Here is a 57002-nt window from a genome sequence, read left to right on the forward strand (position 1 = left end):
ATCCTGGTCGGCGACAGCGAGCGCGCGCTGAAGCTTTCCGCCCTGCTGAAGGCGCGCGGCCTGCTGGTCGGCGCCATCCGCCCGCCCACCGTGCCGGCCGGCAGCGCGCGCCTGCGGGTGACGCTGTCCGCCGCCCACAGCGAGGCGCAGCTGGAGCGCCTGCTCGACGCGCTGGCCGAGTGCTGGCCCGAGGTGAACCGCCATGCGTGACCATCTGATCCTGCTGCCGGGCTGGGGCCTGGGCAGCCTGCCGCTGGAAGTGCTGGCCGAGGCCCTGCGCGGGCTCGATCCGGCGCTGCGGGTGGAGATCGAGCCGTTGCCCGAGCTGGTCTCCGGCGAGCCGCGCGACTGGCTGCTGGAGCTGGACGAGCGCTTGCCACCGCATACCTGGCTGGGCGGCTGGTCGCTTGGCGGCATGCTCGCCAGCGAACTGGCGGCCCTGCGTGGCGAGCGCTGCCGCGGCCTGCTGACCCTGGCCAGCAACCCCTGCTTCGTCGCCGGTGCGGACTGGCCGCACGGCATGGACGAGGCGACCTTCGACGCCTTCGTCGACGGCTGCCGCGTCGATCCCGGCGCCACGCTCAGGCGTTTCAGCCTGCTCTGCACCCAGGGTTCGGCCGAGGCCCGCGGCCTGGCGCGCCAGCTGCAGGCCGCGGCGCCCCACGGTGCGCCGGAGGTGCTGCTGGCCGGCCTGGAGGTGCTCGGCAACTTCGACGGGCGCAGCGCCCTGCAGCGCTTCGCCGGGCCGCAACTGCACCTGCTGGCCGGCGCCGACGCCCTGGTGCCGGCCGAGGTGGCCGGCGAGCTGCTGGCGCTGCAGCCAGACATCGAGGTGGGACTGATCGAGGACGTCAGCCACGCCTTCCCGCTGGAGCGCCCCCACGAGGTGGCGGCGGCGATCCTGGCCTTCCTCGGCGAGGCCGGCGATGCCTGAGCACGCGGCCTACGACGGTCTGCCGGACAAGCGTCAGGTCGCCGCGTCCTTTTCCCGCGCGGCCGACAGCTACGACGGCGTGGCCGCGCTGCAGCGCGCGGTCGGCGCGCAGCTGCTGGCGCGGCTGCCGGCCCTGGCGCCCGCGCGCTGGCTCGACCTGGGCTGCGGCACCGGGCACTTCACCCGGCTGCTGGCGCAGCGTTTCGCGGTCGGCGAGGGCGTGGCCCTGGACCTGGCCGAAGGCATGCTGCGCCACGCCCGGCCCCGCGGCGGCGCACGGCACTTCGTCGCCGGCGACGCCGAAGCCCTGCCGCTGCGCGACCACAGCCTCGACCTGATCTATTCCAGCCTGGCGGTGCAGTGGTGCGCCGACTTCGCCGCCGTGCTGGCCGAGGCGCGCCGCGCGCTGCGCCCGGGCGGCATGCTGGCCTTCAGCAGCCTGTGCGTCGGCACCCTGCAGGAGCTGCGCGACAGCTGGCAGGCGGTGGACGGCTTCGTCCACGTCAATCGCTTCCGCCCCTTCGAGGGCTACCAGGCCTTGTGCGCCGGGAGCGGTCTGCGGGTGCTGACGCTCGAACGCCAGGCGACCACCCTGCACTTCCCCGATCTGCGCACCTTGACCCGTTCGCTCAAGGACCTCGGTGCGCACAACCTCAACCCCGGCCGCCCGGGCGGGCTCACCGGCCCCGCGCGCATCCGCGCCCTGGCCGCCGCCTACGAAGGCTTCCGCACACCCGAGGGGCTGCCGGCCACCTACCAGGTGGTGTACGGCGTGCTGCGCAAGGACTGACATGACCCAGGCCTATTTCGTCACCGGTACCGACACCGAGATCGGCAAGACCACCATCGCCGCCGGCCTGCTGCATGCGGCGCGCCTGGCCGGGCTGAGCACGGCGGCGGCCAAGCCGGTGGCCTCCGGCTGCGTGCCGACCGGCGAGGGGCTGCGCAACGACGACGCTCTGGCCCTGCTCGGCGAATGCTCGCTGGCGCTGGCCTACGACGAGGTCAATCCGTTCGCCTTCGCGCCGGCCATCGCCCCGCACCTGGCGGCGCGCGAGGCAGGCGTCGAACTCAGCGTGGCACGCCTGCTGCCCGCGGTGCGCCGGGTGCTGGACAGGGGCGCCGACTTCTCCCTGGTCGAAGGCGCCGGCGGCTGGCGGGTGCCGCTGGCCGGTGACGAGAGCCTGTCCGACCTGGCCGTGGCGCTGCGGCTGCCGGTGATCCTGGTGGTCGGCGTGCGCCTGGGTTGCATCAACCATGCCGTGCTCAGCGCCGAGGCCATCCAGCGCGAGGGCCTGGCCCTGGCCGGCTGGGTGGCCAACATCGTCGAGCCGCGCACCTCGCGCCTGGAGGACAACCTGGCAACCCTCGCCGAGCGCCTGCCGGCGCCCTGCCTCGGGCGGGTGCCGCGCCTCGAGCGGGCCACGCCGGCCGCCGTGGCCGCGCACCTTTCTCTGCCGCCGTCGGGCGCCGCGTTATAAGCCGCTGATCGATTGATAGCGCTTTGCTTGTACGTTTTTTGAGCATTATCTGCTTCAATTACCGGCACGAGTCTGTCCCCGTCAGGGAGTCACCAGCATGCAAATCTCCGGAAGCGCCTTCAACGCAGGCCTCAGCGGCATCCAGGCCGGGCAGCGGCGTGTCGAGCAGGCGGCCAGCGAAATCGCCGGCAACACCCTGCCGACCCAGCAGCAACAGCCGTCGCCGACCCAGCAGACCCAGCAGGCGCAGCCGACCTCCCAGGCACGGCCGGCCAACGAGCCCGACCTGGCGCAGAGCCTGGTGGGCCTGACCCAGGGCCGCAACGAAGTACAGGCCAGCGCGCGGGTGGTGGAAACCGCCGACGAAGTGCTGGGTACCCTGATCGACACCCGCGCCTGACGGGGCTGTCGGCGTCGCAGTGACCCCGGGGGCTCGCCCCGGCGGTGCGAGGAGGGTCTGATGCAGATCGGCAGCGCCATCGCCTATGCTGCTCCGCCGCCGTCGCCACAGGCGGTGCGTCCGCCTTCGTCCGAACAGGATCTCTCCGCTCGCCCCGTCGAGGCCTCTGCCGATTCGAGCACGCTGCGCGACCCGGACGAGGAGCGCACCCGCCCCGGCGCCGAGGGCGATGCCCGGACCGCGCGCGAAGCGGAGGTGCTGCGCCAGGAGCAGCGGGAAATCACCGAGCTGGCCAGCCGCGACCGCGAGGTGCGTGCCCACGAGCAGGCGCATGCCTCGGTCGGAGGCGCCTATGCCGGCGCCCCCACCTATACTTTCAAGCGCGGCCCGGACGGCAAGAGCTACGCCGTCGCCGGCGAAGTCGGCATCGACACCAGCCCCATCCCCAACGACCCCGAGGCCACCCTGCGCAAGATGGAGCTGGTGCAGCGCGCCGCCCTGGCGCCGGCGGAGCCCTCGGCCCAGGACCTGCGCGTCGCTGCCGAAGCCGCGGCCCAGGCGACCCAGGCCCGCGCCGAGCTGGCCCAGCTGCGCCGGGAAGAGGCGATGGCCGCCGCCGAGGCGCGCAGCGAGCAGCGCGAGGAGCGCCTGGCGGAGGAAGAGGAGAAGCGTGCCGCCGAAGATGAAGATCAAGGGCAGACGAAACAGCCCCTCGCACCGCCGCCCGGGCTGGATATCTACCAGCGTCTCGCCCAGTTGCAGACCCCGTCAGCGACCGTCGACCTGATGGCGTGAAACGGGGCTGGCGGGTGCTTGACAAGGATTGGGCGTAAACGTATGTTTCAAACGCCTGTTTGAGTGCCGGGCCGGTTAGTGCCTGCCGGGCGCCGGGAGAAATCCCGCGAACGACCGCTCCAGACGGTCATCCCAATACCAAGGAATCCACCGTAGAGGTTTACCGCTATGCCTGAGTACAAGGCCCCCTTGCGTGATATCCGTTTCGTTCGCGACGAACTGCTCGGCTACGAAGCGCACTATCAGAGCCTGCCCGGCTGCCAAGACGCCACCCCGGACATGGTCAGCGCCATCCTGGAAGAAGGCGCCAAGTTCTGCGAGCAAGTCATCGCTCCGCTGAACCGTGTCGGTGACCTCGAGGGCTGCACCTGGTCCGAATCCGGCGTGAAGACCCCGACCGGCTTCAAGGAAGCCTACCAGCAGTTCGTCGAAGGCGGCTGGCCGAGCCTGGCGCACAACGTCGACCACGGTGGCCAAGGCCTGCCGGAGTCCCTGGGCCTGGCCCTGAGCGAGATGGTCGGCGAAGCCAACTGGTCCTGGGGCATGTACCCCGGCCTGTCCCACGGCGCGATGAACACCATCGAGGCCCACGGCACCGACGAGCAGAAGCACACCTACCTGACCAAGCTGGTATCCGGCGAGTGGACCGGCACCATGTGCCTGACCGAGCCGCACTGCGGTACCGACCTGGGCATGCTGCGCACCAAGGCCGAGCCGCAGGCTGACGGTTCCTACAAAGTGTCCGGCACCAAGATCTTCATTTCCGCCGGTGAACACGACATGGTCGATAACATCGTCCACATCGTGCTGGCCCGCCTGCCCGACGCCCCGCAAGGCACCAAGGGCATCTCCCTGTTCATCGTGCCGAAGTTCAACGTGAACGCCGATGGCAGCGTCGGTTCGCGCAACGCCGTTTCCTGTGGCTCCCTGGAGCACAAGATGGGCATCCACGGCAACGCCACCTGCGTGATGAACTTCGACGGCGCCACCGGCTACCTGATCGGCCCGGCCAACAAAGGCCTGAACTGCATGTTCACCTTCATGAACACTGCTCGCCTGGGTACTGCCCTGCAGGGCCTGGCCCACGCCGAAATCGCCTTCCAGGGCGGCATCAAATACGCTCGCGAGCGTCTGCAGATGCGTTCCCTGACTGGCCCGAAGGCGCCGGACAAGGCTGCCGACCCGATCATCGTCCACCCGGACGTGCGTCGCATGCTGCTGACCATGAAGGCCTTCGCCGAAGGCAACCGCGCGATGGTGTACTTCACCGCCAAGCAGGTCGACATCGTCAAGTACAGCCAGGACGAAGAAGAGAAGAAGGCCGCCGACGCGATGCTGGCGTTCCTGACTCCGATCGCCAAGGCGTTCATGACCGAAGTCGGCTTCGAAGCCGCCAACCACGGCGTGCAGATCTATGGTGGCCACGGCTTCATCGCCGAGTGGGGCATGGAGCAGAACGTGCGCGACAGCCGTATCTCCTGCCTGTACGAAGGCACCACCGGCGTCCAGGCTCTCGACCTGCTGGGTCGTAAAGTCCTGATGACCCAAGGCGAAGCCCTGAAAGGCTTCACCAAGATCGTGCACAAGTTCTGCCAGGCCAACGAAGGCAACGAGGCCATCAAAGGCCTGGTTGCACCGCTGGCTCAACTGAACAAGGAGTGGGGCGACCTGACCATGAAAGTGGGCATGGCCGCGATGAAAGACCGCGAAGAAGTCGGTGCCGCCTCGGTGGACTACCTGATGTACTCCGGCTACGCCTGCCTGGCCTACTTCTGGGCCGACATCGCCCGTCTGGCCGCCGAGAAGATCGCTGCCGGTACCGAGGAAGAGGCCTTCTACAAGGCCAAGCTGCAGACCGCTCGCTTCTACTTCGAGCGCATCCTGCCGCGTACCCGTACCCACGTCGCGACCATGCTGTCCGGCGCCAGCAACCTGATGGACATGGACGAAGAGCACTTCGCTCTGGGCTACTGAGTCCGGTCCGACCTCGGGTCAAAAGAACCGCGGCCTTCGGGCCGCGGTTTTTTTTGCTTGCATTCCTGGTAGGGCATGCTCGTAGGGTGCGCCGCGCGCACCGGTCGTAGCCCGGATGAAATCCGGGAGCGGTTCGGTCGGAGCCTGGACTTCCCAGTCGATTACCGCGTGTTTCGATACTTCTGGTTTCGCCCAGAAGGGCGAAACCAGAACTTTCATGCCGCTGGGTCAACAGCTGAGCATCGGAGTTGCCGGCTTATTGGTGCGCATGGCGCACCCTACGGCGCTTCATCCAGCAACCATCGCCCGCCGACGGAATGCGAGCGATTTCCGCTGGTCTTTGCCGGCGATACGGGCAAAATGCCGCATCCCGCCAGCCATTCCGACACCGCACGTGCCACGTCTCGCCGCCTATCGTCCCCACCATCTGCTGACAGCGTTGCCGCTGCTGGTGGCCGGGTTGGTGGTCGCGCGCATGGACTCGCTCAGCGAGTTCTTCCAGTCCCTGTTCAACGTGCTGCCGACCCTGCTCCTGCTGCTCGGAGGCGCCTTCTGCGTGGTCTACGGCCGCCAGCGGGAGTTCTCCCTGCTGGTGGTGGTGTACCTCGTCTACTTCCTGCTCGACACTCAGACCGACCACTTCCGCGAGCACGGCCAGGTGCGCGAGGACGCCGCGCGGGTGTTCCACCTGTGCAGCCTGCTGCTGCCACTGTTCTACGGCCTCTACGGCGCCTGGCGCGAGCGCAGCCATCTGTTGCAGGACATGGTGGCCCGCGCCGCCGTGCTGGTGGCGGTCGGCGGCACCTTCGTGGCCCTGGCCCGGCGCTTTCCCGAGGGGCTGCAGGCCTGGCTGGCGCAAATCCACTGGCCGCTCTGGCACGGGCAGTGGATGAGTCTGATCCAGCTCGCCTATCCGCTGTTCCTGATCGCCGGCGTGCTGCTGCTGGTGCAGTACCTGCGCCAGCCGCGGCCGGTGCACGCGGCCCTGTTCCTGGGCCTGCTCGGCCTGCTGTGGATGCTGCCCAACACCTTCATCCTGCCCCACGCGCTGCAGGTGATGAGCAGCCTGGTGATGCTGATGCTGGTCGCGGCGGTGGTCCACGAGGCCTACCAGATGGCCTACCGCGACGAGCTGACCGGCCTGCCGGGGCGGCGCGCGCTGAACGACCGCCTGGAGCGCCTGGGGCGCAACTACGTGATCGCCATGGCCGACGTCGACCACTTCAAGAAATTCAACGACACCCACGGCCACGACGTCGGCGACCAGGTGCTGCGCCTGGTCGCCAGCCGGCTGCGCCGGGTTGGTGGCGGCGGCAAGGCCTACCGCTACGGCGGCGAGGAATTCACCTTGGTGTTCCCGGGCAAGACCCTCGACGAGTGCCGGCCGTATCTGGAGGCCGTGCGCGAGGCGGTGGAGCACTATCCCCTGCAGCTGCGCGACAAGCAGCAGCGGCCGGCGAGCGACAAGGAAGGGCGCCAGCGCCGTACGGCCGGCAGTGCCCCCACGGTGTCGGTGACCATCAGCATCGGCATGGCCGAGCGGGAGGCGCACCAGCGCGGCGCCGACGAGGTGATCCGCAGCGCGGACAAGGCCCTCTACGCGGCCAAGCAGGCCGGGCGCAACCGGGTGATGGCGCAGGGCGAGAGCCGTCGTGGCGCCGTGCGGGTGAAGTCCCCGGCCGCCTGAGCGGCGGAGTTATGACGTTGCATTCAGCGTCCGCAGCGTCGTTGTTCCGCCGGGTCGGCGCGCAGTAGTTTCCGTGCAGTGCGTGCGCCGCGTCGGCGTGCCCTTCATGGAGAGGCCGTGATGCCCGAGTACAAGGTTCCGCTGCGCGACATGCGCTTCCTGGCCGACGAGGTCTTCGATTTCCCCGCCACCTACCTTGCCATCGGCGCCCGCGATGCCACTCCGGACATGGTGCTGGCCATCCGCGAGGAAGCGGCGCGCTTCTGCGAACAGGTGATCGCCCCGCTGAACCGCAGCGGCGACGAGGAAGGCGCCCAGTGGCGCGACGGCGAAGTCACCACGCCCAAGGGCTTCAAGGAAGCCTTTGCCCAGTACGCCGAGGCCGGCTGGAACGGCCTGGGCATGGACCCGGCATACGGCGGCCAGGGCCTGCCGCACTCGCTGGACCTGCAGGTCGGCGAGATGATCGGCTCCAGCAACTACGCCTGGGGCATGTACCCGGGGCTGACCAAGGGCGCCATCGCGGCCATCCACTCCCATGGCAGCGACGAACTGAAGGACGCCTACCTGCCGCCCATGGTCGCTGGCCAGTGGACCGGCACCATGTGCCTGACCGAGCCGCACTGCGGCACCGACCTGGGCCTGATCAAGACCCGCGCGGCGGCCAACGCCGACGGCAGCTACGCGATCAGCGGGACCAAGATCTTCATCTCCTCCGGGGAGCACGACCTCAGCGAGAACATCATCCACCTGGTGCTGGCCAAGCTGCCGGACGCGCCGGCCGGCACCCGCGGCATCTCGCTGTTCCTGGTACCCAAGTTCCTGCCCGCGGGCGGGGCGCGCAACGCCGTGTCCTGCGGCTCGATCGAGCACAAGATGGGTATCCACGGCAACGCCACCTGCGTGATGAACTTCGACGGCGCCACCGGCTGGCTGGTGGGCGAGGCCAACAAGGGCCTGGCGGCGATGTTCACCATGATGAACCACGCCCGCCTGGGCACCGGTATCCAGGGCCTGTGCCACGGCGAGGCGAGCTACCAGAACGCCGTGCGCTACGCCCGCGAACGCCTGCAGATGCGTTCCCTGAGCGGGCCGAAGGCGCCGCAGCAGGCGGCCGACCCGATCATCGTCCACCCGGACGTGCGGCGCATGCTGCTGACCATGAAGGCGTTCAACGAAGGCAACCGCGCGCTGGCGTTCTTCTGCGCCCAGCTGCTCGACCTGGAGCACGGCGCGGCGGAGGCCGAGCAGCGACAGCAGGCGGCCGATCTGCTGGCCCTGCTCACGCCCATCGCCAAGGCTTTCATGACCGACACCGGGCTGGAGGTGACCACCCTCGGCATGCAGGTGTTCGGCGGCCACGGCTACATCCGCGAGTGGGGCCAGGAGCAGCAGATGCGCGACTGCCGCATCGCCTCCATCTACGAAGGCACCAACGGCATCCAGGCGCTGGACCTGCTCGGCCGCAAGATCCTCGGCAGCCAGGGCAAGCTGCTCAGCGGCTTCACCCGGCAGGTCCACCTCTTCTGCCAGGCCCAGGCCGAGCATCCCCAGCTCAAGGACAAGCTCGCCGAACTGGCGCGCCTCAACCGCCAGTGGGGCGAGCTGACCCAGCGCGTCGGCATGGCCGCGATGCGCAACCCGGAGGAGGTCGGCGCCGCGTCGGTGGACTACCTGATGTACTCGGGCTACGTCGTGCTCGCCTACTTCTGGGCGCGCATGGCCGTGGTGGCCCAGGCGCAGCTGGACGCCGGAAGCGGCGAAGCGGACTTCTACCAGGCCAAGCTGGCGACCTGCGACTTCTACTACCGCCGCCTGCTGCCCCGCGCGGCGGCACACCTGGCCGCGGCGGAAGCCGGCGGCGAGTGCCTGATGCGCCTGTCGGCGGAGCAGTTCCTGTTCTGATCGCGGACGGCCGCCGAGCCCTCGGGAGGCCCGCTACGGCCTTTCCGTGGCTACATCCCTGTTATGTGCGGGTGGCGCGATCCTGCTCTTGTGGGAGCGGCCTTGGCCGCGAAATTCGCGGATGAATCCGCTCCCACAAGGTATGCAATAACTAACGGGGACATAGCCTTTTCCGTGGCTATGTCGCCGTGACGTGTGGGGCACAATCCTGCTTCCGTGGGAGAGGCTGGGTGGCATTCCGATCGCGGATAAATCCGCTCCCACAAGGTGCGCCACAACTAGCGTGGTCGTGGCCTTTGCCGTGGGGCGGAAGCATGATCTGGCTGTGACTTTTCGGTCACGAACAGAACCTATGTCCTAATAGGGTGTTCTTATAGACTCGAGGGCTGCACTCAAAGCGGCCGGCTCTTTCGGCCGCTCGTTGCTCCGTTCGAGGATTGCCCTTATGGCCGACTATAAAGCTCCCCTGCGCGACATGCGCTTCGTACTCAATGAAGTCTTCGACGTTTCCAAGCTGTGGGCCGAGCTGCCCGGCCTGGCCGAAGTGGTCGACGCCGACACCGCGTCCGCCATCCTGGAAGAGGCCAGCAAGGTCACCGGCGGCACCATCGCCCCGCTGAACCGCAGCGGCGACGAGGAAGGCTGCTCCTGGCACGAAGGCGCGGTGAAGACCCCGGAAGGCTTCCCCGAGGCCTACCGCACCTACGCCGAAGGCGGCTGGGTCGGCGTCGGCGGTTCGCCGGAGTTCGGCGGCATGGGCATGCCCAAGGCGATCGGCGCCCAGGTCGAGGAAATGGTCAACTCGGCCAACCTGTCATTCGGCCTGTACCCGATGCTGACCGCGGGCGCCTGCCTGTCGATCCTCAACCACGCCAGCGAAGAACTGAAGCAGCAGTACCTGCCGAACATGTACTCCGGCGTCTGGGCCGGCTCCATGTGCCTGACCGAGCCGCACGCCGGCACCGACCTGGGTATCATCCGCACCAAGGCCGAGCCCCAGGCCGACGGCAGCTACAAGATCACCGGCACCAAGATCTTCATCACCGGCGGCGAGCACGACCTGACCGAGAACATCATCCACCTGGTGCTGGCCAAGCTGCCGGACGCCCCGGCCGGTCCGAAGGGCATCTCGCTGTTCCTGGTGCCGAAGGTGATGGTCAACGCCGACGGCTCCCTGGGCGAGAAGAACAGCCTGGGCTGCGGCTCCATCGAGCACAAGATGGGCATCAAGGCCTCGGCCACCTGCGTGATGAACTTCGACGGCGCCACCGGCTGGATCGTCGACGAGCCGAACAAGGGCCTCAACGCCATGTTCACCATGATGAACTACGAGCGCCTGGGCGTCGGCATCCAGGGCCTGGCCCTGGGTGAGCGTTCCTACCAGAGCGCCATCGAGTACGCCCGCGACCGCATCCAGAGCCGCGCGCCGACCGGCCCGGTGAACAAGGACAAGGCCGCCGACCCGATCATCGTGCACCCGGACGTGCGCCGCATGCTGCTGACCATGAAGGCGCTGAACGAGGGTGGTCGCGCCTTCTCCAGCTACGTCGCCATGCAGCTGGACACCGCCAAGTACAGCGAAGACGCCACCACCCGCAAGCGCGCCGAGGAACTGGTCGCCCTGCTGACCCCGGTGGCCAAGGCCTTCCTGACCGACATGGGCCTGGAAACCACCGTGCACGGCCAGCAGATCTTCGGCGGCCACGGCTTCATCCGCGAGTGGGGCCAGGAGCAGCTGATCCGCGACTGCCGCATCACCCAGATCTACGAAGGCACCAACGGCATCCAGTCGCTGGACCTGATGGGCCGCAAGATCGTCGGCAGCGGCGGTAGCTACTACCGCCACTTCGCCGAGGAGATCAAGGCCTTCATCGCCAGCGCCGACGCCTCGCTGGGCGAGTTCACCGCACCGCTGAAGGCGGCCGTGGAGAACCTCGACGAGCTGACCGCCTGGGTCCTGGACCGCGCCAAGGCCAACCCGAACGAAATCGGCGCCGCCTCGGTGGAGTACCTGCACGTGTTCGGCTACACCGCCTACGCCTACGTATGGGCGCTGATGGCACGGGCCGCTCAGGGCAAGGAAGGCCAGGACGACTTCTACGCCAGCAAGCTGGGCACTGCACGCTTCTTCTTCGCCCGCCTGCTGCCGCGCATCCACTCCCTGACCGCCTCGGTCAAGGCCGGTAGCGAGCCGCTGTACCTGCTGGACGCCACTCAGTTCTGAGTCGCCCCGGTGTGAAAAAAGCCCCGCCTAGGCGGGGCTTTTTCATGACTATGTATCCGTTACGTGTTGCAGACGCTACAGCTGCCCTGCGGAAGCGGCCTGCCTGGGAGCCGGTAGGGTGGTTGGCTGGCAGGCCATAACCCATCAGCGCGATCGACCGCGGTACCGCTGGGGTACGCCGGCAAGCGGCTACCTCACCCTATGCGTTGCGCGGTCAAGCCCCTCTATCTGAACACTGCAGCTGCCTGCCCCTGGGTTCCCGCCTGCGCGGGAATGACGGTTTCGGAAGAAACTCCACCCCTACCTCGTCATCCCCGCGCAGGCGGGGACCCAGAAGGGCTCAGGGCACTACAACATCTAACGGGGACATAGCCTTTTTCATGGTGTGTGTCGTTGAGCGGAGTGCATCGTAGGTGCGTACGGCGCACCCTACGAGCACCCCGTCCCGCACATGATTCCGGTAATCCATGGCTATCTGCGCCTGAGCAGCGGCCAGGTGCCCAGCACGGCTGGCAGGCCCAGGCCGAGCCAGGCGAGGGCGTCCCAGGGGCCGTCGCCGAGCAGCGCGGCGAACAGGCCGGCGGCGCTGAGCAGGCCCAGGGCGGTGGGGATGGCGAAGGTCGATTCGCGCCAGCGCTTCATGCCGCCACCTCGTCGCGCAGGGCCGCGCGCGGTGCGCGGCGGCGTACCCCCCAGAGGTACAGGCCGCTGCCGAGGACGATCAGGGTGAGCACGTCGAGCACCGCCCAGAGGATTTGCATCGGCCGGCCGCCGTAGTCGCCGAAGTGCAGCGGCTGGGACATGGCCAGGGCGTCCATGTACCAGGGCCGCTGGCCGACGGCGGTGACGTCCAGGGTCCGCGCGTCGATCAGCACCGGGGTCCACAGGTGCGAGGTCAGGTGGCTGCTGCCCTTCATGAACACCGAGTAGTGGTGCTCGCTGGAGAAGCGGGTGCCGGGGAAGGCGATGAAGTCCGGCTGCATGCCGGGGGCGGCCTGTTGGGCGATGTCCAGCAGGCGGGTGGCCGGCGCCCGCTCTGTCAGCGGCGGGGCGTCGCGGTAGGGCCCGATCATGGCCGCCAGGGTGTCGTTGCGCCAGGCGCTGATCAGCAGGTCGGCGCAGGCGCTGATCACCCCGGTGATGCCCACCGTCAGTGCCCACACCAGGGTGACGATGCCGATCAGGTTGTGCAGGTCGAGCCAGCGCAGACGCGTGGACTTGTGCTGGCGCACCTCGGCGAACTTCAGGCGGCGCATGAAGGGCGCATAGAGCACTACGCCGGAGATGATCGCCACCACGAAGAGGACGCCCATGAAGGCCAGCAGCAGCTTGCCCGGCAGGCCGGCGAACATGTCCACGTGCAGGCGCAGCATGAGCATCATGAAGCCGCCGTTGGCCGCCGGCATCTCCACGGCCTCGCCACTGCGCGCGTCGAGCATGAAGGTGTGCGAGGAGTTGGGCTCGGTGCCGGCGGTGGCGGCCATGATGGTCACCACGCCGTTGGGTTCGTCGTCTTCCCAGCCCAGGTACTGCACCACTTCGCCGGGCCGGTGCCGCTCGCCGGCCTCGACGATCTGCTGCAGGTCCAGGCGCGGCGTGTCCGGCGCCATCTCGCGCAGTTCCGGGGCCTCGCCCAGCAGGTGTTCGATCTCGTGGTGGAAGATCAGCGGCAGGCCGGTGAGCGCCAGCAGGAAGAGGAACAGGGTGCAGACCAGGCTGGTCCAGGTATGGACGACGGACCAGCGGCGGATGGTGGTGGATTTCATGTCCAGTCCAGAAGTGTTGCCCGATACGAGGTCGGGTGGAAAAACGACGAAGCCGCCCGTGACGGCGGCTTCGGGCTACGGCACAGGGGCCGGGCCGTTCAGAAGCTGTTTACGATCCTAGCCAGCTGCCCGGATCTTCTCCAACACGCAGGGCCATGGGCCCGTCGTACCGGCGCAGGCCGGTATCCAGTTGCCCGCGCCGAGCAGCCTGTCGGTTTTCTGGACCCCGGCCTGCGCCGGGGTGACGAGCTGGAAGGCAGGGTTCCAGTAAAAAACCGAGTTGCTCAAGAGATCGTAAACGGGCTCTTAGAACTCCAGCTGCGCGGAGAAGGTCACGGTGCGAGGGTCGCCCAGGTAGGAGCTGTTCAGCCAGTACGACTTGTTCGCCAGGTTGCTCACGTTGGCGCGCAGGGTCACGCTGTTGTCGGCCACCGGGATGCGGTAGCGGGCACCGGCATCGAAGGTGGTGAACGACGGCAGGCTGTGCTGGTTGGCCTCGTCGCTGTACTGCTTGCCGGTGTAGTAGGCGCCGCCGGTGACGGCGAAGCCCGGCACGGCGTTGATGTCGTACTCGGCGTACAGCTTGGCCAGTTGCGAGGCGACGTTGGTCGGCTTCTGGCCTTCGTTGGCGGCGACGCTGGATTTCTTCACTTCCGGGTCGAGCAGGGTCACGCCGCCGACCAGGGTCAGTTCGGGCAGCACCTTGCCGGTGATGCCGAATTCCAGGCCGTTGTTCTCCTGGCGGCCGTCCTGCACGTAGTAGCCCGCGCCGTTGGTGTAGGCGTTGGGCTTGTCGATGTTGAACAGGGCCAGGGTCAGCAGGGCCTCGCCGACGCTAGCCTTGACGCCCACTTCGTACTGCTCGCTGACTTCCGGTGCCATCGCCGCGCCGGCGTTGAGCGCGGTGTTCGGCGCGATGCCGCCGGCCTGCAGGCCCTCGATGTAGGTGGCGTAGGTGGTCAGCCAGGGCAGCGGCTTGTAGATCAGGGAGACGTTCGGCGAGGTTTCCGACTCGTTGTAGCTGGTCGCGGTTTCCGCGTAGCCGAAGGCCCCGGCCCAGACGAAGTCGTTGCTGTAGGTCTTGATCCGGGTGTGGGTCAGGCCGAGGATCGACGACCACTGCTCGTTGAAGGTGATCACGTCACCGACCAGGAAGTTGTCCGACTGGGTGCGCGACGACACGCGCTGGTCGCCGTGGCCGATGGAGTAGCTGGGCTTGTCCACCTGCGGGGTTTCGCCGAACGGCGACGGCGTGCCGACCACGTCGACGTACTGCGGGCCCGGGTAGGGCACGTAGTCGGTGTAGTCGCGGCTGCGCACCACGTTGCCCTGGTAGCCGACGGTGGCCTTGTGGCCGATGCTGCCGGTGGCGAAGGCGGCGTCGAGGAACAGGTTGCCCGAGGTCTCCTCGGTCTCGACCGGGGCGAAGGCGTACAGCGGCTGGGTGTAGCTGCCGGCGCTGTACACGGTCGGGCCGGTGTAGGTGTATTCCTGGGTGTACTGGCTGTAGCCGAGGGCGCCACGCAGGCTGAACACGTCGTTCAGGCGCCAGTTGAAGCGGCTGCCGACGCGGTCGTGCTCGCTGTCGGAGAAGGCCCACTTCTGGCTGTACAGCTTGTCGTTGTCGAGGTCGTCGGCGTCCGGGCGGAACGACTGGTCGCCGAAGTACCAGTAGCTGGTCAGGCCGCGGGTCTCGTTCTTCTTGTGCGAGGCGTCGAACTGGATCAGCAGGTCGTCGCTGACGTTCCAGTCCAGGGCCAGGCTGATCATCTGGCGGCGGCGCTTCTGCAGGTCGATGGCGGTCTCGCCGTCCTGGGTCAGCAGGTTGACCCGGTAGGCGAACACGCCCGCGTCGTCGATCGGGCCGCCGAAGTCGCCGTGCAGGTAGTAGTTCTCGCCACCGGCGTTGCCCAGGGTCACGCTGTTGTAGCGCTCGTAGGTCGGCCGCTTGATCACGTAGTTGACCAGGCCGCCGGGGCTGGCCGGGCCGTAGAGGAAGCCGGACAGGCCGGTGAGGATCTCTATCTGTTCCATTTCCTCGACGAAGTTGCCGCTGTCGTAGCCGGTGGAGTAGCGCAGGCCGTCGTTGGCGATGCTCATGTTGCCGGCGCCGCTGAAGCCGCGGATGGCCACTGCGCTGGCGTAGCCGGCGTTCTTCGGCGAGTAGATCTGGGTGAAGGGGTTGCGCTTGAACACGTCGTCGATCGAGGTGGTCTGGGTGTTCTGCAGCAGTTCCCGGGACACCACGCTCATCGAGTAGGGGGTGTCCTGCAGGCGCATGCCGCCGAGGGCGCCGACGTTCTTGACCGCTTCGCTGCGGTAGCCGGCCTCGGCGCTGCCGGGGGCCTGGACGCGGGCGTTGATGCTGGTGCTCGGCAGGGTCAGCTCGTCGGCGGCGGGGGCCAGGCTGTAGCTGCCGCCGGCGTTCTGCACCAGCTGCAGACCGCTGCCTTGCAGGGCGGCGTCAAGCGCGGCCAGCGGCGAGTAGTCGCCGCGCACCGGCTGGGCGGTCTTGCCGGCGGTCAGCGCCGGGTCGATGCTGAGCACGATGCCCGCTTCGCTGGCGATGGTGCTGAGGGTGCTGGCCAGCGGGGCGGACGGCAGCTGGTAGCTCTGGGCGTGGGCCAGCGCCGGCACTGTGGCGAGGGCGATGGCGGCGGCCAGCAAGCTGGGGCGCAGCAGGTGCAGGGTACGGGACATGGTGAACGGCTCCTGAAGAAAGAAAAAAGTCTCTCGATGTCTTCCTTGCCGAAGCAGAAGCGGAAAGTGACAGGGGCCCGCGAAAATTTTTTCGAAGGACCGCCTGGGAGCCTGTCCGCAGGTCTGCGGGCCGGGCGCGCAGTGGGCTTTCAGCCGGCCCTCAGCGCTCCGCCGGCACCACCCGTATCCACCAGTCGGTATAGCGTTCGATGCGCACCGGCAGGCTCGGCGGCAGGGCGGCCAGGGCCTGCGCGCTGTCGCGCAGGGGGAAGCTGCCGCTGATGCGCAGGTCGGCGATGCGCGGGTCCACGCTCAGGTAGCCGGTGTGGTAGTCGTCCAGGCGCCCCAGCAGGTCGGCCAGGCGCTCGTTGTCGGCCACCAGCATGCCGTGGCTCCAGGCATCGGCGCCCAGCGGCGCCGGCGCGCCCTCGCCGAGACGGTCGCGGCGCATCAGCACCTGACTACCTGCCTCGATCACCCGTTCGTCGGGCTGGGCCTGGGGCTGGGCGGCGACCGCCGACTGCAGCACGATCAGGCGCGTCGCCTCACCCTCGCGGCGCACCAGGAAGCGGGTGCCCAAGGCGCGCAGGCTGCCCTGGGCGGTGACCACGAGGAACGGCCGGGTGTCGCCGTGGGCGGTCTCCACCAGGATTTCGCCGCTGCGCAGGTACAGACGGCGTTCGTCCGGGGTGAACTGGATGTCCAGCGCGCTGCGGCTGTTCAGGCTGACCCGGGTGTTGTCGGGCAGTTGCAGCTCGCGCACCTCGCCGGTGCCGGTGTAGGCGTCGGCCAGGTAGTCGCCCAGCGGGCGCTGCTGGTTGGCCAGCAGGCCGAGGCCGAGACCCACGGCGAGCAGCAGGCCGAGGGCGCGGCCGCCGATCCTGCGCTGTGGGCGGGTCAGGGCGCGCCGCGCTGGTGCCGGGGCGGCGGCGCCCAGCTGCTGGTCGAGTTCGCCGAGCTGCTGCCAGACCCGCGCGTGCTCCGGGTGGGCCGCCAGCCAGACGCCGAAGGCCAGCCGGTCCTGCTCGCTGGCCTCGCCGGAGCCCAGGCACAGCTGCCAGCCGATAGCCTCGTCGAGCACCCGCAGCGGCACGGCGCTCACCGGGGCTCCCCGTAGACGGCGATGTAGCACTGGCGCAGGCCCTGGGCCAGGTACTGGCGCACCCGCGACACCGACACGCCGAGGCGCTCGGCGATCTCGGCGTGGCCCAGGCCGTCCAGACGGTTATAGAGGAAGGCGGCGCGGGCCCGGGCTGACAGCTGGCCGAGCAGGCGGTCGACCTCGCGCAGGGCCTCCAGGGTCATGGCCTGCTCTTCCAGGCCGGGCTGCTCGGGCTCCGGCAGCTGCGCCAGTTCTTCCAGATAGGTGCGTTCCAGGGCGCTGCGGCGGAAATGGTCGATCAGCAGGCCGCGGGCGATGGTGGTGAGCAGGGCACGGGGTTCCCGCGGCGCCTGCAGGTCGGGGCGGCCGAGCAGGCGGACGAAGGTGTCCTGGCCGAGGTCGGCGGCGCGCTGCGGGCACTGCAGGCTCTTGCGCAGCCAGGCGAGCAGCCAGTCGCGGTGATCGCGATAGAGCAGGCCGACCAGCTCGTTGTGGGTGTTTTCCCCGACGGACACTGTCACCTCCGCCAATGGGGGCAGAAAGAGAGAAGCGAGAATGCTTCTCATATAGTGTCAGATTGCCGCAGGTCATCGCAATCGTTGTCGATGGGTGGCGCAGGGTGATCGGGTGATATGGGCGGGGGCAGGTCAGGAAATCCCGTCATCCCTGCGCAGGCGGGGGGCCAGCTGTTGTTTATTGGGTCCCCGCCTGCGCGGGGACGACGGGGGAGGGGCGTGCAGCGGGTGCGGGGTGGTGTGGCCCGGTACGGGCAGGGCACTGGAACATCCCGTCATTCCCGCGAAGGCGGGAATCCAGGTGCGCGGTGTTTTTTGGGTCCCCGCCTTCGCGAGGACGACGGAGTGGGACGGGCAGTGGTGGCGGGTGGGGTGGCCCGGTACGGACAGGGCAGCTGGAACATCCCGTCATTCCCGCGAAAGCGGGAATCCAGATGCACGGTGTTTTTGGGGGCCCCGCCTTCGCGGGGATGACGGTGTGAGGGCGTGCAGTGGGTGCGGGGTTCAGAGGGACGGGGCGAGCTGGCGGCGGCGCCATGACTGCGCCCGGCGCTGCAGTTCGGCCAGGCTGTCCAGGCCCTGGCGGCGCGCCTTGCTGAACAGGATCAGCGCCAGTTCGGCGGTGGCCAGGGCGTCGGCGCTGGCGTGGTGGCGTTCGCTGGCCAGCAGGCGGAAGTGGCCCAGCCACTCGTCCAGGCCACGGTAGGCCGGCGCCTCGGGGCACAGCAGCGGTGCCAGCACGGCGGCGTCGAGGAAGGGGTGGGTCAGGCGGTAGCCGAGGGTCTCGCGCAGGGCGCGCTCCAGCATGTGCTGGTCGAACGGTGCGTGGAAGGCCAGCAGCGGGCTGTCGCCGACGAAGGTCATGAAGTCCAGCAGCGCCTCGTCCGGCTCGCGGCCGGCGGCCACCGCGCTGGGCGCGATGCCGTGGATCAGGGTGCTGGGGCCGGCCCGGTGGCCGGGCTGGCGCAGGGTGCATTCGAATTGCTGGGACAGGTCGATGGCGCCGTCCTCGATCACCACCGCGCCGATCGCCAGCAGGTGGTCGCGCTGCAGGTTGAGGCCGCTGGTCTCCAGGTCCACCACCACCAGGCGCTGGCGGGCCAGCGGGCGGTCGTCCAGCGGCGCCGGGGCCGGCAGGTGCAGGCTGCGCGGGTCGAGGGCCGGGCGACCGGGACGGAGGCGGGCGAGCAGCTTCTTCATGGATACCCCAGGGTGCGCTGTGCGCACCGGCACAAGGCGCTGGCCGGCGGGAGCGCACGGCGCACCCTGCGAGAGCGGGTCCACGGCGCGCGTGGGGGCATGGTCTTCCTCATAGCTGGTAGCGCAGCGCGAGGCTGGCCTGCAGGCGCTGGGCCTGGCGGAAGGACTCGCGCAGGATGCGCCGGTCCAGGTGGTTGAGGCTGTCCGGATCGAGGCGGTTGGAGAAGGCCAGGCCCTGGGCGGCCTGCTGCTGGTGCAGTTGCAGGCGCATCTGCTGGATCAGGTGGTAGGCCTCCTCGTAGGCCGCGCCGTCCTGGGCGTCGATCACCCGCTGGCGCACCAGCTCGGCGAAGCGGCGCAGGGTGCTGCTCTCGCCGATGCCGTGGGCCAGGGCCAGCAGGCGGGCGCCGTCGACGAACGGGGTGAGGCCTTCTTCCTTGAGGTCGAGGGTGTCCTTCTCGGCTCCCTTGCGGGCCACCACGAAGTCGCGAAAGCGCCCCAGCGGCGGGCGGTGGCGCAGGGCGTTGGCCGCCAGCAGGCGCTGGAACAGGCTGTTGTCGGCGACCTCGGCGAGCAGTTGCTGGCGCAGCTGCTCGCAGCCTGCCTCGGCGCCCCAGATCACCCGCAGGTCGAAGTAGATGCTCGACCCCAGCAGGCTCTCTGGCGTGGCCTCGCGGATGAAGGTGGAGAAGCGCCGCGTCCATTCCTGGCGCGACAGGCACAGCGCCGGGTTGCCGGCCATGATGTTGCCGCGGCAGAGGGCGAAGCCGCAGTCGGCGAGCAGCTGGTTGATGCGCCGCGCGCGGGGTAGCAGGAGCTGGCGGATGCGCTCGGCGTCGGCGGCGTCCGCTGCCTCGAACAGGATGCCGTTGTCCTGGTCGGTGTGCAGGGTCTGTTCGCGGCGCCCCTCGCTGCCGAAGCACAGCCAGCTGAACGGCACGCCGGGGTCGCCCATTTCCTCCAGCACCAGTTCGATCACCCGGCATACGGTGTGGTCGTTGAGCAGGGTGACCAGCTGGGTGATCTGGGTCGAGCTGGCGCCGTGGGCCAGCATGCGCTCGACCAACTGGCGGATGTCGCCGCGCAGCGCCACCAGGGTCTCGATGCGCCCGGCGTGGCGGATGGTGCGGGCCAGGTGGACCAGGTCGACCCGCTGCAGGGAGAACAGGTCGCGCTCGGAGACCACGCCGACCAAGCGCTCGTCCTCCACCAGGCAGACGTGGGCGATGTGCCGCTCGGTCATCGCCAGGGCGGCGTCGAAGGCGCTGGCGCCGGGCGACAGGTGGAACGGGCGCTGGGTCATCAGCGCGTGGATCGGCTGCTCCAGCGATTCGCCGTCGGCCACCACCCGGCGCAGGTCGCGCAGGGTGAAGATGCCGTGGGGGCGGTCGCCCTGGTCGACGATGACGATGCTGCCGACGTGCTGTTCGTGCATGCGCCGCACCGCCTCGCGCAGCGGCGTCTCGGCGGCGCAGGCCACCGGCTGCTGCGGCGCCAGTTCGCGTAGCGGGGTATCCAGCGAGTATTGCGCGCCGAGGTTCTCGGCGGCGCGCAGCTGCACCTGCTGGTTGACCTGGTCGAGCAGGCTGCTGACCCCGCGCAGGGCGAAGTCGCGGAACGGCGCCGACTGGGCGAACAGGCGGACGAAGGCGTCCTTGCCCAGCAGCAGGCAGAAGGTGTCCTCGCCGGCCAGGTGCTCGGTGCGGGTGGCGCGCTCGCCGAGCAGCGCGGCCAGGGGGAAGCACTCGCCGCTGGCGATCTCGAAGGTGGTCTCGCTGCCGCGCCGGGCCGAGTGCGGGCGCTCGCCCACCACCTGGCCCTGCTTGACGATGTAGAAGTGCTGCACCGGCCCGTCGTCGGGCTTGATGATGCTCTCGCCGGCGGCATAGAAGCGCAGCTGGCAATGCTCCACCAGGTAGGCCAGCTGGGCGCTGTCCATCTGGTTGAACGGCGGGTACTTGCGCAGGAACTCGCTGGTGCCGTGGATGTTCTGCAGTACGGCCGTCTTGCCGGCGGAGGTGGAGGACATGCGACGCTCCGATGGTCGAGTCGAGCCATCGTCGCGCCTGCGCCGCGGGGCGCCTATTGGACCTAGGTCGCAGGCGCTGGGCGCGGCAGGCTCAGCAGCGCGCCCAGGGCCAGGCCGGCGGCCGCCGCCAGTAGGGCCGGGGCGAAGTGCTGGTAGCGGCTGTGCAGGGCATCGGCGAGCAGCGGGCCGGCGATCTGTCCGACGCCGTAGCTGGCGGTCATCCAGGCCGCGAGCTGGGGCCGGCGCTGCGACTCGCCGCGGGCCGCCGCCATGGCGATGGTCACCGTGCCCATGAAGGTGCCGCCGACCAGCAGCGCGCTGAGCAGGCAGGCGGGCACGCCGGGAGCGAACGCCGGCAGGGCCACGCCGACGGCCTGCAGCCCCAGGTTGAACGCCAGCGCCGCGCGCGTGCCCAGGCACTCGCGCAGGTAGTGCCAGAGGAAGCACGAGGGCGCCGCGCCGAGGCCGAAGGCGGCCCAGAGCTGCAGCGGGTCGACGCTGCCCAGACCGTCGCGCAGCAGCAGCGGCAGATAGGTGGCGGTGACGATGTAGCCGAAACCGGCCAGGCCGTAGAGCGCCACCAGGCGGCCGGCGGGCAATGCGCGTTGCGCCGGTGCCGTCTCGGCTGCGGAGTCGGTCGGCCGCTTCAGCGCTCCGAGCGCGGGCAGGCTGAGCAGCGCGGCGACCAGGGCCAGCAACAGCCACAGCGCGGGGCTGTGCCAGCCGACCGCGCGGCCGGCGACGATCAGCTCGGCGGACAGCAGGATACCCAGCCCGACGCCGGCGTACAGCACCGGCGCCGCCTGCGGGTGGTGGTCGGCGCGCAGCAGCCAGAGCGAGGCGCCGACCAGGGCCAGGGCGCTGGCGACGCCGGCCAGGAAGCGCAGCGGCAGGATGCCGGCGACTCCCGGTGCGACGGCCATCGCCAGCAGGCAGGCCAGGCTGGCGAACAGCCCGGCACGGCACAGGGTGCCCGGCCGCCACGGGTGGCGCCAGGCCAGCAGCAGGGCGCCGAGCAGGTAGCCGGCGTAGTTCGCCGAGGCGGCCAGCGAGCCGCCGCGCAGGTCGAGCACGCCGTCGGCGATCATCTGCGGGTAGAGCCCGGTGAAGGCGAAGCGGCCGAAGCCCATGCCCACCGCCAGGATCAGGGCGCCGGCCAGCGCGTCCAGCAGCGCCCGGCGCTTCACGCGGGGCTCCGCAGCGCCTCGTGCAGCCGCTCGAAGGCCACGCTGGCGTAGCCGTGGCGGCGGATCAGCAGGGTATCCAGTTGCAGCAGCGGCACGCTGCGCACGGCCGGGGCCTGGCGCGGCAGTTCGAGCAGCGAGCGCGGCACCACGCCGACACAGGCGCCGGCCGCCACGCAGGCGAGAATGGCGTGGTAGGAGCCGACTTCCTGCACCCGCACGGGCGCGCCGCCGACGCCCAGCCAGCTCAGGGCGATGTGGCGGTAGCTGCAGCCCTGGACGAAGCCCGCCAGGGTGCGCACCCGCACCTGCTCGGGGTGGTCGACCGGAGGGTGGTCGGCGGGCAGCACCAGCAGCAGCTCCTCGCGGAACACCGGTTGTGCGTCCACCTCGGCCGGCAGCGCCTCTGCCTGCCAGCGTCCCTGTTGCCAGCTGTGGGGCTGGGCGATCAGAGCGCAGTCCAGGCGCCGCGCCAGCACGGCGTCGAGCAGCGCCAGGCTGGGGCCGGTGCCGACTTCCAGCGTCACCTGCGGGTGCTCGCGGTGGAAGCGCACCAGCGGCTGCGGCAGGCGCACGGCGGCGGTGCTCTCCATGCTGCCCAGGCGCAGGCTGCCTTCCGGCCGCTGCGGGTGCATGGCATGTCGCGCCTCGTCGGCCAGGGCCAGCAGTTGCTCGGCGTAGGCGAGGAAGGTGGTGCCCCGCTCGGTCAGGACCATGCGCTTGCCTTCGCGCAGGAACAGGGCGGTGCCCAGGTCTTCCTCCAGCTGCTGGATTCGCGTGGTGACGTTGGACTGGGCGCGCTGCAGGTGCTGGGCGGCGCGGGTCACGCTCTGCTCCAGGGCCACGGCGCGGAAGATGGCGAGGGTGGCGAGATCCATAGATTTAAATCTCAAAAAAAGAATAAAGTTGTGTTAATAATCTTTATTAGAGATCGATCAGTCAATCCCGGAGGTTTCCATGTCGTCCCTGAGCACGCTGCTGGGCATCCAGCACCCCATCATCCAGGCGCCCATGGTCGGCGTGTCCACGCCGCAACTGGCGGCGGCGGTTTCCGAGGCGGGCGGCCTGGGTTCGCTGGGGCTGGGCGCCAGCAGCCCGGCCCAGGCGCGCGAGCTGATCGAGCAGACCCGGGCGCTGACGGCGAAGCCGTTCAACCTCAACCTGTTCTGCCATGCCCCGGCGAACGCCGACGCGGCGCGCGAGTGGGCCTGGCTGGAGCGCTTGCGCCCGTTGTTCGCCGAGTTCGACGCCGAGCCGCCGGCCACCCTGCGCGAGATCTACCCGAGCTTCCTGGCCGACCCGGACATGCTGGAAGTGCTGCTGGAGCAGCGCCCGGCGGTGGTCAGCTTCCACTTCGGCCTGCCACCGCGGGACTGGATCGAGCGGCTGCGCCAGGTCGGCATCGTGCTGCTGGCCTGCGTGACCACGCCCGAGGAAGCGCAGCTGGCCGAGGCGGCCGGGGTGGATGCGCTGGTGGCCCAGGGCGTCGAAGCCGGCGGCCATCGCGGGGTGTTCGCCCCGGAGCGCGGCGACGCCGCCATCGGCACCCTCGCCCTGGTGCGCCTGCTGGCGAAGCGCAGCCGCCTGCCGGTCATCGCCGCCGGCGGCATCATGGATGGCGCCGGCATCCGCGCGGCCATGGCCCTGGGCGCCGCCGGCGTGCAGTTGGGAACGGCCTTCGTGCTGTGCCCGGAGTCCTCGGCCAACGCCGCCTACCGTGCGGCGCTGAAGGGCGAGAAGGCCGGGCGCACCGAGATCACCTCGAACCTCTCCGGCCGTCCGGCGCGGGGCCTGCCCAACCGCCTGTACGGCGACTTGGGCGCGGCCCTGCCGGACTACCCGATCTGCTACGACGCGGCCAAGGCTCTGCATGCGGTGGCCAGCGCCAGGGGCAGCCACGATTTCGCCGCCCAGTGGGCCGGGCAGGGTGCGCCCCTGGTCCGGGAGCTGCCGGCGTCCGAACTGGTGGCGGTGCTGGTGAGGGAAATGGCGGAGGCGTCGCGGCCTTCGCTGTAGCGCCCACGACGGCCAGGCGTCTTCGCCCGGCATCGAGCGCACGCCGGGCCTGATCTTGTGTTCACGATCTCGCGAGAGCATCAGAAGGGCGCAGTTGTAGGAGCGGCTTTAGCCGCGAACCGAGGTGGCACGGTAAAAAGCTTCGCGGCTGAAGCCGCTCCTACAGTGTGTGTTCGCGGTACATGGCAGAAGGAGAAGCGCGGGGCGGGCTGTGGCCCATCCCGCGCTTCGAGGCCCGGGATCAGCGCTGGGCTTTGCCGGCCATCCGCAGGATGTCGTCCAGCACGTTGCCGTCGCCGTTCATGTCCAGCATCGAGGCCAGCCCGCCCAACCCGCTCTGCTGGCCCTGGCCGTTGCCGCCGCCGAGCATCCCGCCCAGCAGGTCGCCGAGGCCGCCCGACGACTCGGACGGCTGCCCTGCGCTCGCCTTGCCCTGCTGGCTCAGGTAGCTGGTGACCAGCATGGCCAGGATCGGCAGCATCTTCTTCAGCAGGGAGGCGTCCAGGCCGGAGCGGTTGGCGGCGTCCTCGGCTACCGTGCGGCTGACGTCCTTGGAGCCGAAGATCTCCCCGAGGATGTCATTGCCGCCGCCGCCGTTACCGAGCGCTTGCCCGAGCACCTGGCCAAGCAGGCCACCGCCGCCGCCCAGCTGGCCGAGCAGCCCGCCGAGGCCATCGAGGCCGGAGGCCTGCGACTGCGCCTGTTTCTTCATGCCGCCGAGTATCGCCGGGAGCAGCGCGGCGGCTCCCTGCATGGCTTCGCTCTCGCTCACGCCGAGCGCCTGTGCCATGGGTTGGACGCCGCCCATCTGGGCGAGGATGTCTGTGGTCTGCATGGTTCGAAACTCCTTCTATCGTGGTGTGCCGGTCAGTGGCTCGGTCCGCTGGGAGGTTGCCGCCGTTCCCGGCGATACGCGCCGGCACCTGCTTGTACCCGTTCCGAACGATATCGCGTTTTCGTCGTCCGGGAGTGGGGTATCTGGCGTGGCGTCGGAGGCTTGCGGGACCGCGTCACATGAAAAAAGGCCGGAGGGTCGCCCCGCCGGCCTTCTTCGTTGCGCTGCCCCGGGATCAGGGCAGGGTGAACAGCACCTTGACCTGGTCGGTCACGGCGGCCTTGTCCACGTAGCCGATGGCGTCGGCCTCGGCGGCGACCTTGGCCACCACCTCGGCGTCGCCGCCCACGCTCGGCAGCGGCTGGCCCTTGCCGGTGAACACCAGGCCGGACCAGTAGGACTTCAGCTGGGCCTCGTTCTTGCTGGTGACCGCGGCGTAGAACTTCTCCTTGGTCGGGTTCCAGTCCTTCTGGTCGACGCCCTTCAGCGACTTGTTCTTGCCCAGGAAGATGTTGGCCACGTCGGACTGCGACGGGCTGGCCGAAGCGCCGGCGTTGACGATCACGGCGACCTCGGCCTGGACCATGCCGGTCTGGGCCAGGGCCGCGGCGCCGAGGCTGGCGGCGGCGAGGAGAACGCGAATGGATTGCTTCATATGCACGCTCCTCAGAACACGAAGTCGACGCCGGCGCTGATGATGTCGCCGTCGTAGTTGCGGGCCGGAACGCCCAGCGCGCCGCCGCTGATGTCGTTGACGGTGTTGTCGTACAGCTCCTGGGCGTTGCGCACGAACACGCCGTCGTAGCCGCCGGTGGTGTTGACGCGCTTGTACTCGCCCTTGACGACCACGGTCGGCAGCACGTTGTAGTTCAGGCCGAGGGTCCAGGAGTTCTGCCGGCCGTCGTCCTCGTCCAGCTGGGCGTAGGTGACGTGGGCCAGGAAGTCGCCGAAGCGGCGGCCGCCCATCAGGTAGAACGCCTCGGTGCTGTCGCCGGCGTTGTTCTCGATCACCAGGCGGGTCCACTCGTTGGCGGTCAGCCAGGTGCCGTTGTCGTACTGGTAGCCGACGGAGGTGAACTTGCCCTTGTCGTCGTCCAGGGACAGCAGGGTGGCCGAGCCCGGGTTGCCGAGCACGTCGACGAAGCTGCCGGAGATTTCGGTCTTGATGTCGGCCTCGGCGTAGCCGATGCGCACGGTGCCGAAGTCGTTGGTGGCCAGGCTCACGCTGGCGCCGAAGACCTTGGAGTAGTCGATGTCGAACTCGTCGTCGTAGGCGTAGTAGTCGCGGTTCTTGGCGACGCCGCCGGCCAGCTGGAAGGAGGCGGTGGCGAAGGACAGCGGCAGGTTGTAGACCAGGTCGGCGCCTTCGTAGTTGGACAGCTGGACCTGGCTGTAGACCTCGTCCGGCAGGCGCAGCCAGGGGTAGCTGAAGCCCACGTCGATGCTCTCGGAGTACATGTACACCGGGGTGCGCAGGCGGCCGAAGCGGAGCATCAGGTTGTCGGTGCTCTGCCACGACAGGTAGGCCCACTCCAGATTGCCCTTCCACTCGTCGCCGTAGGCCTTGGCGGTGGTCTGCAGGGTCAGGCCGACGGTGTCGGTGATGCCGTAGCTGAGCTGGGCACCGAACTTGCTCAGCTGGTCGCCGCGCCAGGAATCCTTGGTCTGGCCGGAAACGCCGTAGCCGCGGCCGTCATCCTCGCCACCCAGGTGGGTGACGCCGAGGGTGCCGAAGGCGTTGATCAGGGCCTCGCCTTGTTCCAGCGCGAATGTCGGGGTGCTGGCCAGGCAGACGGCCAGGCCAAGTACACGGGCAGTAGTCATGCAGTGATGCTCCGGTGGAGGGTTATACACGGAATTGGGCCGTCGCCGCGCGCAGGTGGTCTCCGGTGCTGACCAGCTGCTCGCCGAGGCGTGCGGTGGCGTCGGCGCCATGGGCGGTTGCTTGTGCGTCCTGCTGCAACACTTGGGTGTCTTGCTGAATCGAACTGGACAGGCCGATCTGCTCCTGGGTGAGCTGGGCGATGCCGGCGTTCAGTTCGTCGATCTGGCCCACCGCCGTGGCGATGGTCTCGAGCATGTGGGTGGCTTCCACCGAGCGTTCGATGCTGGCCTGGGCCTTGTCGCCGTTGGCGGTCATCACGTCGAGCACGCCGTTGGCGCTGTTCTGCAGGCGCTGGATGATCTGCTGGATCTCGGCGGTGGAGGCGGCGGTCTTCTGCGCCAGGTTGCGCACCTCGTCGGCGACCACGGCGAAGCCGCGGCCCTGCTCACCGGCGCGGGCCGCCTCGATGGCGGCGTTGAGGGCGAGCAGGTTGGTCTGTTCGGCGATGCTGCGGATCACGGTGAGCACCGAGCCGACCTGCTGGGTTTCTTCCTCCAGTTGCTGCATGGCCTGGACGGCGCCGAGCACGCTGCTGCCGAGGTCGCTGATGCTGCCGGACAGCGCGCCGATGCTGGTGCGCGCGGCCACCGCCTGGCGCGAGGCGTCGCCGGCGCCCTGGGAGGCCTGCTGGGAGCGCTGGGCCACTTCCTGGATGCTGCTGGTCATGGTCTGGATGTCGCGGCCGATGGAATCGGTGTGGCCCTGCTGCGACTTGGCGTTCTCTTCCGCCTCCTGGGTCAGCCGGTACAGCTCCTTGGACATCTGCCCCAGCGGGCTGGCGGCGTCGATGATCTGGCGGATGGTGTTCTGCAGCTTGTCGAGGAAGCCGTTGAACAGCTGGATCATTTCGCCGATCTCGTCGCGCGAGTCGACGTTGACCCGGCGGGTCAGGTCGCCGTCGCCCTTGGCGATGGCCTGCAGCGATTCGATCACGCCATGCACGTTGCCCATGATGCCGCGGATGATCAGCCAGGCGCCGAGGCCGACCAGGGCCACCAGCAGCGCGGTGAGGATGAAGCCGACGCGGGTGGTGTCGGCGTTGTCGGTGCGGGCCTGGGCCAGGGTGTCCTGGAAGTCTTTATAGGTGTGGGCGCGGAACACCGAGCCGAGGTCCTGGGCGGTCTTCAGGTCGCTGGCCATGCGGTCCAGGCTCGGGCGCAGGTCGTCGAAGCCGGCGCTGCCCTTGATCAGCTGCTCGGAGGCGGACAGGGCGTTGTCGGCGTAGCGGCCGATGGCGGCGCGCCACTGCTCCAGCTCGTTGGTGCGCTCGGCGTTGGCGCGGGTCAGCGGCTGCAGGGCCTGCTGCATGCTGGCGATCTCGCCGAGCACCTGGCGCGCCTCGCCCAGAGTCTCCAGCTCGCCGGCGGCCACCGCGCTGTTGAGCAGGCCGGGCAGGCGGGAGAACTGGAAGATCACCGCGTCTGCCTTCTCCAGCGACGGGAAGCTGTGGGTCTCCAGCGTGACCAGGCGCTTGTCGTTGGCCGAGAGCTGGATCGAGGTGTACCCGACGAACAGCAGCAGGCCGAGCAGGGCGACAGCTGGCAGCAGTGACAACTTCAGGGTCAGCGACAGATTCTTCAACATGGCAGATACCCAATTCGGGGGCGCAGAAGTGTACAGAAAGCCGATTAGTGGCTAAAGGCCATTTGTCGGTCATCCCGTGACCATAAGTGCGGTTATTGTGTTGTCGCTATGTCGGCCATCCCTCTTATTTCTATAGCTGCATATCGTAGGAATTGCCTGTTTTCTGTCGTTCTCCCGATGGTGGCGATATGCCCCTCGGCTCGCCTAGACTCGGTGCATAACTATAAGAAGGAGCCACCGATGCGCGCTGCGATCTTGCTCGGCCTGATGCTGAGCGCGGCCACGCACGCCGCCGACCCGGTGACGGAGGTCATGGCCGCGCTGCAGCCCAGTTCCCTGGGCGCCGCGGAGCAGCGTGCCGAGCTGGCCTGGTTCGCCGAGGCCGGCGAACCGTTCCGTGGCGTGCAGGTGCGGGTGATCGCCGAGCGCATTCCCACCCACTGGTACGAGGCCAACGTGCTGGCCCCGCTGTTCACCCGCCTGACCGGCATCCGCGTGATCCACGAGATCAGCGGCGAGGACGACGTGGTCAACAAGCTGCGCACCCAGCAGGAGACCGGCCTGCCGCTCTACGATGCCTATGTCAGCGACAGCGACCTGCTCGGCCAGCACTTCCGTGGCGGCCAGGTGCTGGTGCTGTCCGACTTCATGACCGGCGAAGGCGCCGTGGTGACGTCGCCGACCCTGGCCCTCGACGATTTCATCGGGCTGCCCTTCGTCACCGCGCCGGACGGCAAGCTGTACCAGCTGCCGGACCAGCAGTTCGCCAACCTCTACTGGTACCGCCGCGACTGGTTCGAGCGCCCGGCGCTGCGCAAGGCGTTCCGCGAGCGTTATGGCTACGAGCTGGACGTGCCGCAGAACTGGTCGGCCTACGAGGACATCGCCGCGTTCTTCACCGAGCAGGTGGGCGAGATCGACGGCCAGCGGGTCTACGGCCACATGGACTATGGCGGCTTCGATCCGTCCATCGGCTGGCGCCTGTCCGACGCCTGGCTGGGCATGGCCGGGGTGGGCGACCCCGGGTTGCCCAACGGCTTGCCGGTGGACGACTGGGGCATCCGCGTCGAGGGTTGCCGCCCGGCCGGCGCCAGCGTCGCCCGGGGCGGCGCGCTGGACAGCCCGGCGGCGGTCTACGCCGTCCGCCAGTATGTCGACTGGCTGCGCCGCTACGCCCCGCCGGAGGCGCAGCAAATGAGCTTCAACCAGGCCGGCAGCGTCGCCGCCCAGGGCCACGTGGCGCAGCAGGTGTTCTGGTACACCGCCTTCACCGCCGACTACATCAGGCCGGGCAGCGCCGTGGTGGATGCCGAGGGCCGGCCGAAGTGGCGAGTCGCGCCGTCGCCGCGCGGCGCCTACTGGCGCGACGGGATGAAGTCCGGCTACCAGGACGTCGGCGCCTGGACCCTGCTCGAAGCGACGCCGCTGCGCCAGCGCCAGGCGGCCTGGCTGTACGCCCAGTTCGTCACCTCGCGCAGCGTGTCGCTGCGCAAGACCCTGGTGGGGCTGACGCCGATCCGCCGCTCCGACATGGAGTCACCCGCCATGCAGGCCGAGGCACCGCGTCTCGGCGGGCTGGTGGAGTTCTATCGCAGCCCGGCGGCGCGGCGCTGGACGCCCACCGGCGCCAACGTGCCGGACTACAGCGGCATGGCCAGCCTGTGGTGGCGGCAGCTGCATCCGGTGGTGGCGGGCCGGCTCGGCGCGGACCAGGCCCTGGGCAACCTGGCTCGGATTTTCGACCAGCATCTGCAGGCGCTCGGCCAAAGCCAGCGGCACCCCTGTGCGCCCCGGCTCAATGCGCCGCGCGCGGCGGACGAGTGGCTGGCGCGCCCCGGTGCGCCCTGGCCGAAGCTGGACAACGAACGCCCGCCCGGGCGCACCCAGACGTACGAGGAGGCCCTGCGTGCGTGGGATTAGCCTGTTGTTGCTGAGCCTGCTCGGCTGGCCGCTGGCGGCGGCCGAACTGCAGCTGTACGCCTGGGAGCGCGCCCCGCTGGTGCAGCAGCGCCCGGACGGCGGGGCGGCCGGCCTGGTGCCGGAGCTGGCCGACGAGCTGTTCCGGCGGGCCGGCATCGGCTACCGGCTGAGCTTCCTGCCGTTGCAGCGGGCCCTGCACCAGGTCCAGCAACAGCCACGCAGCTGCGTACTGCTGGTGGAGCGCCAGCAGGAGCGCGAGCCGCATTTCGGCTGGGTCGGCCCCTTGCTGGTGTCGCGCCTGGGGCTGTACGCCAAGGCCGACGACGATCTGCAACTGGCCAGCCTGGAGCAGGTACGCGGCCTGCGCGTGCTCAGCCACCAGGGCTCCGGGGCCGGCGAATACCTGCAGAGCACCGGCGTCGCGGTGATCTACTCGAACAAGGAGTCGCTCAACCTGAGCATGCTGCAGCGCAGCCGCGCGCGGCTGTGGGCGACCAGTTCGGCGGTGGCCGACTCGCTGGCGGCCAGGCCGCCGCCGCGCGAGGTGCTGCCCTTCCTCACCCTGATGGAGGACATCGCCTGCCACCCGGAGATGGACCCCGCCGAGCTGCGACGCCTGCAGCGCGAGCTGTGGCAGATGTATCGCGAAGGCTGGGTGCAGGCCCTGTACCGCCGCCACGGCATGAGCCTGCGCTAGCGGTTCAGTCCGGCAGCGGGGTTGAGAGGCCGTCCAGGGTCTGTTCCAGCACCTCGCGGGCCTGTTCCAGGACTTGCCGCTTCCAGTCGTCGGCGTCCACGTAGAAGGCGTCGCGCAGCTGGCGGCCGATGCGCTCGCGCTGGGCCGCGCTGGCCTGCGGGTTGCGGTGCAGCCAGTGGTCGGCGCGCAGCGCGTTGAGCACCTTCAGCCCCGGCAGGGTGCCGTATTCCAGGGTCAGGCCGTTGTATTCGGCCTGGCCGCATTCGCTCATCGCCGCATGATCCTGGGTGCCGTCGAGGGCGGCGGAGGTGGAGCTACCGTCCAGGCTGCTGGTCACCTGGTCGCCCCACCAGGCCTTGGCCCGGCGCATGGCCAGCGGCGTGTCGTGGCCCTTGTAGATGCGCTCGCCGAAGCCGCGCGGGCCGAGGCCGGTGTGCACGTCGATCCAGCCGATGCGCCGGCATTCGCGGCCGTGCCGGCGCAGCACGCGGCGCAGGATGATGTTGCTCCAGGTCGGCGCGGTGCCGGTGAAGAACATACCCCGGGGGTCGCTGTGCTGGCCGCGGGAGATGGCGCCCTGCAGCGTCATGCGCCCGCACAGGGCGTGGCCGATCAGGCCCAGGGTGGTCGCCAGGGTCGGCGGTTCGCGGCGGGGCAGCAGCAGGTGGGCGATGCGCTGGTAGCCGGGGTTGTCCGGCAGCGGCTGGGTGAAGTCGAGAAAGTTGCGGTTGAGGTCGACGTTGTCCTCGTTCACCCGGCGCAGCCAGGAGAAGCCGTGGGGGTTGAGGGCGTGGATGAACAGCACGGCCAGGTCGTCGCGCCGGCAGCGCTCCATCCAGGCGGCATCGCGCAGGCGGTCGATCTGCACGGCCGAGCCGCAGAAGCCCTCCACACCGTGGCAGCCGCTGCTCAGCACCAGCAGGTTGGCGGCGTCCGGCGCGCCCAGGCGGGCCACGTCCATCGCCAGCTGCTCGCGGTCGCGTCCCCGCAGGGGGTGGATGTGCGACTCGACGGCCAGGCCGTTGGCGGTGCAGGCGTCGAGGAATTTCTGCCGGGCTTCGGCGTAGCGCTGGGCGAAACAGGTCAGGTCCATGGCGTTTCCGTGTGGTGAGGGCGCCCGCAAGGTTTCGCGGGCACGGCCGGGCCCTCGGCGCGGGCTCGTGGCCTGTGCCGGGCGTCGGCGGTAAGGATTAGGAGGGAGCGGCGGCCTCGAGGGCCGCCGGCGTCAGGTGGCCGTCATGGGGCGATCACCACGCGGCCGAGGCTGCTGCGGCGCTCGCCGAGCTGCACGGTGTCGATCTCGATGAGCGTGCCGAACTCGGCGGACAGCTCGCGCAGGCGCTCGAGGATGCGCCGCGCCTGCTGCCGGTTGTCGGCCGTGTCGAGGGCCAGGCGCGGGATGCCGCGCTCGGCGTCGCGGCCGGCGAAGCCCAGTTCGATCGGGTGCAGCAGCAGTTCGCGCAGGGTGCCGTCGGCCTTGAAGCGGCATTCGGCGACCACGCTCTCGAACCAGATCGGTTCGCTGAAGATGCCGACCACGCGCTTCCATTCGAGGAACTCGGCCGGGGTCGACACGCGCGGGTCGGTGATGCCCCTGGGCCCGGCGATGGCTTCGGCGGCGGCCCACTCCGGCTCTTCCCACTCGTCGCGGGCGACCACCTGCTGGCTGTTGTCCATGAAGCAGAAGTTGCCCAGGGAGTACAGCAGCGGCTTGCCGCGGTAGATCTCGATGCCGCGCAGCTGGTGCGGGCCGTGGCCGCAGAGCATGTCGGCGCCGTCGTCGATCAGCTGGCGGGCCAGGGCCGGCAGGTAGTTCGGCACCTCGGTGGTGAAGTTGTCCGGCTCGTGGGTGTGCTGGGCGACGATGGCGAAGTCGCTGGTCTGCTTGGCCTGGCGCAGGTTGTGGACGATCCCGGTCTGGTCGCGCTTGTCGCATTCGTAGTGGATGCGCAGCGAGCCGGGGGCGGCGTTCGGGTCGATCCGGTAGTGCAGGGCCATGCCCAGGTGCAGGCTGTGCTCGCCGTACAGGGCCTTGAGCAGGTAGTGGTCTTGGAACGGTTCGTGGGCGTTGAGGCGCTTGAGCACGGCGAAGTCTTCGGCGCTCACCAGGCGATGCGCCGTGGTGCGCAGCGGGTTGAGGCCCGGGCGCGGCGGCACCACGCCGAGGCCGTCGTTGGCCGGCGCGTTGGCCTCGAAGGTGGTGGCGTAGGCGATCAGCGACACCCGCGCCCTAGCGGTGTCGAGAAAGGCCGGCGCGCGCGCCGCGGACAGGCTGGCGCCGGTGCCGGCGTGGGCGATGCCGGCCTCGTCGAGCAGCCGGTCGGTCATGCGCAGGCCAGCCGCGCCCCAGTCCAGCGCGTGGTTGTTGGCGCGAGCCATCAGGTTGAAGCCGAGGGCGGCCAGGTCGGCCGGCGCGTCGGCATCGCTGATCAGCCAGGCGAAGCCGGACTGGGCCTCGGGGTGGCCGTCGTAGGTGCGCAGGTCGATGGCCGAGCCTTCGTAGTTGCCCACCACCACGTCGCCGCGGCGCAGGATGTCCAGCAGCTCGGGCGATTTGCGCGCCAGTTTGGCGCGGATGGCGTGGGTGATGATGATGTCGCCGACGGCGACCACGCAGAAGCCGTCTTCCACGTCGGCGTTGCGCCAGGTCGGCTGCAGTTCCAGGGATTCGGGGCGTTGCTGCGGGGCTTTGACTCGTTGGTGCATGGAGCGGATTCCTGATCAGGCCTGGCTGGCGGCCGGCGCGTTGACGGATTCGGGGATGGCGCGGGCGGCCAGGTCGGCGCGGCTGCGCTCCGGGTCGACCAGGCGCAGGGCGAGCAGGCCGCCGGCGAGCAGGGCCAGGCCGAACAGGCCGACGGCCAGTTCGAAACCGCGCACCAGGTCGCCGCCCTGCCAGCCGATGGCCTGGCCGACCACGTGCGGGGCGAGCATGCCGGCGCTGGTCATCAGGCCGATGTGGATGGCCAGCATGCTGCCGCGCTGCCGGGGCGGGGCGATGTAGGCGACGATGGAGTTGGCGAAGGCCGGCAGCAGGTTCACCACCACGCCGCCGACCAGGTACAGCGCCAGGGTCAGGTGCAGGCCCTGGTCGAAGAAGCCCATCAGGCTCATGGCCAGGCCGCCGACCAGGCAGGCCAGCGCCGGCGGCAGGGCCATGGCCAGGCGCACGCTGGCGCCGCGCTTCAGGGCGCGCTGCGACAGGCCGGAGACGCCCAGGTTGAGCAGGATCACGCCGAGGGTGGCGGCCATCACCACGTAGCCGGACTGCATCGGCGTCATGCCCAGGCCCTTCTGCAGGTAGGTCGGCACCCAGCTGTAGATCAGCGCGGTGGGCAGGTAGGAGCAGAAGCCGGCCAGGGTGATGAAGACGAAGGTGCGGTTGAGCAGCAGGTGGCGGTAGGGCGTGGTGGCGCCGCCGGTCTCGCCGGCCGCGTCGTCGTGCCGGCCCTCGCGGCCGACCGCCAGCCACAGCCCCAGCCAGAGCAGACCGATGCCGGCCAGGATCAGGTAGCCGACGCGCCAGCCCAGGTGCTGGATCAGCAGCGGCAGGGACAGAGCGCCGGCGATGGCGCCGAGCATGATCGCCACCTGGATCAGCGCCGAGGGCAGCACCCGCTCGCGCGGCGCGTACCACTTGAAGCAGGCGTGCTGGGTCACCGCCGTGCCCGGGCCGCAGCCGGCGCCGAGCAGCATGCGGCTGGCGACCAGGGCGAAGAAGCTGGTGGACAGCGCGGTGAGCAGCTGGGCGGCCATCCACACCAGCGACATGCCGGAAAGAATCCAGCGGCTCGGCAGGCGGTTGGCGAGGAAACCCACCAGCACGCCGGAGACGGAATAGAGGAAGAAGAAGGCGCTGCCGATGAAGCCGAACTGCTCGGGGGTGAGCTGCAGCTCGTCGATGATCTGCGGGCCGGCGAAGGCGAAGATGGTCTTGTCCAGCACGCTGATGACCATCACCGCCATCAGCATGGCGACGATCAGGCCGCGTCGGTCGTGGGCGGGAAGCGGCATGGCTCAGGCCTCGCGCGGGCGGGGCGTGGCCAGGCGCCGGCGGCGCTGGGCGAGGGGCTGCGGGGTCGGCTGCATCTGTCGTGGTCCTTGTACTTCCCGGATGCCGTGCAGCATGCCGCAGCGGGCCGCCGCTGGATAATCACCTCTGCGCATGTGTATCGGCTTTGGTTATGCTGGCCCGCCGCCTGGTTCGGAGAACTGCGATGGCGCTCTACACCGCCGAAATCCTCTGGTCGCGCGGCGACCAGGACTTCCTCGACAACCGCTACAGCCGTGGCCACCTGTGGCGCTTCGACGGCGGCGTGGAAGTGCCGGCCTCGTCCTCGCCCCACGTGGTGCCGCTGCCCGGCTCGCGCGAGGACGCGGTGGACCCGGAGGAAGCCTTCGTCGCCGCGCTGTCCAGCTGCCACATGCTCTGGTTCCTCTCGCTCGCCGCCCGCGACGGCTGGCGGGTGGACGACTACCGCGACACGGCCGAGGGGCGGATGGGCCGGAACGCCGAGGGCCGCCTGGCGATGACCCGCGTCACCCTGCGCCCGGCAGTGACCTTCGCCGGCGCCGCGCCCAGCCGCGAGCAACTCGATGCGCTGCACCACGCCGCGCACGAGGAGTGCTTCATCGCCAGTTCGGTGAAGACCGAGGTGCGCTGCGAGCCGCACTACGTCCCCTGATCCCCGCAGGGTGCGCCGTGCGCACCAGCGCCGCATCAGGCCTGCGGCGCGTGCGGGCTCTTGTAGGCGTACACCAGCTCGTCGGAGAGGGCCTTGGCCTCGCGGGTCATCAGTTCCTGGTCGCGGCAGACCAGGGAGATGTTCATCGGCGGTATCTGCTCGGCCAGGTCGAGCACTTCCAGCGCCTGGCCGAGGGTCTGCACGCGCTCCAGCAGGCGCTGCGACCAGTAGCTGATGGCGTCGGTGTTGAGCGCCAGTTCGGAGAACAGCACCACCGAGGCGCACTCGATGATCCGCTCCGGCGGCTCGACCCGGTAGTGGTCGAACATCAGGCCGACCCGTGATTGTTCCAGCGAATCCTGCAGCAGCCATTCGTGCTCGCGCAGCTCCGCCAGCGAGCGGCGCGCGCCGCCCAGCGGATGGCCCTTGCGCACCGCCAGCACGGTGGGCTGGGCGTACAGCTCGGTCCAGTGGAAGCCGTAGCTGTTGCGGATCGCCGGCTGCGAGGTCAGCACCAGGTCGAGCTGGCCCTCGCGCAGGCCCTCCATCAGCTTGGACGGGCGCAGTTCGTGGATCTGCACCCGCACCTGCGGGTAGCGCTTGCGGTAGCGGTTGAGGCTGGCGACGAACTGGGCGCCGGGGGTGACCGGCGACACGCCGATGGCCACCTTGCCGTCCATGGTGCCCTTGAGGGTCTCGATCTCCTCGCGGGCGCGGCGCACTTCCTCGAGGATCAGGCGGGCGCGGCGCACCAGGCGCTCGCCGTACTCGGTGACGGTGATGCCGCGGTTGGAGCGGATCAGCAGCGGCACGCCGAGCTCGGCCTCCAGCTCCTTGATGCCCTTGGACAGGGCCGGCTGGGAGATGTGCAGCAGGCGCGAGGCCTCCTGGATGCTGCCACTCTCGCTGATCGCGAGCATGGCGCGGAGTTGGTGCAGCTTCATGGGCGACGCCAGGATAGCGGTGGGTGAAGCCTTGAATGTAAAGCAAAACGCGGACACCGGCAGTGCTCCGGGTCAATGGCGGGGAAAACGCCGGCAGCCCGCGGGCCGCCGGCGTGGCGAGTGGCGCTCAACGGATGCCGGAAGCGCGCAGGGCTCCGGGAGTGAACTGCTTGCGGCTGTAGCGGACGTCGAACTGGTAGGCGTTCTTCTCCTCGTTGTACAGCGCGTTCACCGCGTAGCGGCCGGACAGCACGTCGTAGTGGGTCTCGGCGTTGAACAGCGGAATCTGCTGGTCGTAGAAGAAGCTGGCGTGGCCCTCGGAGACGCGCCACAGCTGGCCGCGCCCGTCGTAGGCGTCGGCCTCGGCGGCCTGCCAGCTGTCCTCGTCGATGAACAGGTCGCGGCGCGAGTAGACGTGGCGCTGGCCCGGCTTGAGGGTGGCGCTCAGGTGCCACACGCGGTGCAGCTCGTAGCGGGTGTGCGCGGGGTCGAGGTGGCCGGGCTTGATGAGGTCGGCGTATTTCAGGTCCGGCGAGGCCAGCTTGTAGCTGTTGTAGGGGATGTACATCTCCTTCTTGCCCACCAGTTGCCAGTCGAAGCGGTCCGGCGCGCCGTTGAACATGTCGAAGTCGTCCAGGGTGCGCATGCCCTCGGCGCCGGGGCTGTCGTAGGCGATCTGCGGGGCGCGGCGCACGCGGCGCTGGCCGGCGTTGTACTGCCAGGCCATGCGCGGTTCCTTGACCTGGTTGATGGTCTCGTGGACCAGCAGCACGCCGCCGGCCAGGCGCGCCGGGGAGAGGAACTCTTCGCGGTAGAAGTAGAGGATGTTGGTCATCTCCTGCGGCGCGTAGTCGCTGAGGCCGACCGGGTAGGCCAGTTGCTGCTTGATCAGGCTCGGGGTGAAGGCGCCGTTGGCCTGGGGCGAGGCCTGCACCACCATGCGCTGGAAGGCCAGGCCGCGGTAGCGGCCGATGTGGTTCCAGATCACCTCCAGGCCGTTCTGCGGGATGGCGAACGGCAGGCCGCCGCTGCGGTAGTTGTGCAGGCCGTTGCCGCCCTCGGCCAGCTGGGTGTCGGCGGCGTTCTGGCGAGTGGTGTCGAGGTAGCTCTGGGGCAGGCCGACCGAGCGCCGGGTCGGGTAGACCGGGATGCGGTAGGTCTGCGGGTAGCGCTTGAACAGGGCGAGCTGGCCGGGGGTCAGCTTGTCGCGGTACTGCTCGACGTTGGCGGCGGTGATGGTGAACAGCGGCTGGTCGGCGGCGAACGGGTCGGCGAGGAAGCCGTTGGCGTCGCGTTGGCCGGCGTCCCTGGCCAGGCCGCCGGTCCATTCCGGGATGCTGCCGTCGGCGTTGCCGGCGCGTTCGGCGCCGACCGGGGTCAGGTCCTGGTCCAGGCGGGCGATCTGCTCGGCCGGCACCGCGGCCAGCGCCTGGCCGGCGAGCAGGCCGAGGCCGAGCGCGCCGGCGCGCAGCAGTTGCGTGGGGATCGGGGAATACGTCATGTGCATAGACCTCAGAAGCTCATGCCGACGCTGAAGGCGAGGAAGTCGCGGTCGGTGTTGGTGTTGAAGTCGCCGCCGAAGTAGTTGGTGTAACTCAGGCTGGCGGTGTAGGTGGACAGGTAGTCGGCGTCCAGGCCGAGGCTCACCGACTTGTTGCCCTCGGTGAAGGTCGGCCCGAAGCCTTCCACGTCGTGGGCGAAGGCCAGGTTGGGCTTGAGGTTGACCCCGGCGATGGCGTCGTTGAACTCCAGTTGCGTGCGCAGGCGGTAGCCCCAGGAGTTGCGGGTGTAGAAGCCCTTGCCGGTGCACTGGTCCGGGTTGGTCGTGTTGAGCAGCGCGGTGCACAGGCCATTGCCGGTCATGCCCAGGGCGGCGGCGGAATCCGGCAGGCGGCCGTTGCCGAACACGCTGCTGCGGCCGAAGCGCAGGTCGGAGCCGTCGCTGGAGCCGAGGCGGCCGATGTGGCTGTAGCCCACCTCGCCGACCAGCACCAGGCGGTCGCCGCCGAGCACCTGATCGAAGGTGCGCACGGCGCTGACCTGGGCCTGGGTGAAGGGCATGCGCTTGTAGCCCTGCACCAGGCTGCCGGTCTCGGTGCCGGCCCAGCCGGTGTCGAAGATCGCCAGGCCGTCGATGCCCAGCGCGCCGACCAGGCCGCCGACGCTGGCGGCGGTGGACACGTCGGTGCCGTTGAGCGACAGCGGCATGTTCGGCCGGTGGCTGATCTCGCCGGACAGGGCGGTGCCGTCCGGCGTGGTGGTGGCGAAGCTGAGGCCATACAGGCGGATGTCTTCCGGGTACTGCAGGTAGTAGCGCGCGCTGGCCGGGCCGGGGGCGCCGGTGACGGCGCTGAAGTCGGCGTTGCCCACCTGCCACATGCTTTCCGGCGTGCGGCTGTGGTAGTTCAGGGCGTAGACGCCGAACTCGGTGTCGTTCAGCGCCGGCACCAGCCAGCGCAGGGCGACGCCGAACTGGCCGCCGTCGCGGGCCTCGCGGTCGTCCAGGCGCGGCACCCAGCCGTACACCGCCGGGTCGCGGTTCCGGTCGCTGCCGAAGGTGGTCATGCCGTACTCGCAGCCCTTGGCGGCGGTGTCGGTGCCGAAGAAGGTGCCGCAGTTGTCGAGCACGGTCTTCTCCCATTCCAGCTGGTAGAAGGCCTCGACGGACAGGTTCTCGGTCAGCCCCTGGGTGACATAGAGCATGTTCACCGGGATCAGGCCTTCCTTGATCTCCGAGCCGGGGCGGCGGAAGGCCGCCACGTCGGCCGGGTTGATCGCGTTGATGCTGTTGCCGATGAAGGTGCTCTCGCCCCAGCTCACCACCTGCTTGCCGGCGCGCACGCTGCCGGGCAGGTCGCCGATCAGGTAGTTGTGGTAGACGAAGGCGTCCAGCAGTTCGAAGCCGGACGCCTGGGCGGCGTTGTCGCGGCCGCCGTCGTCGATGTCGTAGAGCAGGCGGTGCTCGTCCTTCAGCTCGAAGTCGTACCAGTACTTGCCGCGCAGGAACACGCCGCTCTCGCCGTAGCGCAGCTGCAGGTCGTGGACGCCCTTGAAGATCTTCGAGAAGGTCTCGCCCTTCTTGAAGTTCAGCCGCCCGTCGTCGCTGGTGCGGGTCGAGGCGCTGCCGCCGTTGGCCTTGCCGACGAATTTGGCGTCCGCGTCGTCCAGGGCCCAGCTGGCGCCGATGGACAGGGAGGAATCGATCTGCCCCTCGATGGGGCCGATGTTGAAGCTGGCGGCCTGTGCCGGCAGCGCGCTCGCCAGCGCCACGGCCAGTGCCAGGGTGTGGGGAGGCATGGTCCCCGCGCCTGTTGTTGTTCTTTTCATGCTGCTCTCCCGCTGTTCAAAGAAGGCCCGCGGCTCGGCCGCACGGCGCATCGCTTCTTTGCAGCCTGCTGACAGGTGCCGGGGCATCCTAGGTAAGCCCCGCGCCGCTGACTTCTGAAAAATCCTCATGCCCATAGCCAAAGGTGAGGGTGGCGGCGCGGGCGGAGCGGCGTGAGGCGCGGTGGGGCCGGGAAAGCCCCGTGGTTGGCGGGCCGCGCGACTTGGCCGCGGATAACCCGGGGTTATCCCGATAAGCAGTGGGTTGTGGCTGCCCCGTTCGCGGGCATGTGGGCATGCCCCGTCGGGCGTTGCGCGCAAGCCCCCGGCGGCAACGTGTGGGTGACGCCGTGCCGTGGCGCCGCGCAGTTCTATTCCCCCGCCAGCGCCACCACCGGGTCGAGCCTGGCCGCCTGGCGCGCGGGCATGAAGCCGGACAGGAAGCCGGTCGCCAGCGCACAGGCGAAAGCCAGCGCGGCCGCCCATGCCGACAGGCCGATCGGCACGCCGGCCAGGCCGAGCCCGCCCGCGGCGGCGGTGCCGAGCAGCAGCCCGGCCACGCCGCCGGCCAGCGACACCAGCACCGACTCGGTGATGAACTGGCCGAAGATGTCGCGCTGGCGCGCGCCCACGGCCAGGCGGATGCCAATCTCGCGGGTGCGCTCCTTGACCGCCATCAGCATCACGTTCATCACGCCGATGCCGCCGACCACCAGCGACACCGCCGCGATCAGCCCCAGCATCAGGGTCATGCTGCGCTGCGCCGCCATCTCGACGTTGAGCTGCGCGGCGGCGTTGCCGATGGCGAAGTCCTCGCGCCCGCCGTGGCGCGCCAGCAGCAGCGCGCGGATGGCCTGCTCCGTGGCGCCCACCGCCGCGGACGACGGCGCCTCGACCACCAGGTGCTGGGGATGCTCGTGGTGCATCACGCGGCTCATCGCCGTGTGGTAGGGCACGAAGACGTCGTCGTCCTTGCTGCCGCCGGCGCTGTCGGCGCCCTGCGCGGTCATCACGCCGATCACCTCGAACGGCGCATCGCCGATCAGTACCTGCCGGCCGATGGGGTCGGCCACGCCGGGCATCAGCAGGGCCAGCCGCTCGCTGCCCAGCACCACCACCGGCGCCAGCGCGGCGCCCTCGGCGGCGTGATGGAAACGGCCCTGGGCCATGGGCCAGCGGTGGATCAGTGGCATCGCCTCGGTGGTGGCGGTCACCCACACCGACTGGCTGACGTTGCCGTGGCGCAGCAGGTGCTCGCCGCCGACCACCGGCATGGCTCGGCGCACCTGGGGCAGCGCCTCGATGGCCGCCAGGTCGTCCAGGCTGATGCGCCCCGGCGGGCCGCCGTCGGCCGGCTCGCTGGCGCTGACGTACAGGGTGGCCGTGCCCAGCGAGCCCAGTTCGGCCATGACCTTGCGCCGGGCGCCCTCGCCGATGGAGAACATCACGATGACCGAGGCCACGCCGATGACGATGCCCAGCAGGGTCAGCGCGGTGCGCAGGCGCTGCGCCCGCATCACCCGCCAGGCCGAGCGCAGCGCCTCGCCCAGGCCGCCGAGCAGGGAACCCGTGCCGGGCGCGGCGGCGCGCGCCATGTCCGGCGGCGGCAGGGGGCGTGGCGACGGCTGCCCGCCACGGTCGGCGGTGATGGCGCCGTCCCTGATCTCGACCACCCGGGGCGCATGGGCGGCGACCTCGAGGTCGTGGGTGATCAGGACGATGGTGTGGCCCGCGGCGTGCAGCTCCTTCAGCAGGGCCAGCACCTCGCCGCCGCTGGCGCGGTCCAGCGCGCCGGTGGGCTCGTCGGCGAGGATGATGCGCCCGCCGTTCATCAGCGCCCGGGCGATCGAGACGCGCTGCTGCTGGCCACCGGACAGCTGCGTCGGCCGGTGCGCGCTGCGCTCGCCCAGGCCGAGGCGGCCCAGCAGCCCGGCTGCGCGGCGCTGGCGGTCGGCGGCGGCTTGGCTGGCGTAGACGGCGGGCAGCTCGACGTTCTCGCGCGCGGTCTCGCCGGGCAGCAGGTGGTAGCCCTGGAAGACGAAACCGAACGCCTCGCGGCGCAGCCAGGCGAGCTGGTCGGCGTCGAGCGTGGCCACGTCGTGCCCGGCGAAGCGGTAGCGGCCGGCGCTGGGCCGGTCGAGGCAGCCCAGCAGGTGCATCAGGGTGGACTTGCCCGAGCCGGACGGGCCGACGATGGCGACGAACTCGCCGGCGCGGATGGCCAGGTCGACGCCGCGCAGCACCTCGGCCACGGGGCGGTCGCCGCCGCCATGGCGCTTGCCCACGCCGATCAGTTCGAGCAGCGGCGGGGTCATGGCGCGTCGGTCGTGGCCAGGACCAGGCGCTCGCCGACGTCGAGGCCGGCGACCACCTGCGCGTGGCGCCGGTCGCGCACCCCGAGCGTCACGCGGCGCTCGACCGGCCGGCCGCGCGCATCGAGCACGCGCGCGGTGAAGTGGTCCGCCTGGCCGGGCAGCGGGGTGAGCGCCGCCAGCGGCACCAGCGGCACGTCCCGGGCCGCCGCGGTGACGAAGGCTACCTGCGCGCTCATTGCCGGCTTCAGCGCGCCGTCGGCGTTGTCCACCTCGAACAGCACCGGGTAGCTCACGGCCGTGCTGGTCACCGGCGCGCCATCGGTGCGTTTCGGCGGTGCGGGCAGCACCTGGCGTACCGTGCCCTGCCAGCGCCGGGCGTCGTTGCCCAGCCGCACGAAGGAGGCGGCCATGCCCGCCTGTACGTGGCCGATGTCGGCCTCGGCCACGCTCACGCGCACGGTCATGCGCGACAGGTCGGCGATCGACAGCAGCGGTGGGGTCTGGTACTCGGCGTTGAGCGTCTGCCCCGCCCTGGCCTCGACCGAGATCACCGTGCCGGCGATCGGCGCGTGGACGCGGGTGTAGCCCAGCAGTGCCTCGTCGCCCTTGAGTTCGGAGGCGACCTGCCAGAGCTGGGCCTCGAACGCCGCGATGCGCGCCTGGGCCGAGCGCATCGCGGCCTGGGCCACCTCCACGTCTTCCAGGCGGGTCGCATCCTGGCGTTGCAGCAGGCGTTGGCGTGCCAGTTGCTGGCGCGCCAGGTCGGTCTGCGCCTGCTGGTCGGCGAGCTGGGCGCGCAGCGCGGCCAGGCGTGCCCGGCCGGCTTCCACCGTCGCCTGGTGCAGGGAGGCGTCGATCTCGGCGAGCAGCTGGCCCTGCCGCACCGTATCGCCGGGCTGCACCAGTAGCCGCACGATCTGGCCTGAGACCTGCACGCCGACCTCCACCTCGGTGATCGGCTCCAGCCGACCCAGGGCATGCACCGTGGCCTGGATGTCGCCGCGGGTGATCGCCTGCGTCTCGTGGCGCGCGCCGCCGTCGCCGAGCCAGGGCCAGGCGGCGCCCAGCAGGGCGAGCCCGGCCAGCATCGACGTGGCGAGCGCGAGCACCCGCCGGGAGCGGGGCGGGCGCGTCACTTCGCGGTTCTCTGCCGCGCCGGGCGGGCCGGCTTGCCCGAGCCGGTCGCCCGGGCGCGCAGGGTGATGGCCAGCACCAGCGTGATGGCCGGCAGCGAGATCAGCGCGCCCCACAGCAGCAGGCCGGTCAGCGCGCCCCAGCGGGCAACCATCGGCAGCGCGCTCGCCATCAGCAGCAGCCAGCCCGCGACGCGCAGGAGGCGCCCGCTGCGCGCGGCGAAGGTACGCCCGGCCAGGTCGCGCTGGTGCCGATCCATGGCCGCCGCCAGCGCCAGCAGGCCGGCGAACGACAGCGCGAGGGCGCAGAGCAGTTCCCAGGACGGCGTCATGTGGCTTTCCTCGCCATGCGCAGGGTCATCGCTGCCAGCAGCGTGCCCACCACCAGGCTGACCAGCTCGACCGCGAACATCTGCCAGCGGCCCTGCCCGGCGTAGCGGCCGAACCAGTCGCCGGTGGTCGCCAGGTTGAGCAGCGGCAGCGTCAGGCAGAGCAGGGCGGCCAGCCCGAACTGCTCGACCCAGGCGCGCCGCCCGGGCCGCGACAGCGCGTGCAGCAGGGTGGCCGCCCAGACCAGCAGGAAGACGCGGATCTCGGTTTCCGGCCGCTCCGGCAGGTCGAGCGGAAGCAGACGGTTGCCCCACAGGTAGGCGATCGAGGCCAGGCAGATGCCGGCGACGCAGGCGACGTTCAGCGCCTCGATCAGCCGGTACATCTGCGGGGTGGCCCGGCCAAACTCGTTGCCGCTGCGCTGCCGGCGCTTGACGGTGAACAGCACCAGCCCGGAGGCGATCATCACGCAGCCGACGACGCCGCAGAGGAACCACAGCCAGCTCGCCGTCCAGCCGCCAAAGCGGGCTTCGTGCAGGTTGATCAGCACGCCGCGCGTGTGCTCGGCCTCGGTGCGCGGATAGCGGGCTTCCTCGCGCAGGTGCGGCGGCTCGCCGACGATCTGGAAGGTGGCCGCGCGGGGGCGCGGCAGCGTCTGTGCCTCGGCCGCCGCCATGCCGAGCCACAGCCGGTAACCGCCGTCGTCGTCCGCCTGGCGGGTCATCCAGGCCAGCGGCTGCCCGCTCCGCGCCTGGGCCTGCGCCACCAGCGGCAGCAGCGCGTCGGGCGCCAGCCCGGCGGCGGGCTGTGCCTGTGGCAGCCCTTGCTGGCGCTGGGCCTCGGCGCGCTCGGCATCCCAGTAGGGGCTGCTCAGTTGCAGCTCGGCCCCGAGGCCACCGGGCATGCCGTAGTGGTAGAGGATGGAGCCGGGCATCCATACGTTCTGGAAGATCACCAGGCCGGTGTAGACGATCATCAGCTGGAACGGCAGCGACAGCACCGAGGCGACGTTGTGGCCGTCGAGCCAGCTGCGCTGCCCCTTGCCCAGCCGCAGGGTGAAGAAGTCCTTGAAGATGCGTTTGTGGACGATGATGCCGCTGACCAGCACCACCAGGGTGGCGATGCTGACGACCCCCACCAGCACGATCCCGCCCATGCCGGCGTGCAGGCTGTAGTGGAAGCCGACGAAGTGCCAGCCACCCGCGGTTTCTCGGGGTTTGTGCCGCGCCTCGGCGGGGATTTCGCGGCCGCTGGAAGGGTCGAGCTGGCGCTCATGCTCCACGTCATCGGCGTCGTGCCATTCGACCTCCACGCGCGCGGGCGCGAGGACGATGCTCCACTCTGCCACGTCGCCCGCCTCGCGCTGCAGGTAGCGCAGGGCGAAGCCCAGCGCCTGCTCGCTCTGCGCGGTGGACAGCGTGCCCTGGGACGCAGGCGGTCCGCCGCGCATCCACTGGCTGATCGGCGCGCTGAACACGCAGATCGTCCCGGCCACGAAGATCACCATCAGCAGCCAGCCGAACACCAGGCCGCTCCAGGTGTGCAGGCCGGAGAGGGATTGCCGGAAGCCCGTGCTCATGGCATGTCTCCCAGCAGCAGGACCACCGCCAGCGGTGGCAGCGAGGCCAGGGCGAGGCCGGCCCATGCGCGCGTGGCGCTGCGCGCCGCGAACACCCAGACCGCCGCCGCCGTCCACACGGCGAAGCCGCCGAGCGTGGCCCACAGCACCGCCTGCACCCGGCTACCGGGCAGCAGCAGGGGCAGGGCGATGATGACCGCCGAGGTGAAGCCGAAACCGCCGACGATGGCCGCCACGATGCGCGACAGCACCGGCATGGGGGCGGCCGCCATCAGAAGCTGTACTTGGCGGTCAGCATGAACTTGCGCGGCTCGCCGTACAGCGCGTTGCCGCCGCTGGTGGGGATGATCCGGTAGTAGGTCTTGTCGAACAGGTTGGTGACGTTCAGCTGCACGTCCAGGTGCTCGTCGTGCTGGTAGCCGACCATCGCGTCGGCGATCGCATACCCGCCCTGGTTGAAGCGGTAGGCCTGGCCGCGCAGGGTGCCTTCGTCGTAGACGCCGTTCTGCCAGCGCAGGTTGCCGCCGATGCGCCACTGGTCGCCTGGCAGTCGGTAGCTGGTGAACAGCTTGAGCTGCTGGGTCGGCATGTTGGTGTTGCGCTTGGTGCCGATCCTGCTGGGGTTGGCGTCCTTGCGGATTTCCGAGCTGGCGTAGGTGTAGCCGCCGCCCAGCTGCCAGTTCGAGGTCACCGCGCCCTGGGCCTCCAGCTCGTAGCCCTCGCTGCGTACCAGGCCGGCCGCTTCGTGGCAGGTCCGGGTCGGGTAGAAGGGGCAGCTGGTCGGCTGGTCGTCCAGAGCCATGCCCAGGTTTTCCTGGTCGATGCGGAACACCGAGGCGTTGGCGTTGAGCGCGCCGTCGAAGTATTCGCCCTTGATGCCGATCTCGTAGTTCTTGCCGACCACCGGCTCGATGAACTTGTCGGAGGCGTCGCGCAGGTTCTGCGGCTTGAAGATGTCGGTGTAGCTGACATAGACCGAGTGCTGCGCATCCAGGTCGTAAACCAGGCCGGCGTACTTGGTCAGGTGGCGGTCGTAGCTGTAGCCGCTCGCCGTGGGCAGCCAGTCGCCGGTCGTCGGAACGATATAGCGACCCGTGGATTCCTGCTCGAACCAGTCGAGCCGCGCGCCGAGGATGAGCTTGAGTGGGTCGGCGAGGTTCAGCCGGGTGGTGACGTAGTAGCCGTGCTGGCGCTCATCGTTGTCGAAGTCATGGTCGTGGTGGTCGTCGAAGCCACCGGGCCAGACCGCGTCGTGGCTCCAGTTGTCGAAGTCGATGCCGGTTGCCAGGGTGGGCGCCAGCGCCCAGTAGCCACCGGTGCGGCCCTCGTTGTCGACGGTGCGATAGCTGGCGCCGAGTACCAGCTCGTGCTTGCGGCCCAGCAGCTCGAACGGGCCCTGGGCGCTCAGGTCGTAGCTGACCCTGTCGTTGTCGCTCTTCGAACTCCAGCCGACCAGTCGCGGCTGAAGGGTCGCGTCATAGCCGGCACTGCTGGCGCGGGCGTCGGTTTCCGCCCATATCCAGTTGGCGGACAGGTTGACCTTCCAGTCGTTGGCGAAGCGATGCTCCAGGCTGGCGAAGACGTTGGTGTTGAGGATGTCCCAGAAATCCCCCTTGTTGCCGAGGAAGGTCGAGCGCGACAGTTTCATGTCCCGGCCGTAGGGATCGGACGGCAAGCCGCTCCAGGTCATGATGTCGTTATTCTTCTGATGGGACAGACCCAGGGTCAGCAGGGTGTCTTCGCTCAGATCGGCTTCGCCGACGAAGTAGTAGAGCTGCCGTTTTTCCTCGGCGACGTCCTGGAAGCTGTCGCTGTCGCGCCCCGAGACCACCATGCGGCCGCGCAGGGTGCCGGCCTCGTTGACCGGGCCGGACACGTCGGTCTGGAGACCGTAGTGATCCCAGCTGCCCACCTGGCCCTGGAGACTGGCCTGGAAGTCACGGGTCGGGCGCTTGCGCACGAAGTTGATCGCGGCGGATGGCGTGCCCGTGCCCTGGGTCAGGCCGGCCGAGCCGCGCACGACTTCGACCCGGTCATACATGGCCAGGTCGTTCAGCAGCAGCTGGCCATAGAACACCGAGGTAGGCAGGCCGTCGAAGGTGTAGTTTTCCACTTGGAAGCCGCGCGAGAAATAGATTTCCCGGCCAGGGCCGCTGTTGGAGTGGGCGACGATGCCGGGGGTGTTGACCAGCGCGTCGCTGACCTTGGCCATGGCCTGGTCGTCCATGCGCTGGCGGGTGATGACGGTCACCGACTGCGGCGTCTCGCGGATCGACAGCGGCAACTTGGTCGCGGTGTTCATGCTGCCGGTGGTGTAGGAGCCGCTGCCTTCGGTGGTGCCGGTGACCAGCGCCACGCCCGTCACGCTGGTAGGAGCCAGGGTGGTGGCGCCGTCACCGCTCGTCGCCTGATGCAGCGAGTAGCCGCCGTTGCCGGTGCTCACCAGCTGGTAGCCGCTGCCGGCGAGCAGGCGCTCGAAGCCCTCGTGCACGCTGTAGCTGCCCTGCAGGCCGTTGCTGCTCAGGCCGTCCAGCATGCGCGGGTCGAACACCAGTTGCACGCCCGAGGCGGCGGCGAACTGCGCCAGCGCGTCGCTCAGGCTTCCGGCGGGGATGGTGTATTCGCGGCTGGCGGCGCTGGTGGGGTCGGCGGCCAGCGCGTGGCCCGGGGCAAGCGTGGCGGCGCCCGCCAGGCCGGTCAGCGCGCAGCCGATGGCGAACGCCAGCAGGTGGGGCCGGCAGGTCGGCGAGGCTTCGCCGCGGACAACGGTGGAGGGTGCGAGAGCCGCTGTGCGGGCCGGTTGCCGTGGAAGCCTGAAGACCATGCCGAATACCTTTTCGTCGATGTGGGTGGGTGGTGTTCGCGCCTCGGGAAGCGCGCATTCACCCGGTACACCGGACGAGGCGGAAAAAGTGATCACCTGGTGGCAAAATTTTTTGCTGGCCGTGGGTCAGGTGCGCGGGCCGACCGTGACCCAGTAGCGCGTGCTGCGCCCGATGCGCACCGGCAGGGTCTTCTCAAGCACGGCCAGGCCGGCATCGGTGTCGGCCAGCGAGATGGCGCCGGACAGGCGCAGGTCGGCCACGGCCGGGTCGCAGCGCAGCAGGCCGGGACGATGGCGGGCCATCTCGGCGATCACGTCGCCCAGGCGCATGTCGCGGGCCAGCAGCATGCCCCGTTCCCACAGGGTGGCGCTGTCATCGACGGGGGTCGGCGGCGCGATCTCCGCCGCGCCGAAGTCGGCCTGCTCGCCGGCGTGGAGGACGCGCGCCGCCCCGCTCAGCGAGCGAACCTCGACCGCGCTGTGGAACACGGCGACGCGGCAGACGGCTTGCCCGTCCAGATGGCGCACGCTGAAGCGCGTGCCCAGGGCGCGCACCACGCCGTACGGGGTGTCGACGAAGAACGGCCGGTGCGCCGGGTCCGCGTGGGTGGTGACGAGGATTTCGCCACTCACCAGGCGGATGCGCCGCGCCACGGCATCGAAGGCGATGTTGACCGCGCTGGCGGTGTTGAGCACCAGGTTCGAGCCGTCGGGCAGCGCCAGCGTCCTGCGCTCGCCGGTGGCGGTGGCCACGTCCGCCGCCCACTCTCGCCAGGGTGTGTGGCGCACGGCCAGCCAGCCGGCCGGAGCGGCCACCAGCAGGGCGCTCAGCAGGTGCAGGGCACGGCGCCGGTCGTAGCCGTGTTCCAGGCTCTTGATCGCTTCTTTGCCGATGCCCGTGGGCACCTGGTTGAAGGTGAGGAAGACCGCCTGGGCGCGCGCCCAGGCGGCCTCGTGCGCCGGGCTCTGCCGGCGCCAGCGCTCGAACGCCTGGCGTTCGCCCTCCGTGGGCATGTCGTACTGGAAGGTGATGGCCCAGTCGGCGGCTTCCTTGAGCAGGGCGCTGGCCAGGGCGGCGGCGGGATGGCTTGGCATGCGCTCAGGCCGCGGCCATGCAGGCGACCAGCGCCTTGTGGATGTGTCGGCGCACGGTGATGACCGGGGTCTGCGTGCGTTCGGCGATCTGCTGCAGGGTCAGCCCGTCGATCTGGGCCAACAGGAAGATTTCCCGGGTGCGCGCCGACAGGCTGGCGAGCATGGCGTCGATGCGCATCAGCGCCTCGATGATCAGCAGGCGCGTCTCGGGCGAGGGCGCCTCGGGTTCCGGCAGGTGGGCCAGCGCGTCGAGGTAGGCGCGCTCCACGTCCTGCCGCCGCCAGTGGTCGATGACCAGGCCCTTGGCGATGTGCGTGAGCAGTGCGCGGGGTTCGTCGCCGAGCTGGGCCGGCAGCCGCCGCGAGGCCATGACCCGCAGGAAGGTGTCATGCGCCAGGTCCGCGGCATCGCAGGCGTTGCCGAGCTTGCCGCGCAGCCAGCCGTACAGCCAACCGTGATGGTCGCTGTACAGTGCGTGTACCTGTCGCGTTGCAAGGGTATCGGCCGCCACCACGGCGCCCTCCTGTCCATAGGTCGAGCGCAGTTGCGGACCTGAATTCTAATAAGAATTGTTCGCATTTTAACGATTGCCGGATGGGACTTGCAAGTTCGGGCTTGCACAGGGGCGAGCCATGGCATCGCCTGCGGAGGTCGCGCGGAGGGGCATGAAAAGAAAGGCTGTGTCCTCGTTGCATGTCGCATATCTTGTGGGAGCGGATTTATCCGCGAAATTCGCGGCCAACGCTCTCACCAAATCAGGATTGCGCCACCAACACGTCATGGGGACATAGCCATAAAAAGGCTGTGTACCCGATACCTGTTGTAGTGCTCTGACTCATTCTGGGTCCCCGCCTGCGCGGGAATGACGAGGTGGGGGTGGAGTTTCTTCCGAAACCGTCATCCCCGCGCAGGCGGGGACCCAGGGGCAGGCAGCTGCAGCGTTGAGATAGAGGGGCTTTACCGCGCAACGCGCAGGTTGGAGCAGCCGCTTGCTGGCGTAACCCACTGGCTGTGCCATGGTCGATTGCGCGGGTGGGGTTATTGCCTGCGGCCTCTCCATCCTATGGGTTCCCATTGATATTGCAGGCAGGCCGTTTCCGCTGGGTAGCTATGGCGTCTGCAACACGACATGGCCATAAAAAGGCTATGTCCCCATGACGTGTTGGTGGCGCAATCCTGATTTGGTGTGAGCGTTGGCCGCGAAATTCGCGGATAAATCCGCTCCCACAAGGCGTGCAACAACTAACGGGGATATGGCCATAAAAAAACCGCCCCGGAGGGCGGCTCTTTCTCTACCTGTCGCGGATCAGAGGCCGTTGGCGGCTTTGAACTCGCGGCGGCGGCGGTGCAGGACCGGCTCGGTGTAGCCGTTCGGCTGCTTGGTGCCTTCGACCACCAGTTCCAGGGCGGCCTGGAAGGCGATGTTGCCGTCGAAGTCCGGCGCCAGCGGGCGGTACAGCGGGTCGTTGGCGTTCTGGCGGTCGACCACCGGGGCCATGCGCTTGAGGCTGGCGACGATCTGCTCTTCGCTGACGATGCCGTGGCGCAGCCAGTTGGCCAGCAGCTGGCTGGAGATGCGCAGGGTGGCGCGGTCTTCCATCAGGCCCACGTCGTTGATGTCCGGCACCTTGGAGCAGCCGACGCCCTGGTCGATCCAGCGCACCACGTAGCCGAGGATGCCTTGGGAATTGTTGTCCAGTTCGTTCTGGATCTCTTCGGCGGTCCAGTTGGTGTCGGGTGCCAGCGGGATGGTCAGGATGTCGTCGATGGACGCCGGGGCGCGCTTGGCCAGTTCGGCCTGGCGGGCGAACACGTCGACCTTGTGGTAGTGCAGGGCGTGCAGGGTGGCGGCGGTCGGCGACGGTACCCAGGCGGTGTTGGCGCCGGCCAGCGGGTGGACGATCTTCTGCTCGACCATGCCGGCCATCAGGTCGGGCATGGCCCACATGCCCTTTCCGATCTGGGCGCGGCCCTGCAGGCCGGTGGCCAGGCCGATGTCGACGTTGTTGTTCTCGTAGGCACCGATCCACTTCTCGCTCTTCATGGCGGCCTTGCGCACCACGGCGCCGGCTTCCATGGAGGTGTGGATTTCGTCACCGGTACGGTCGAGGAAGCCGGTGTTGATGAACACCACGCGCTCGCTGGCCGCCTGGATGCAGGCCTTGAGGTTGACGGTGGTGCGGCGCTCTTCGTCCATGATGCCGACTTTCAGGGTGTTGCGGGCCAGGCCGAGCACGTCTTCGACGCGGCTGAAGATTTCGCCGGTGAAGGCGACTTCTTCCGGGCCGTGCATCTTCGGCTTGACGATGTAGACCGAGCCGGTGCGGGTGTTCTTGCGGCTGGTGTTGCCGTTCAGGTTGTGCACGGCGATCAGGCTGGTGAACAGGGCGTCCTGGATGCCTTCCGGAATCTCGTTGCCGGCGGCGTCGAGAATGGCCGGGTTGGTCATCAGGTGGCCGACGTTGCGCACGAACAGCAGGGAGCGGCCGTGCAGGGTCAGCTCGGAGCCGTCGGCCTTGGTGTAGACGCGGTCCGGGTTCATGGTGCGGGTGAAGGTGCTGCCGCCCTTGCTGACTTCCTCGGCCAGGTCGCCCTTCATCAGGCCCAGCCAGTTGCGGTAGACGACGACCTTGTCGTCGGCGTCGACGGCGGCCACGGAGTCTTCGCAGTCCATGATGGTGGTCAGGGCGGCTTCCATCAGCACGTCCTTCACGCCGGCGGCGTCGGTCTGGCCGATCGGGCTGGAGGCGTCGATCTGGATCTCGAAGTGCAGGCCGTTGTGCTTGAGCAGCACGGCGATCGGCGCGCTGGCATCGCCCTGGAAGGCGACGAACTGGGCCGGGTTCTTCAGGCTGGCGGTGCCGCCGTTGCCCAGGGTCACGGCCAGTTCGCCGTCGACGATGGCGTAGGCGGCGGCGTCGACGTGGGAGGCGCCTTCCAGCGGGGCGGCTTCGTCGAGGAAGGCGCGGGCGAAGGCGATCACCTTGTCGCCGCGGACCTTGTTGTAGCCCTTGCCCTTCTCGGCGCCGTTTTCTTCGCTGATCACGTCGGTGCCGTAGAGGGCGTCGTACAGCGAGCCCCAGCGGGCGTTGGAGGCGTTCAGGGCGAAGCGCGCGTTCATCACCGGCACCACCAGCTGCGGGCCGGCCAGGCGGGCGATCTCGTCGTCGACGTTGGCGGTGGTGGCCTGGAAGTCGGCCGGTTCCGGCAGCAGGTAGCCGATTTCCTGGAGGAAGCTCTTGTAGGCGGCGGCGTCATGCGCCTGGCCCTTGCGGGCCTGGTGCCAGGCGTCGATCTTGGCTTGCAGCTCGTCGCGTTTGGCCAGCAGGGCGCGGTTCTTCGGAGCCAGATCGTTGATCACGGCTTCGGCGCCGGCCCAGAACTGCTCGGCAGCGACGCCGGTGCCCGGGATGGCTTCGTTGTTGATGAAGTCGTAAAGGGCCTTGGCGACCTGCAGACCACCTACTTGAACGCGCTCAGTCATTGCTTGCCTCACTTGATGCTAGACAGGGCCGGAAGGCCATGTAGTAAGAGTCGGCGGATACTACATGACTCATCCGGAAAAATCAGTCACAACCTGTACCCGCCTGCCGGGCGGCGGCGGGTCCGGCCATCCTATACTGCAGGGACTTTTCACCCCTCCGGAGCCCTCATGCCGATCAACCGTGTCGAGCCCGCCGATCTGCCCGAACTGGCCGGGTTGTTCGCCGGCTACCTGGCGTTCTACCAGGTGCCGCGCCCCCTCGCCGAGGTCGAGGATTTCCTCGCGGCCCGCCTGGAGAAAGGCGACTCGGTGCTGTTCATCGCTCGAGACGAGGCAGGACGCGCCCTGGGCTTCGTCCAGCTCTATCCCTTCTTCGCCTCGCTGCACCTGGCGCCGGCCTATCTGCTCAGTGATCTCTACGTCCACCCGGACGGCCGTCGCCAGGGCCTGGCCGAGCGACTGATGAACACCGCCCGTGCCCATGCCGAGGCCGAGGGCGCCTGTGGCCTGCAGCTGGAGACGGCGAAGGACAACCACGCCGGTCAGGCGCTGTACGAAAAGCTTGGCTACGTCCGCGATGAGGTGTTCTATACCTATTGGCTCGGCTTGACGGGGTCGGCCTGATTGGCTCGGCCTGAAGCCCTGGCACCAAACTACCCAGAACGAGAGGCCTTTCATGGATCATCTGGTACTCACCGTCATCGCCCCGGACCAGCCGGGCCTGGTGGAGCGCATCGCCCAGTGCATCGCCGGGCATGGCGGCAACTGGCTGGAGAGCCGCATGTCGCGCATGGCCGGGCAGTTTGCCGGCATCCTCAAGGTGGCGGTGCCGGCCGAGGGCTACGACGAACTGGTGGAGGGCCTGCAGGGGCTCAACGCCCACGGCATCCGCGTGCTGGTGGCGGAGAGCGGCATCGAGCCGGCCTGCACCTGGAAGCCGATCCACCTGGACCTGGTCGGCAACGACCGCCCCGGCATCGTCCGCGACATCACCCGCCTGCTGGCCGAGCAGGGCATCAACCTGGAAAGCCTGACCACCGAGGTGGCGCCGGCGCCCATGAGCAGCGAGCCGCTGTTCCACGCCCAAGCGCTGCTGGCGGTGCCGCTGACCCTGTCGCTGGACCTGCTGCGCGACCGCCTGGAGAGCCTGGCCGACGATATGATGGTGGAACTGAACTTGCGCACCGAGGAGTGAGCCGGGGATAACCCTGTGGATAGCCTGGGGAGCCCCGGCGCGCCGCCTGGCGCCCCGGGGCTTTTTCTTGTCCGCTCGATGGCTGCGGGCTTTTGCACAGAGTACGGGGATGGATCTGTGGATAGCGCGGGGATGAGGGCCGCCAGGCCGCGTCCGGCGTGGCCTAGCGCCGTCTGAGCGAATTTCGTCCAGGGTTCGCCGGGCGGTGGATATCCACCGAAGCTGTGGATGAAGGTGTGGGCAGCCTGGGGGATGGACGCTCCGGGCCAGATGGGCCGTGGCTTTCCGGGCCTCGATCAGAAAATCAGCAATATCAACGACTTGTATACAAAGTCCGGGGATCGTTCTGTGGATAAGGCGGGGATTTACCGCTGCGCTTCAGGCGGGACGGGGGCTGTAGCGACCTGGTCGATTCTTGCTCAACCGTGGTTTGCCGTCGCGCGGTGGATAATTCCCGCACCGCCGCTGCGTCGAGCTATCCCCGTCAGCCGGGGAAAGAGCTGTGGACAGCCTGGGGAGGCCACGCTGCAGGCCAGGAACGGCGGGATTTGCAGCGGTTCGCTCAGGAAATGACCAGCACCTCCTGGCTTGTGCACAGAGCCTGGGGATGGCCCTGTGGAAAAGGCTGGGAACAACCGCGCCAGCCCAGTCCCGCTGCGCTTTCCGGCGCGCTGGTCGTTTTCTAGGCAGCCTGGCCGCGCCGGCGCATCCCCAGCCAGATGTCCAGGCTGTAGATGAACAGCGCCGCCCAGATGCAGATGAAGGACAGCAGCTTGCTCGCTTCCAGCGTCTCGCCGAACAGCAGCACTGCCTGCAGCAGCACCAGGGTCGGTGCGAGGTACTGCAGGAAGCCCAGGGTGGTGTAGGGCAGGTGGCGGGCCGCCGCGTTGAAGCACAGCAGCGGCACCAGGGTGATGGGCCCGGCGGCGATCAGCCAGAGCGCCTCGCTGCTGCTCCAGAACGCGGGCTGGGTGCTCATCGCCGCCGGATGCAGGAGCAGCCAGCCGAGGGCCAGCGGCAGCAGCAGCCAGGTTTCCACCACCAGGCCCGGCAGGGCGGCCACCGGCGCCTGCTTGCGGATCAGGCCGTAGAAACCGAAGGTCAGCGCCAGCGCCAGCGACACCCAGGGAATGCTGCCCACCTGCCACAGCTGCTGCAGCACACCCAGCGCGGCCAGGCCCACGGCGACCCACTGCAGGCGGCGCAGGCGCTCGCCGAGCAGCAGCATGCCGAGCAGCACGTTGACCAGCGGGTTGATGTAGTAGCCCAGGCTGGCCTCCAGCATGCGCCCGTTGTTCACCGCCCAGACGTACACCAGCCAGTTGCTGGCGATCAGCAGGCCGCTGCCGGTCAGCACCGCCAGGCGCCTGGGGTTGTCGCGCAGCTCGCGCCACCAGCCGGGATGTTTCCACAGGGCCAGCAGCAGCGCGCCGAACAGGGCGGACCAGATCGCACGGTGGGCGATGATCTCCAGTGCCGGCACGACCTGGATGGCTTTGAAGTAGATGGGGAACAGACCCCAGATCAGGTAGGCGGTGATGCCGAGGGTGTACCCGCGCCGCGGGTTGGCGGTGGCCATGGGAGTCCTTGGAGTGGTGCGCAGTGGAGCGATTCTAGCCCCGCCGCCCCGTGGCTGTCCGTTCGGTCAGCATCGGCTTGGGCGACGGCTCTGGCGTCGCGTTTCGGGAGGGATCGATTCGCGACTTCTGGACGGATGGCTCCTGGCCGCCGCCTTCGGCACTCGCCTGATGCGGGAGAGAGGCTTCTGCCGGCCCTCGGGTCCAGCGCAACGAGAGCACCCGGCAAGGCTGCGGATGCCGTATCATGCGGCCCCACGCAGAACCACACTTTGCAAGGGCTACATCCATGCGCATCCTGATCACCGGCGGCGCCGGTTTCATCGGCTCGGCTCTGATCCGCCACCTGATCCGGAATACCGAACACGAGGTGCTCAACCTCGACAAGCTGACCTACGCCGGCAACCTGGAGTCGCTGGTGTCGGTCGCGGACAGCCCGCGCTACCGCTTTCTGCAGGCGGACATCGCCGCCAGCGACGTGGTGGGCGCGGCCCTCGCCGACTTCCAGCCGGACGCCATCATGCACCTGGCCGCGGAGTCGCACGTGGACCGTTCCATCGACGGGCCGGCCGCCTTCATCCAGACCAACATCGTCGGCACCTATGCTCTGCTGGAAGCGACGCGCGCCTACTGGGCGGCGCTGCCGGAAGCGCGCAAAGCGGCCTTCCGCTTCCACCACATCTCCACCGACGAGGTCTACGGCGACCTGCACGGCGTGGACGACCTGTTCACCGAGACCACGCCCTACGCGCCCAGCTCGCCCTACTCGGCGAGCAAGGCCGCTTCCGACCACCTGGTGCGCGCCTGGCAGCGCACCTATGGCCTGCCGGTGCTGCTCACCAACTGCTCCAACAACTACGGCCCCTTCCACTTCCCGGAGAAGCTGATCCCGCTGGTGATCCTCAACGCGCTGGAAGGCAAGCCCCTGCCGGTGTATGGCGACGGCCTGCAGGTGCGCGACTGGCTGTTCGTGGAAGACCACGCCCGCGCCCTGCTCAAGGTGGTGAGCGAGGGGCAGGTCGGCGAGACCTACAACATCGGCGGCCATAACGAGCAGCGCAACATCGACGTGGTGCGCGGCATCTGCGCTCTGCTGGAAGAGCTGGCACCGTCCAAGCCAGCCGGCGTGGTGCGCTACGAGGACCTGATCACCTTCGTCAAGGACCGCCCCGGCCACGACCAGCGCTACGCCATCGACGCCGGCAAGATCCAGCGCGAGCTGGGCTGGGCGCCAGAGGAAACCTTCGCCAGCGGCTTGCGCAAGACCGTGCAGTGGTACCTCGACAATCTGCAATGGTGCCGCCACGTGCAGGACGGCAGTTATCAACGCGAGCGCCTGGGAGCTTCAGCATGAAGGGCATCATCCTCGCCGGAGGTTCCGGCACCCGGCTGCACCCCATCACCCTGGGGGTCTCCAAGCAACTGCTGCCGATCTACGACAAACCGATGATCTACTACCCGGTCTCGGTACTGATGCTCGCCGGCATCCGCGACATCCTGATCATCTCCACGCCCCACGACCTGCCCCAGTTCGAGAAGATGCTCGGCGACGGCAGCCAGTTCGGCGTGCGTTTCAGCTACGCCGAGCAGCCGTCGCCGGACGGCCTGGCCCAGGCGTTCCTGATCGGCGAGGAGTTCATCGGCAGCGATTCGGTCTGCCTGATCCTCGGCGACAACATCTTCC

General features: G+C 69.3%; 48 protein-coding genes (2 of these 48 cut by a window edge). 18 read left to right on the forward strand and 30 right to left on the reverse strand.

Translation table 11 applies throughout. The annotated features are described in order from the left end of the window. From bioF to N5D30_RS04620, 10 genes are all read left to right on the forward strand, one after another. A protein-coding gene (gene bioF / locus N5D30_RS04575) for an 8-amino-7-oxononanoate synthase (protein ID WP_279907868.1) crosses the window boundary here: on the forward strand, positions 1-210 show its 3' portion. 960 nt of this gene lie to the left of the window's left edge; 210 of the gene's 1170 nt are visible here — the last part of the coding sequence; its start codon lies off the left edge, out of view; its stop codon occupies positions 208-210. Continuing rightward, on the forward strand, positions 203-934 hold the full coding sequence (locus N5D30_RS04580) for an alpha/beta fold hydrolase (RefSeq protein ID WP_279907870.1): 732 nt from the start codon (positions 203-205) through the stop codon (positions 932-934). The genes bioF and N5D30_RS04580 overlap by 8 nt, the downstream gene beginning before the upstream one ends. Further along, positions 927-1724, forward strand: a complete 798-nt coding sequence (bioC, locus tag N5D30_RS04585) for a malonyl-ACP O-methyltransferase BioC (RefSeq protein WP_279907872.1) — start codon at positions 927-929, stop codon at positions 1722-1724. The genes N5D30_RS04580 and bioC overlap by 8 nt, the downstream gene beginning before the upstream one ends. Before the next feature lies 1 nt (position 1725). Next, positions 1726-2415 (forward strand): dethiobiotin synthase, encoded by a 690-nt coding sequence (bioD, locus tag N5D30_RS04590; RefSeq protein WP_279907873.1) that lies wholly within the window; start codon positions 1726-1728, stop codon positions 2413-2415. A 97-nt stretch (positions 2416-2512) separates the two neighbouring features. Next, positions 2513-2815, forward strand: coding sequence for a pyrroloquinoline quinone biosynthesis protein PqqE (locus tag N5D30_RS04595; RefSeq protein ID WP_279907874.1), 303 nt, complete (start codon positions 2513-2515; stop codon positions 2813-2815). 60 nt (positions 2816-2875) lie between these two features. Next, positions 2876-3610, forward strand: a complete 735-nt coding sequence (locus N5D30_RS04600; RefSeq protein WP_279907875.1) for a putative metalloprotease CJM1_0395 family protein — start codon at positions 2876-2878, stop codon at positions 3608-3610. A 168-nt stretch (positions 3611-3778) separates the two neighbouring features. Further along, positions 3779-5584, forward strand: coding sequence for a phenylacyl-CoA dehydrogenase (locus N5D30_RS04605; protein WP_220812391.1), 1806 nt, complete (start codon positions 3779-3781; stop codon positions 5582-5584). Positions 5585-5978: 394 nt separating this feature from the next. Further along, complete coding sequence (locus N5D30_RS04610) at positions 5979-7271, forward strand: GGDEF domain-containing protein (protein WP_279907877.1); 1293 nt, start codon at positions 5979-5981, stop codon at positions 7269-7271. A 120-nt stretch (positions 7272-7391) separates the two neighbouring features. Beyond that, on the forward strand, positions 7392-9176 hold the full coding sequence (locus N5D30_RS04615) for an acyl-CoA dehydrogenase C-terminal domain-containing protein (protein WP_279907879.1): 1785 nt from the start codon (positions 7392-7394) through the stop codon (positions 9174-9176). Between the two features lie 445 nt (positions 9177-9621). Beyond that, positions 9622-11400 (forward strand): acyl-CoA dehydrogenase C-terminal domain-containing protein, encoded by a 1779-nt coding sequence (locus tag N5D30_RS04620; RefSeq protein WP_279907881.1) that lies wholly within the window; start codon positions 9622-9624, stop codon positions 11398-11400. A gap of 471 nt (positions 11401-11871) precedes the next feature. On the opposite strand, the gene N5D30_RS04625 is transcribed toward N5D30_RS04620, so the two are convergent. From N5D30_RS04625 to N5D30_RS04665, 9 genes are all read right to left on the reverse strand, one after another. Next, a complete protein-coding gene (locus N5D30_RS04625) occupies positions 11872-12042 on the reverse strand; it encodes a hypothetical protein (protein ID WP_279907883.1) in 171 nt (56 codons plus the stop codon). Further along, positions 12039-13166 carry a PepSY-associated TM helix domain-containing protein gene (locus tag N5D30_RS04630; RefSeq protein WP_279907885.1) on the reverse strand — a complete coding sequence of 376 codons (1128 nt, stop codon included), beginning with the start codon at positions 13164-13166 and terminating at the stop codon, positions 12039-12041. The genes N5D30_RS04625 and N5D30_RS04630 overlap by 4 nt, the downstream gene beginning before the upstream one ends. 306 nt (positions 13167-13472) lie before the next feature. Beyond that, complete coding sequence (locus tag N5D30_RS04635) at positions 13473-15866, reverse strand: TonB-dependent receptor (protein ID WP_279901732.1); 2394 nt, start codon at positions 15864-15866, stop codon at positions 13473-13475. 160 nt (positions 15867-16026) lie between these two features. After that, positions 16027-16968: a FecR family protein gene (locus N5D30_RS04640; protein ID WP_279907887.1), complete on the reverse strand. Its 942-nt coding sequence runs from the start codon at positions 16966-16968 to the stop codon at positions 16027-16029. Further along, positions 16965-17483 carry an RNA polymerase sigma factor gene (locus N5D30_RS04645; protein WP_220812309.1) on the reverse strand — a complete coding sequence of 173 codons (519 nt, stop codon included), beginning with the start codon at positions 17481-17483 and terminating at the stop codon, positions 16965-16967. The genes N5D30_RS04640 and N5D30_RS04645 overlap by 4 nt, the downstream gene beginning before the upstream one ends. Before the next feature lie 504 nt (positions 17484-17987). Continuing rightward, positions 17988-18683 carry a 3'-5' exonuclease gene (locus tag N5D30_RS04650; protein WP_279907890.1) on the reverse strand — a complete coding sequence of 232 codons (696 nt, stop codon included), beginning with the start codon at positions 18681-18683 and terminating at the stop codon, positions 17988-17990. Between the two features lie 109 nt (positions 18684-18792). Further along, complete coding sequence (locus N5D30_RS04655; protein ID WP_279907892.1) at positions 18793-20712, reverse strand: DUF294 nucleotidyltransferase-like domain-containing protein; 1920 nt, start codon at positions 20710-20712, stop codon at positions 18793-18795. 62 nt (positions 20713-20774) lie between these two features. Continuing rightward, entirely contained in the window at positions 20775-21899 is a 1125-nt protein-coding gene (locus N5D30_RS04660; protein ID WP_279907893.1) for a YbfB/YjiJ family MFS transporter, read from the reverse strand. Further along, entirely contained in the window at positions 21896-22774 is an 879-nt protein-coding gene (locus N5D30_RS04665; protein ID WP_279907894.1) for a LysR family transcriptional regulator, read from the reverse strand. The genes N5D30_RS04660 and N5D30_RS04665 overlap by 4 nt, the downstream gene beginning before the upstream one ends. Positions 22775-22853: 79 nt before the next feature. On the opposite strand from N5D30_RS04665, the gene N5D30_RS04670 reads away from it, so the two are divergent. Then, positions 22854-23912 carry a nitronate monooxygenase gene (locus N5D30_RS04670; RefSeq protein WP_279907895.1) on the forward strand — a complete coding sequence of 353 codons (1059 nt, stop codon included), beginning with the start codon at positions 22854-22856 and terminating at the stop codon, positions 23910-23912. A gap of 241 nt (positions 23913-24153) precedes the next feature. On the opposite strand, the gene N5D30_RS04675 is transcribed toward N5D30_RS04670, so the two are convergent. The 4 genes from N5D30_RS04675 to N5D30_RS04690 all read right to left on the reverse strand — a co-directional run bounded on the left by N5D30_RS04675 (position 24154) and on the right by N5D30_RS04690 (position 28216). Continuing rightward, positions 24154-24747, reverse strand: a complete 594-nt coding sequence (locus N5D30_RS04675) for a DUF937 domain-containing protein (RefSeq protein ID WP_279907896.1) — start codon at positions 24745-24747, stop codon at positions 24154-24156. 235 nt (positions 24748-24982) lie between these two features. After that, positions 24983-25402: a phosphate ABC transporter substrate-binding protein gene (locus N5D30_RS04680; RefSeq protein ID WP_279907897.1), complete on the reverse strand. Its 420-nt coding sequence runs from the start codon at positions 25400-25402 to the stop codon at positions 24983-24985. Between the two features lie 11 nt (positions 25403-25413). Beyond that, positions 25414-26571 carry a hypothetical protein gene (locus tag N5D30_RS04685; protein WP_279907899.1) on the reverse strand — a complete coding sequence of 386 codons (1158 nt, stop codon included), beginning with the start codon at positions 26569-26571 and terminating at the stop codon, positions 25414-25416. Between the two features lie 22 nt (positions 26572-26593). Continuing rightward, complete coding sequence (locus N5D30_RS04690; protein ID WP_220815389.1) at positions 26594-28216, reverse strand: methyl-accepting chemotaxis protein; 1623 nt, start codon at positions 28214-28216, stop codon at positions 26594-26596. Between the two features lie 240 nt (positions 28217-28456). On the opposite strand from N5D30_RS04690, the gene N5D30_RS04695 reads away from it, so the two are divergent. Both N5D30_RS04695 and N5D30_RS04700 read left to right on the forward strand, forming a co-directional pair. Further along, on the forward strand, positions 28457-30136 hold the full coding sequence (locus tag N5D30_RS04695) for an ABC transporter substrate-binding protein (protein WP_347881199.1): 1680 nt from the start codon (positions 28457-28459) through the stop codon (positions 30134-30136). Further along, the gene (locus N5D30_RS04700) at positions 30123-30833 is read left to right on the forward strand and encodes a transporter substrate-binding domain-containing protein (RefSeq protein WP_279907901.1); all 711 of its coding nucleotides are present in this window, start codon (positions 30123-30125) and stop codon (positions 30831-30833) included. The genes N5D30_RS04695 and N5D30_RS04700 overlap by 14 nt, the downstream gene beginning before the upstream one ends. 4 nt (positions 30834-30837) lie before the next feature. On the opposite strand, the gene N5D30_RS04705 is transcribed toward N5D30_RS04700, so the two are convergent. The 4 genes from N5D30_RS04705 to N5D30_RS04720 form a co-directional block, all read right to left on the reverse strand. Continuing rightward, positions 30838-31926 carry a M14 family metallopeptidase gene (locus N5D30_RS04705; RefSeq protein ID WP_279907903.1) on the reverse strand — a complete coding sequence of 363 codons (1089 nt, stop codon included), beginning with the start codon at positions 31924-31926 and terminating at the stop codon, positions 30838-30840. A gap of 143 nt (positions 31927-32069) precedes the next feature. Continuing rightward, positions 32070-33539: a CapA family protein gene (locus tag N5D30_RS04710; protein WP_279907905.1), complete on the reverse strand. Its 1470-nt coding sequence runs from the start codon at positions 33537-33539 to the stop codon at positions 32070-32072. A 15-nt stretch (positions 33540-33554) separates the two neighbouring features. Further along, positions 33555-34847: an MFS transporter gene (locus N5D30_RS04715; protein WP_279901746.1), complete on the reverse strand. Its 1293-nt coding sequence runs from the start codon at positions 34845-34847 to the stop codon at positions 33555-33557. A 3-nt stretch (positions 34848-34850) separates the two neighbouring features. Beyond that, positions 34851-35000, reverse strand: a complete 150-nt coding sequence (locus tag N5D30_RS04720; protein ID WP_279907906.1) for a hypothetical protein — start codon at positions 34998-35000, stop codon at positions 34851-34853. Positions 35001-35050: 50 nt separating this feature from the next. Between N5D30_RS04720 and N5D30_RS04725 the strand changes: the two genes are divergently transcribed. Continuing rightward, positions 35051-35518 carry an OsmC family protein gene (locus N5D30_RS04725; protein ID WP_279901747.1) on the forward strand — a complete coding sequence of 156 codons (468 nt, stop codon included), beginning with the start codon at positions 35051-35053 and terminating at the stop codon, positions 35516-35518. A 35-nt stretch (positions 35519-35553) separates the two neighbouring features. On the opposite strand, the gene N5D30_RS04730 is transcribed toward N5D30_RS04725, so the two are convergent. The 12 genes from N5D30_RS04730 to N5D30_RS04785 all read right to left on the reverse strand — a co-directional run bounded on the left by N5D30_RS04730 (position 35554) and on the right by N5D30_RS04785 (position 52546). Continuing rightward, positions 35554-36462 carry a LysR substrate-binding domain-containing protein gene (locus N5D30_RS04730; RefSeq protein ID WP_220815396.1) on the reverse strand — a complete coding sequence of 303 codons (909 nt, stop codon included), beginning with the start codon at positions 36460-36462 and terminating at the stop codon, positions 35554-35556. Between the two features lie 127 nt (positions 36463-36589). Next, a complete protein-coding gene (locus N5D30_RS04735) occupies positions 36590-37963 on the reverse strand; it encodes a DUF1329 domain-containing protein (RefSeq protein WP_279907908.1) in 1374 nt (457 codons plus the stop codon). A gap of 11 nt (positions 37964-37974) precedes the next feature. Continuing rightward, positions 37975-39759 (reverse strand): DUF1302 domain-containing protein, encoded by a 1785-nt coding sequence (locus tag N5D30_RS04740; protein ID WP_279907910.1) that lies wholly within the window; start codon positions 39757-39759, stop codon positions 37975-37977. A gap of 398 nt (positions 39760-40157) precedes the next feature. Continuing rightward, positions 40158-42101 carry an ABC transporter permease gene (locus N5D30_RS04745; protein WP_279907912.1) on the reverse strand — a complete coding sequence of 648 codons (1944 nt, stop codon included), beginning with the start codon at positions 42099-42101 and terminating at the stop codon, positions 40158-40160. Continuing rightward, positions 42098-43237 (reverse strand): efflux RND transporter periplasmic adaptor subunit, encoded by a 1140-nt coding sequence (locus N5D30_RS04750; protein ID WP_279907913.1) that lies wholly within the window; start codon positions 43235-43237, stop codon positions 42098-42100. Before N5D30_RS04750 ends, N5D30_RS04745 begins: the two co-directional genes overlap by 4 nt. Further along, on the reverse strand, positions 43234-43566 hold the full coding sequence (locus N5D30_RS04755; protein WP_279907914.1) for a DUF3325 domain-containing protein: 333 nt from the start codon (positions 43564-43566) through the stop codon (positions 43234-43236). The genes N5D30_RS04750 and N5D30_RS04755 overlap by 4 nt, the downstream gene beginning before the upstream one ends. Beyond that, on the reverse strand, positions 43563-45143 hold the full coding sequence (locus tag N5D30_RS04760; protein ID WP_279907916.1) for a PepSY-associated TM helix domain-containing protein: 1581 nt from the start codon (positions 45141-45143) through the stop codon (positions 43563-43565). The genes N5D30_RS04755 and N5D30_RS04760 overlap by 4 nt, the downstream gene beginning before the upstream one ends. Then, positions 45140-45415, reverse strand: a complete 276-nt coding sequence (locus N5D30_RS04765; RefSeq protein WP_279907918.1) for a DUF3649 domain-containing protein — start codon at positions 45413-45415, stop codon at positions 45140-45142. The genes N5D30_RS04760 and N5D30_RS04765 overlap by 4 nt, the downstream gene beginning before the upstream one ends. After that, on the reverse strand, positions 45415-47967 hold the full coding sequence (locus N5D30_RS04770) for a TonB-dependent siderophore receptor (protein WP_279907920.1): 2553 nt from the start codon (positions 47965-47967) through the stop codon (positions 45415-45417). The genes N5D30_RS04765 and N5D30_RS04770 overlap by 1 nt, the downstream gene beginning before the upstream one ends. A 126-nt stretch (positions 47968-48093) precedes the next feature. Beyond that, positions 48094-49062 carry a FecR domain-containing protein gene (locus N5D30_RS04775; protein ID WP_279907922.1) on the reverse strand — a complete coding sequence of 323 codons (969 nt, stop codon included), beginning with the start codon at positions 49060-49062 and terminating at the stop codon, positions 48094-48096. A 4-nt stretch (positions 49063-49066) separates the two neighbouring features. Beyond that, positions 49067-49576, reverse strand: coding sequence for a sigma-70 family RNA polymerase sigma factor (locus N5D30_RS04780; protein WP_279907924.1), 510 nt, complete (start codon positions 49574-49576; stop codon positions 49067-49069). A gap of 792 nt (positions 49577-50368) precedes the next feature. Then, positions 50369-52546 carry a malate synthase G gene (locus N5D30_RS04785; protein ID WP_220816168.1) on the reverse strand — a complete coding sequence of 726 codons (2178 nt, stop codon included), beginning with the start codon at positions 52544-52546 and terminating at the stop codon, positions 50369-50371. 168 nt (positions 52547-52714) lie between these two features. On the opposite strand from N5D30_RS04785, the gene N5D30_RS04790 reads away from it, so the two are divergent. Both N5D30_RS04790 and N5D30_RS04795 read left to right on the forward strand, forming a co-directional pair. After that, positions 52715-53170, forward strand: coding sequence for a GNAT family N-acetyltransferase (locus tag N5D30_RS04790; protein ID WP_279907926.1), 456 nt, complete (start codon positions 52715-52717; stop codon positions 53168-53170). Positions 53171-53222: 52 nt separating this feature from the next. Beyond that, positions 53223-53741 (forward strand): glycine cleavage system protein R, encoded by a 519-nt coding sequence (locus N5D30_RS04795; RefSeq protein WP_279907927.1) that lies wholly within the window; start codon positions 53223-53225, stop codon positions 53739-53741. A 682-nt stretch (positions 53742-54423) separates the two neighbouring features. Here N5D30_RS04795 and rarD read toward each other — a convergent pair. Then, positions 54424-55320, reverse strand: a complete 897-nt coding sequence (gene rarD, locus N5D30_RS04800; protein ID WP_279907929.1) for an EamA family transporter RarD — start codon at positions 55318-55320, stop codon at positions 54424-54426. Between the two features lie 287 nt (positions 55321-55607). Between rarD and rfbB the strand changes: the two genes are divergently transcribed. Beyond that, positions 55608-56672 carry a dTDP-glucose 4,6-dehydratase gene (rfbB, locus tag N5D30_RS04805; RefSeq protein ID WP_279907931.1) on the forward strand — a complete coding sequence of 355 codons (1065 nt, stop codon included), beginning with the start codon at positions 55608-55610 and terminating at the stop codon, positions 56670-56672. After that, positions 56669-57002 carry the 5' portion of a glucose-1-phosphate thymidylyltransferase RfbA gene (gene rfbA / locus N5D30_RS04810; RefSeq protein ID WP_279907933.1) on the forward strand. The gene runs 539 nt beyond the window's last position, so only the first 334 of its 873 coding nucleotides appear in the window; the start codon lies at positions 56669-56671; its stop codon lies beyond the right edge, outside the window. Before rfbB ends, rfbA begins: the two co-directional genes overlap by 4 nt.

This window comes from Pseudomonas sp. GD03875, from assembly GCF_029840585.1.
Classification (GTDB): domain Bacteria; phylum Pseudomonadota; class Gammaproteobacteria; order Pseudomonadales; family Pseudomonadaceae; genus Aquipseudomonas; species Aquipseudomonas paralcaligenes.

Coding starts and splice junctions, on each gene's coding strand:
- N5D30_RS04675 (WP_279907896.1), bottom strand. CDS start 24,747: ATGCAGACCACAGACATCCTCGCCCAGATGGGCGGCGTCCAACCCATG.
- rarD (WP_279907929.1), bottom strand. CDS start 55,320: ATGGCCACCGCCAACCCGCGGCGCGGGTACACCCTCGGCATCACCGCC.
- N5D30_RS04715 (WP_279901746.1), bottom strand. CDS start 34,847: ATGCCGCTTCCCGCCCACGACCGACGCGGCCTGATCGTCGCCATGCTG.
- N5D30_RS04705 (WP_279907903.1), bottom strand. CDS start 31,926: ATGGACCTGACCTGTTTCGCCCAGCGCTACGCCGAAGCCCGGCAGAAA.
- N5D30_RS04655 (WP_279907892.1), bottom strand. CDS start 20,712: ATGTCCTCCACCTCCGCCGGCAAGACGGCCGTACTGCAGAACATCCAC.
- N5D30_RS04755 (WP_279907914.1), bottom strand. CDS start 43,566: ATGACGCCGTCCTGGGAACTGCTCTGCGCCCTCGCGCTGTCGTTCGCC.
- N5D30_RS04725 (WP_279901747.1), top strand. CDS start 35,051: ATGGCGCTCTACACCGCCGAAATCCTCTGGTCGCGCGGCGACCAGGAC.
- N5D30_RS04785 (WP_220816168.1), bottom strand. CDS start 52,546: ATGACTGAGCGCGTTCAAGTAGGTGGTCTGCAGGTCGCCAAGGCCCTT.
- N5D30_RS04690 (WP_220815389.1), bottom strand. CDS start 28,216: ATGTTGAAGAATCTGTCGCTGACCCTGAAGTTGTCACTGCTGCCAGCT.
- N5D30_RS04740 (WP_279907910.1), bottom strand. CDS start 39,759: ATGCCTCCCCACACCCTGGCACTGGCCGTGGCGCTGGCGAGCGCGCTG.
- N5D30_RS04680 (WP_279907897.1), bottom strand. CDS start 25,402: ATGAAGCAATCCATTCGCGTTCTCCTCGCCGCCGCCAGCCTCGGCGCC.
- N5D30_RS04595 (WP_279907874.1), top strand. CDS start 2,513: ATGCAAATCTCCGGAAGCGCCTTCAACGCAGGCCTCAGCGGCATCCAG.
- rfbB (WP_279907931.1), top strand. CDS start 55,608: ATGCGCATCCTGATCACCGGCGGCGCCGGTTTCATCGGCTCGGCTCTG.
- N5D30_RS04735 (WP_279907908.1), bottom strand. CDS start 37,963: ATGACGTATTCCCCGATCCCCACGCAACTGCTGCGCGCCGGCGCGCTC.
- N5D30_RS04790 (WP_279907926.1), top strand. CDS start 52,715: ATGCCGATCAACCGTGTCGAGCCCGCCGATCTGCCCGAACTGGCCGGG.
- N5D30_RS04760 (WP_279907916.1), bottom strand. CDS start 45,143: ATGAGCACGGGCTTCCGGCAATCCCTCTCCGGCCTGCACACCTGGAGC.
- N5D30_RS04605 (WP_220812391.1), top strand. CDS start 3,779: ATGCCTGAGTACAAGGCCCCCTTGCGTGATATCCGTTTCGTTCGCGAC.
- bioC (WP_279907872.1), top strand. CDS start 927: ATGCCTGAGCACGCGGCCTACGACGGTCTGCCGGACAAGCGTCAGGTC.
- N5D30_RS04615 (WP_279907879.1), top strand. CDS start 7,392: ATGCCCGAGTACAAGGTTCCGCTGCGCGACATGCGCTTCCTGGCCGAC.
- N5D30_RS04625 (WP_279907883.1), bottom strand. CDS start 12,042: ATGAAGCGCTGGCGCGAATCGACCTTCGCCATCCCCACCGCCCTGGGC.
- N5D30_RS04600 (WP_279907875.1), top strand. CDS start 2,876: ATGCAGATCGGCAGCGCCATCGCCTATGCTGCTCCGCCGCCGTCGCCA.
- N5D30_RS04580 (WP_279907870.1), top strand. CDS start 203: ATGCGTGACCATCTGATCCTGCTGCCGGGCTGGGGCCTGGGCAGCCTG.
- N5D30_RS04670 (WP_279907895.1), top strand. CDS start 22,854: ATGTCGTCCCTGAGCACGCTGCTGGGCATCCAGCACCCCATCATCCAG.
- N5D30_RS04665 (WP_279907894.1), bottom strand. CDS start 22,774: ATGGATCTCGCCACCCTCGCCATCTTCCGCGCCGTGGCCCTGGAGCAG.
- N5D30_RS04685 (WP_279907899.1), bottom strand. CDS start 26,571: ATGACTACTGCCCGTGTACTTGGCCTGGCCGTCTGCCTGGCCAGCACC.
- N5D30_RS04730 (WP_220815396.1), bottom strand. CDS start 36,462: ATGAAGCTGCACCAACTCCGCGCCATGCTCGCGATCAGCGAGAGTGGC.
- N5D30_RS04710 (WP_279907905.1), bottom strand. CDS start 33,539: ATGCACCAACGAGTCAAAGCCCCGCAGCAACGCCCCGAATCCCTGGAA.
- N5D30_RS04620 (WP_279907881.1), top strand. CDS start 9,622: ATGGCCGACTATAAAGCTCCCCTGCGCGACATGCGCTTCGTACTCAAT.
- N5D30_RS04765 (WP_279907918.1), bottom strand. CDS start 45,415: ATGGCGGCCGCCCCCATGCCGGTGCTGTCGCGCATCGTGGCGGCCATC.
- N5D30_RS04695 (WP_347881199.1), top strand. CDS start 28,457: ATGCGCGCTGCGATCTTGCTCGGCCTGATGCTGAGCGCGGCCACGCAC.
- N5D30_RS04770 (WP_279907920.1), bottom strand. CDS start 47,967: ATGGTCTTCAGGCTTCCACGGCAACCGGCCCGCACAGCGGCTCTCGCA.
- bioD (WP_279907873.1), top strand. CDS start 1,726: ATGACCCAGGCCTATTTCGTCACCGGTACCGACACCGAGATCGGCAAG.
- N5D30_RS04650 (WP_279907890.1), bottom strand. CDS start 18,683: ATGAAGAAGCTGCTCGCCCGCCTCCGTCCCGGTCGCCCGGCCCTCGAC.
- N5D30_RS04720 (WP_279907906.1), bottom strand. CDS start 35,000: ATGCGCAGAGGTGATTATCCAGCGGCGGCCCGCTGCGGCATGCTGCAC.
- N5D30_RS04745 (WP_279907912.1), bottom strand. CDS start 42,101: ATGACCCCGCCGCTGCTCGAACTGATCGGCGTGGGCAAGCGCCATGGC.
- N5D30_RS04795 (WP_279907927.1), top strand. CDS start 53,223: ATGGATCATCTGGTACTCACCGTCATCGCCCCGGACCAGCCGGGCCTG.
- N5D30_RS04635 (WP_279901732.1), bottom strand. CDS start 15,866: ATGTCCCGTACCCTGCACCTGCTGCGCCCCAGCTTGCTGGCCGCCGCC.
- N5D30_RS04775 (WP_279907922.1), bottom strand. CDS start 49,062: ATGCCAAGCCATCCCGCCGCCGCCCTGGCCAGCGCCCTGCTCAAGGAA.
- N5D30_RS04630 (WP_279907885.1), bottom strand. CDS start 13,166: ATGAAATCCACCACCATCCGCCGCTGGTCCGTCGTCCATACCTGGACC.